Origin of the sequence: Streptomyces sp. NPDC089799 (genome assembly GCF_040684755.1) — a bacterium.
In the GTDB taxonomy this organism is placed as follows: Bacteria; Actinomycetota; Actinomycetes; order Streptomycetales; family Streptomycetaceae; genus Streptomyces.
This window is the reverse complement of the sequence record NZ_JBFBGR010000003.1, coordinates 169,987-226,752: the sequence shown is the minus strand read 5'-3', so window position 1 is coordinate 226,752 and position 56,766 is coordinate 169,987. Positions and strand designations below refer to the sequence as shown.

Here is a 56,766-nt window from a genome sequence, read left to right as displayed (position 1 = left end):
TGCGATGCCGGACCGTCCGCCGAAGCCGGGCGGCAAGAGCCCGCTCGCCCTGCGCGTCGTCCTCGACGACGGCTCGGGCTTCGACCTCACGGAGGCGGGCACCCGGAAGCGGCTCGCCGTGTACGTCGTCCACGATCCAACGGAGGTGCCCGGCATCGCCCGGCTCGGGCCCGATCCCCTCGCCGACGGCTTCGACCGGGAGGCGTTCGCAGCACTGCTGCACGGTGAGCGCCGCCGGATCAAGGGGGTGCTGCGGGACCAGAGCGTCATCGCCGGCATCGGCAACGCCTACAGCGACGAGGTCCTGCACGTGGCCCGGCTCTCCCCGTTCAAGCTCGCCTCCGACCTCGACGAGGAAGCAGTGACCCGGCTCCACCAGGCCGTGCGGGACACCCTCCGGGACGCCGTCGAACGCTCGCGCGGCCTGGCCGCGGGCCGGCTGAAGGCCGAGAAGAAGACCGGGATGCGCGTCCACGGCCGGGCCGGCGAGCCCTGCCCGGTCTGCGGGGACACCATCCGAGAGGTGTCCTTCGCCGACTCGGCACTGCAGTACTGCCCCACCTGTCAGACGGGCGGCAGACCGCTCGCCGACCGCCGCCTGTCCAGACTCCTCAAATAGCCGGAGGGCGCCCGGGAGGTGGGGGGCGTCTTCCGGACCGGGTCCGATCCGGAAGACGCCCCCTAGACTTCCCTGCCATGGCGGAGGAACGGCGCCCCGGCGCGGCACCGCGCCGGGAAGTGGTCACCGGGGTGCCCAGGGCGGCCCACCGGCGGCCGCCCGCGCATACCCCGGCGCGTTCGGAGATCTCCGAGCAGACCACCCTGGGCGCCACCTACGTACGGGCGCTGATGCGGAGCCAGCTGCGCGCCGGACTCGGCGCGCTGGGGGCGCTGGCCCTGCTGGTCGGCACCCTGCCGCTGCTGCTCGCGCTGCCCGGCGGCGGGTCCGGGGCCCTGGTCTGGGTGGCGCTCGGGGTGGCCGTGTACCCCGTGATGTGGCTGATCGCCCGCTGGTACGTACACCGTGCCGAGCGCAACGAGGCCGACTTCACCGGCCTGGTCACCGATCCCAAGGACGGCCCGGACGCCACTTCGGAGGCCACCTCGGACACCACCCCGGACGCCACTCCGGGCACCACTCCGGACGTCATCCGCTGAACCGGCCGGTCAGGAGGCGTCCTTGACCGTTCCCGTCAGCAGCGGCCCGCGCACCTGCTCCCACTTCTCGTTGTAGGTGATCAGGCGTGCCTGGAGCTTCTCCGCGGGCTCCCGCACGCGGTCGCGGGAGGTGGGCACGGCGACGTCGGCGGTCAGCTTCCCCGCGGGGATGCCCGCCACGAGCACCGGCTCCTCCCGTACCCGGGACAGCGGCACGGACGGGTCCGGCTTCGCGGCGAAGTTGTCGTCCAGCCACTTCGGGTCCACGTCCGCGGTGGACAGCTCGGGACCGCGGTCCACGGGAACCAGCGCGAGGTCGCCCGAGAGTTCGACGTCCGCCGGCGCCGACAGGGTCACCCGCCAGACGAGCGGGCTGCCCTCGGTCACGGAGGTGGCCAGCGGAACGGCCTTCATCGCCGGTACGGGGTCGTCGTTGCGGGCCGTGAGCCCGCCCAGGTGGGAGCCGACCACGGCGCCCCGCACGGCCTTGACGGCCACGTCGTAGGCGGTGTCGTAGCCGTACCGGGTGTTCCCCTGCACGGTGAACGGCACGTCGACGGTCTGGGCGCCTGCGCGCACGTCGACCACCTTGGAGGTGATCTGCTCCTCCCGGCCCGGAGTGCGGACGAAGATCCGCACCTGACCGGTGCCCTCGCCGGACACCTTCACCGGGACCTTGTACGTACGGGAGCCGGAGTTGCCCTCCGGCACCACGAGGCGGCCGATGTCCACCCGCGGCAGCGCGGCGTCCTTGACCGCCGGGGTGCCGGGGCGCCAGCCCCAGGCGTCCATCAGCCAGGCCTGCCCGGACCGGCTGCGCGGGGTCAGCTCCAGGCTCTGCACGGCCTTGAGGTCCAGTCCGGCACGGGTGGCTGCGGCCAGCGGGAGGCGTACCTCACGGGCCCAGTGGGAGGCGGTGCGGTCGGTGCCGGGCAGGCCGTCGACGGTGGTCCGGCCGAGCACGGCGCGGCGCCCGGAGGTGTCGGTGAGGGCCAGGTCCAGCTGGGTGCCGGCGGAGTTCGGCGGCACGATCAGACGCAGCGTGAGGTCCCGGGAGCCGGCCAGCGACACCGGCTTGGCGGGGCGTACGGTCACCGCGGCGCCGGGGGCGGTCCAGCGCAGGGCGACGGCGTCGCGCCCCGGCTCGGGGTTCGCCTCCCATCCGGCGAAGTGCGGGGACCGGCCGACGGTGCCGGACGGCAGGCAGGCGCGCTTGGGATCGGGGTCGACCTGGGCGCAGATCCGACCGCCGGTGACGGACACGGCCGGGCCGGCTCCGGGCAGGACCAGCGGGATGCGGTGGCCGCCCACGGCGTGGGTGAGGACCCGGGCGGGGCCGGCGGAGGGGGCCTTGTGGCCCGAACCGTCGAGCAGCGGACGGACCGCGTCGTCACCCGCGACGAACAGCCGGGCGGAGGCGGCGATGTACGTGGCTCCCGCGGTCTGCTGCTGTGCGGCCGTCAGCCGGATGCCCTTGCCGGGCGTGCAGACGGGGTCCGGGTTCTCCCCGTCGTTCCAGAAGTCGTCCTGCGCCGGGGCCTTGGCCTGGCCGGGGGTCCACTCGGTGTTGAAGTAGTTGTGGTTGGCGCCGACCATGTACACGGAGCTGTGCAGGGCGCTGCCGGCGCTCACTCCGCGCGTGCCGTCCGCGACGATCTGGCCCTGCAGGTCGGAGACGTCGCCGTCGCAGCCGGGCAGCAGCGTGGTGGAGGGGACGTCGGGGACGGGGTTCTGGCCGAAGATGGTCGGGCCGATCAGCACGTTGCCCCGGATCTTCCAGGTCACCGGTCCCTTGTGGCCGTCCTGGTCGGCCGGCGGACGGTAGAGGCTGTCCAGGGCCGCCCGGTTGACGCCCTCGCCGCCGCGCGAGTGGCCCACGAGCATGACCTTCGACAGGTCCGCGCGGGCGGTGGCCTTCACGGCCGCCGGAGCCGACTCCGGCTTCGCCGCCCAGTCCGCCCACTGCGCCAGGTGCCGCCGTACGAGGGAGGAGCGGGCCTGCGCGCCGCCGTCATCGGCCTGGTCGTCCTGTCCGTTGATGCCGTTGGCGGCGATGGACACGGTCACGTAGCCCTGCGAGGCCAGCAGCTTCTGGGCCTGCAGGTAGCCGTTCTGGCTGGGGATGGGCTGCCATCCGCTCTTGCAGGGCCAGTCCCCGCTGGTCTCACCGGACTTGGTGTAGCAGGTGCCGTGCCGACCGTGCAGGAACAGCACCAGCGGGCGTCCGGCGGGGGCGTCGGCCGGGCCGACGACGGTGCCGCGCATCTCGACGGGAGCGGGGAGGCCGGGCAGGGTGACCGACGGCAGGGTGTACTCGCCGGTCACGGTGCGGTGGCCGCCCGGCGTGCCGGGGTCGACGGCGGCGGCGGTCATCGGGGCCTCCGACGGGGCGGCCTGCCGGAACGCTTCGGGACGGGGGGCGCGGGGCGCGGAGGCATCGATCCGGCGGCCGCCCGAGAGGACCCGGAGGTCGTCGTCCGGGCCGATCCGCAGGGCGGCCGCGTCCAGGGAGAAGGAGCGTCCGTCCGGTTCGGCGGTGGGCAGGCCCAGCAGGCGGTCCCCGGAGCGGAACTCGATCCGGGCGTCCCCCATGGCGACCGGCCGGTCCGCGGTCCACACCAGTCGGCGCCCGGACCCGGTGCCGGTGATCCGCCAGCCGGGCGGGAGTCCTCCGGCCGTGGGCCTGCCCGTCGTTTCGGTCGCGGGGCCGCCCGGTCCGGTCGCGGGGCCCGTCGCGGGGCCGGCCGCGTCCGGCCGGGGGCCGGGCGTGGGCTGCGCGAACGCCGGGCCCGGTGCTGCCGAGGCCAGGGCGAGTACCGCCGCGGTCGCGGTCACCACACGTGTGACACGTATCAAGGTGGTCTTCCTCAAGTTCGGTCTCTTCGGGCGGTCTCGGCGGTCGACCGGACCGGCCCTCGTTCCCGGAGGACGGCAACCCGGAGCCCGAGGTTGCCTGTTGAGGTGAAAACCGTTGGTGAAACCGTTGCGGAAGGTTGCGCGCTAGAACAGGTGCATCGCCAAATGACCCAGAGGAAGGCCGAGTTGCCAGGCGGGGGTCCAGACGCGCGCGTTCTCGTCCAGGGCGGGCGGGTCGAAGGGGTCCGCGAACCCGTCCGGCCGGGCCGGGTCGAGGTTGGTGGCGAACAGCTCCGTGCGGTCCAGCCAGTGCCAGGCCGCGCGGGCCAGTTCCAGGTCGGGGTCCTCGCCGCGGCCCCGCTCCCGGGCCTCCTCGCCCAGCTGGAGGAACCGGGTGTGCACCCAGTCGCGCCAGGGGTGCCCGTACGCGGTGAGCGAGAGCCACTCGTCGAGCTGGGACACCACGCGGATGCCGGAGAGTTCCCCGGCCGCGTCGGAGAGGTAGATGGTCAGGGCGAGGGTGTCCCGCCCGGCCCGGAAATCCAGGGTGCCGACCGGGATCAGCCGGCCCGTGCGCAGCAGTTCGTCCGCGATGTATTCCGCGTAGAGCCAGGCCATGGGCACCGCGAGCCCGCCGTCACTGGTGCCGTTCATCCCCTCGGGCTGCACCGTTTCCACCTTCTCCCCGGTGTAGAGCTGTGCCTCGTACCCGTCGAGCCTTGCCGGAGAGGCTTCCGAACCGGGGGATGTTTACCAAACTTGAACGTTCCGATGCCGTTTCCGACGTATTCCGGACACCTCGCGTACAGCTGACGGCCGGTCCTCGCCGTCCGCCGCGGCCCGCTTCCGTTCAGGCGCCGAGCCCGTACCCCTGGAGGTCCCTCCGCAGGGCGCGCAGGGCGTAGTACGTCCGGGACTTGACGGTGCCGGCGGGAATGCCCAGCTCACGGGCGGCCTCGGCGACGGACCGGTCGCGGAAGTAGACCTGCACCAGCACCTCCCGGTGCTCCCGCCCCAGGCTCCCCACGGCCCGCCGTACGTCGATCGCGGTGACCGCCCCGGCCACCCGGTCCACGGGCGCGGCCGCCTGCTCCAGATCCTCCTGGTCGACCTCCCGGGGCCGCGACAGCCGGGCCCGGCGCGCGTCGATGGCGAGCCGCCGGGCGACCGTGAACAGCCAGGGCCGCATCGACGCGTGGTCGCTCTCCAGGGCCTCCGGGTGCTGCCAGGCCCGCACCAGGGTCTCCTGGACGAGGTCCTCGGCGCGCTGGGCGTCCCCGTGGGCGAGCCCGAGCAGGAAGCCGAACAGGGCCCGGCCGTGTTCGCGCTGGAGTTCGGCCATGGCCTGGGCGTCCGTGCGCCGGAGGGTGGGAGAGGGCGGCACCGGGTGGCTCCTTCCGGGGTCCGGGCGGGCTCGACATGCACACCCTGACCTGCACGGAGCCGCCCGGGAACCGGCGGGCGGGAGCGGTGCGCCCAAGCACCCCGGCGGCCCGGTGGACGGCAGCACTCCGCGACGAACGGTCGAACGGCGCGGCGAACGGGTGAGGCGGCCTCCGGCCCGCGGGCCCGACGGGTGAGGGGGGCCGGTCCCCGCGGCAGTGGTCCTTGACTTCGCCCGCCAACTTCTATGGATTGCAGATGATCCGATCGTCATACATCGGGTCACCACACATCGGATCGTCATGCGTCGGATCGCCGGGCACGGGACCGCCGGGCGTACGGGGATGAAGGAGCTGGGCAGATGACCACGCGCACCCGGCGGGCCGCCGCCGTCCTGTCCGCCCTCCTGCTGTCGGCGGCCGCCGCCGGCTGCTCCGCCGACGGCGACCAGGCCGCCGGACGCACGGGGACCGACACGGCTCGCCGCGCCTCCGGCCACCCGCAGCCCTCCGGCGCACCCGGCACCTCCGCGCCGCACGGCTTCACCCTGGTCGCCAGCGGTGACGTCCTCCCGCACACCTCGGTCATCAACCACGCCCGCGCCGACGCGGGCGGCGACGGCTACGACTTCCGCCCGATGTTCTCGAAGGTCAAACCGGTAGTCTCGGCCGCCGACCTCGCCCTGTGCCACATGGAGACCGTGTACGGGGACGAGGACGGCCCGTTCAGCGGCTACCCGGCCTTCGTCTCCCCTCCGCAGGTGGCCGAAGGACTCAAGGACGCCGGGTACGACGGCTGCTCCACCGCGTCGAACCACACGCTCGACGACGGCGCGGACGGCCTGCGCCGCACCCTGGACCGGTTCGACGCGGCGGGGCTGAAGCACGCCGGTTCGGCCCGCACCGCCGCCGAGGCGGCGTCCCCGCCGGTGTACCGGGCGGGCGGCGCGAAGGTCGCACACCTCGCGTACACCTACGGCACCAACGGCAACCCGATGCCGGAGGGCATGCCCTGGGCGGTGGCCCCGATGGAACGGGACAGGATCGTCGCCGACGCGCGGGCCGCCCGCCGGGCCGGCGCCGACGTGGTCCTGGTCAGCCTGCACTGGGGCACCGAGTGGCAGACCGACCCGGACGAGCAGCAGCTCTCCCTGGGCCGCGCCCTGACCGCCTCCGCGACCGGCGGACGGCCGGACATCGACCTCATCCTCGGCACCCACGCCCACATCCCGCAGGCGTACGAGAAGGTCAACGGGACCTGGATCGTCTACGGCATGGGCGACCAGGTCGCCGGCACCATGTTCAACCACTCGGGCGACTTCGACGCGCGCGGGAACTACGGCTCCATCGCCCGCTTCCGCTTCGAGCCGCCCGCCGCGTCGGGGCAGCGCTGGCGGGTCACCCGCGCCGAGTTCATCCCGCAGTGGATGGACCTGAGCGCCGGTCGCGTGATCAACCTTCCGGCGGGCCTGGCCGCCGACCCGGACCGAGGGGACTACGAAACCGCGCAGGACGCGATCACCGAGGCCGTCCTGAGCCGGGGCGCCACCGCCCAGGGGCTGACCATGGGCCGCTGACGGGGCCGCTGACGGGGCCGCTGACGGGGCCGCTGACGGGGGTAGCGACGCGGCCACGGACCTGGCCCCCGACGTGGCCGCCGACGGGCCGCCGACGGTCAGGCGCAGCCGCAGGACGGCAGGACGGCCGGAGGGCCAGACGGCCGGACGGCCGGACAGCCGGACCGCCGGACGGGCAGCCGGACCGCCGGCCGGGCACCGGACCGGCTCCGCCGGGAAGCGGAGCCGGGCGCCGAAAATTACCCTGCGGAACATGAGCGTCAGCGCAGCTCCCCGCCAGGAGACCCGCAGGACCGGGAACACCTTCCTCCACCAGGTCCCCGACGGATTCGCCGCGTTCTTCGGCGTACTCGGCCTCCTGTGCGCCCTGCTGGCGCTCTCCCCGACGCTGCGCCGCCTGCTCCGCCCGCTCGTCCGGTTCATCGACCTCACCCTGGTGCCGGTCAGCGAGAACCTCGCCTACGCCGTCTTCCTCTTCCTGCTCGCCGCCGCCCTCGGCACCCGCAAGAAGGTCGCCTGGTGGATCGTCGTCACCTATCTGGCCCTGCTGGTCCTCACCGACCTGCTGATCCTGCTGGACGGCTCCTATCCGCTGCTGGAATCGGTCCCGTCCGGCGTCATCGGCATCGCCGCCCTGGTCGTCCTCGTCCTCGCCCGCAAGGAGTTCTACGCCGCCTCCCGCCCCGGGGCGCTCTGGCGCGCCCTGCTCGTCCTCGGCCTCGGCCTGCTCGCCGCGGTCCTCGTCGGCTGGGGCCTGGTCGCACTGTTCCCCGGCACCCTGCCGCGCGACGAGTGGCTGGACTGGGCGGCCAAACAGGTCTTCGGCGGACTCTTCTCCGCCCGCCAGTTCGCCGGCCGCCCGCCCCGCCCGCTCTACTTCCTGCTCGGCCTGTTCGGCGCGCTCGCCCTGCTGAACGCGGCCGCCACCCTCTTCCGCTCGCAGCGGCTGACCGCCGCCCTGCACGGCGACGAGGAGCCCCGGATCCGCGCCCTGCTCGGCGCGTACGGGCGCAACGACTCGCTGGGCTACTTCGCGACCCGCCGCGACAAGGCGGTGGTCTTCGCCCCCAGCGGCAAGGCCGCCGTCACCTACCGAGTCGAGGCCGGCGTCTGCCTGGCCAGCGGCGACCCGGTGGGGGACCCGGTCGCCTGGCCCCCCGCCATCGACACCTGGCTGGCCGTCGCCCGCCGCTACGGCTGGCAGCCGGCCGTGATGGGCGCCTCCGAAGCGGGAGCGACGGCGTACGCGGGGTCCGGGCTGGGCGCGCTCCAGCTCGGCGACGAGGCCATCCTGCAGGTCGCCCACTTCGACCTCGACGGGCGCGACATGCGGGTCACCCGGCAGGCCGTCAACCGGGTCCGGCGCACCGGCGCCACCGTCCGCATCCGCCGCCACTCCGCTCTCGGCGACGAGGAGATGGAGCGGATCATCGACCGCGCCGACCACTGGCGCGACACCGAGACCGAGCGCGGCTTCTCCATGGCCCTGGACCGGCTCGGGGACCCCGCCGACGGCGACTGCCTGCTGGTCGAGGCCCTGGACGCGGACGGCCGGCTGATCGCCCTGCTCTCCTTCGTCCCCTGGGGCCGGGACGGGATCTCCCTGGACCTGATGCGCCGCGACCGGGCCGCCCCCAACGGGGTGATGGAGTTCATGGTCTCCGAGCTGTGCGCCACCGCGCCCCGGCTGGGCGTCCGCCGGATCTCGCTCAACTTCGCCGTGTTCCGGTCGGTCTTCGAGGAGGGCGCCCGGATCGGTGCCGGCCCGGTCCTGCGGATCTGGCGCAGGCTGCTGCTGTTCTTCTCCCGCTGGTGGCAGCTGGAGGCCCTGTACCGCTCCAACGTGAAGTACGGGCCCGAGTGGTACCCGCGCTTCCTCTGCTACCAGGACGCCGGCTCGCTGGCCCGGGTCTCGCTCGCCTCCGGCATCGCCGAGGGCTTCGTCTCCGTACCGAGCCTGCGGAGGATGTGGGGCAAGGGCCACCCCAAGGGCGTCACCGCCCCCGCGACCACCGCGGGCCTGCCGCCGATCGCCTCGCTCGGCCTGGAGGAGGCCGGAGCCGGGCCGGGGGCGCCCGCCGAACGGCTCCCCGAGCAGGTCCGGGTACGGCACGCCAAACTCGGCCGGCTGGTCGCGGCCGGCACCGATCCCTACCCCGTCGGCATCCCGCCGCGCACCCACACGGCGGCGGACCTGCGCGCGGCCCACCCCGGCCCGCCGGCCGGCGCCCGGACCGGCGGGCAGGCCACCGTGGCCGGGCGGATCATGGTGGTGCGCGACCTCGGCGGCGTGGTCTTCGCCGTGCTCCGGGACTGGTCCGGGGACGTCCAGCTGATGTTCACCCGGGACGAGTCCGGACCGGCGGTGGTGGACTCCTTCACCTCCCAGGTCGACTTCGGCGACCACGTGCTGGCCACCGGGGAGGTCGGCACCAGCCGGAACGGCGAGGTGTCCGTCGTCGTCTCCTCCTGGCAGCTCACCGGCAAGTGCCTGCGCCCCCTGCCGGACAAGCGCAAGGGCCTGGCCGACCCCGAGGCCCGGGTGCGCCGCCGCTACCTGGACCTGGTCGCCAGCCCGGAGGCCCGCAACGTGGTCCGGGCCCGGTCCACGGCGGTCCAGGCGCTCCGCCAGGGGCTGCTGGACCGTGGCTTCCTGGAGGTCGAGACCCCGATGCTCCAGCAGATCCACGGCGGCGCCAACGCCCGGCCGTTCCGTACCCACATCAACGCCTACGACCTGGACCTGTACCTGCGCATCGCCCCCGAGCTGTACCTCAAACGGCTGTGCGTCGGCGGCATGGAGAAGGTCTTCGAGATGGGCCGCACCTTCCGCAACGAGGGCGTCTCCCACAAGCACAACCCCGAGTTCACGATGCTGGAGGCGTACCAGGCGTTCGCCGACTACGACGTGATGCTCGACCTGACCCGGGAGCTGATCCAGGGCGCCGCCACCGCCGCCTTCGGCTCCCCGGTCGCCCGCAAGGCCGGCCCCGACGGCCGGCTCACCGAGCACGACATCTCCGGGACCTGGCCGGTGAAGACCCTCTACGGGGCGGTGAGCGAGGCCCTGGGCGAGGAAGTCGACGCGGACACCGGGGAGCAGGTGCTGCGCCGCCTCTGCGACCGGGCCGGGGTCCCGCACGGCCCCGAGGACACCCGGGGGGACGTGGTGCTGGAGATGTACGAGCGGCTGGTCGAGGAGAAGACCCAGCTCCCCACTTTCTACAAGGACTTCCCCACCGACGTCTCCCCGCTGACCCGGCAGCACCGCCGGGACCCCCGGCTCGCCGAGCGCTGGGACCTGGTGGCCTTCGGCACCGAACTGGGCACCGCCTACTCGGAGCTGACCGACCCGGTGGAGCAGCGCCGCCGTCTCACCGCCCAGTCCCTGCTGGCCGCCGGCGGCGACCCGGAGGCGATGGAGCTCGACGAGGACTTCCTGGACGCCCTGGAGTACGCCATGCCCCCGACCGGCGGCCTCGGCATCGGCGTGGACCGCCTGGTCATGTTCCTCACCGGCCTGACCATCCGCGAGACCCTGCCCTTCCCGCTGGTCCGCCGCGGCTGACCCGTCCGGCGCGGGAACGACCCTTCAGCCCAGGAGACCCGTTCGGCCCAGGGGACCCGTTCGGCCCAGGAGACCCGTTCAGCCCGGGCAGGAGCCGTTCAGCCCAGGAAGGACAGGCGTACCTGGCGGTGGGGGTTGTCCTGGTTGGTGTCCACCAGGCACACCGACTGCCAGGTGCCGAGGGCGAGTTCGCCGCCGATCACCGGCAGGGTGGCGTGCGGGGCGACCAGCGCGGGCAGGACGTGGTCCCGGCCGTGGCCGCGGCTGCCGTGGCGGTGCTGCCAGCGGTCGTCGGCGGGCAGCAGGTCGGTGAGCGCGGCCAGCAGGTCGTCGTCGCTGCCCGCGCCGGTCTCGATGACGGCGATGCCCGCCGTGGCGTGGGGGACGAAGACGTTGAGCAGTCCGTCGCGGCCCCCGGCGGCGGTGTCCAGGAAAGCGGTGCAGGCGGCGGTCAGATCGTGCACCCGCTCGCCGGTGCCGGTGGTGACGTCGAGTACCTGGGTGCGGAAGTTCCCGTTCATGCCTCATATGGTGCCGTCCGGCCCGGGCGTGGCGCGGGACGGACCTCGGCCGACCGGGTGAGGGGGCGGCGGCACGTGCGCGACTCTCGACTTCTCCGGGGGTCTCGTTGATACGTAGAACTAATGAAAAACGATGAGCTGTCTACGGGGAGGCGGTTCGTACTGCGCGCCGCCGTGTTCATCGGGGTCGCGGCCGCCGCCGGGCTGATCGGCGAACAGCAGGCCGTCCCGCCCGGCGCACCCGCCGCGGGAGGGCCGACCGGGTCCGCCGGAGGACCGGCCGGCGCCGCCGGGAGCGCCGGCACCGGCGCGGGCCCCGGGGGAGCGGCCGGGGCCGGAGGCGCGCCCGGCCTGCGCGCGCAGGGGCCGCCCCCGTCGACGTACCGGCTCAAGCCCAGCCTCAACGAGGCCCCGCCGCGCTACCGGCGCGGCCCCCTCGCCGTGCGCGACAGACCCATCCTGGAGCTGCCCGTCACCCCGAGCACGGGCAGCTCCATGGTGCTCACCTTCGACGACGGGCCCGACCCCCGGTACACCCCCGGCATCCTGGACACGCTCGCCCGCCACGGCCAGCGGGCCGTGTTCTTCCTCTGCGGGGAGATGGCCGACGTCCACCGGGACCTCGTACGCCGCATGGCCGCCGAGGGACACGTCATCGGCAACCACACCTGGACGCACCCGCTCATCCCGAAGCTCTCCCGCCCCGCCCTCGCTTCCGAGATCGGCCGCACCAGCGACGTCGTGGAGCAGATCACCGGAGAGCCGCCGCTGTGGTTCCGCGCACCGTTCGGCGCCTGGAACCGCGCGGCCTTCGAGATCGGCGCGGAGCTCGGCATGGAGCCGCTGGCCTGGACCGTGGACACCCTGGACTGGAAGGAGCCGGGCACCGGCACCATCGTCTCGCGGGTCCTGCGGGGCGCCGGCCCGGGCGTGATCGTGCTCAACCACGACGCGGGCGGCAACCGCTCGCAGAGCGTCGCCGCCCTGCACAGCTACCTTCCCCAACTCCTCGACCGCGGCTACCGGATGACCCTGCCGGTGGCCCCGCACTGAGCACCCCGGAGCACCGGCCGCGGGAGGGGCCCTCCCGCGGCCGGGGAAGCCGCCCTACCGGGCCTCCACCATCCGCGCGAAGACCACCACGTTGCCGTCGTAGCCCTTCGCCTTGGAGTAGCCGCCCCCGCAGGTGATCACGCGGAGCTCGGCGTGCCCGGTGTCCCCGTAGACCCGGGATCCGGGGAAGGAGTCCTTGGCGAACACCTCCACGCCGTACACCTCGAACACCGCGGTGCGCCCGTCGTACCGCTCCACCTCGATGCGGCTGCCCTTGCGGACCGATCCCAGCCCGTAGAACACCGCCGGCCCGCGCGCGTTGTCGACATGGCCGACGAGCACCGCGGAGCCCTGCTGGCCCGGCGAGATGCCGTTGAGGTACCAGCCGGCGAGGTTGTTGTCCTCGGCCGGCGGTGCGTCGATCCAGCCCTGGGCGTCCAGCCCCACCGTCATCACCGGTGCGTCCACGCTGATGGACGGGATGCGGATCCGCTGCACCGACGAGTGGTCCAGCATCCGCATCCCCAGCGGCACCTGCGGCGCCTCCGCGGGCAGCTGGTCCGGCGTCACCTTGACCGCGGAGGCCGCGGTGGGCTGCGGCGGTCCGTCGTCGATGTTCGACCCGTTCCGCATCATGGCCAGCCCGGAGAGCAACACCAGGGCGATGACGCCCCAGGGGGAGCGCCGCCTGCGCGGCGGCTCGTCCTCCATGAACATGGTTCCCTTCCCGACGCGGGGGTCCCGGCCCGCGTTCGAAGTCCCTCCCCGGCGCCGTCGTGCCGGCCTCCCCGACGCCCATGTTCACGCACGCTAAGCGCACACGGGCGGTACGGCGAGGGGGGAAGGGCGAACGGGTGGTGGGCCCGGAAGGGGTGCGCCCGTCCGGGTAATCGTCACATGAATGTCTGACGGGGTGTGACCTGCGGATCCGTCACCGGAGCGGTACGCCGCTCGGCGTGTCGGTCAACCGGGCGGCCCAAAGCCGGACATGCGCTGGTTGCGGAGCGGCCTGAGGGTTGCGTCCAGGGAGGCGTTCTCGTCGATCATCCCGGGCCACCGCTCCGGGGCGCTTTCCGCTGGAGGTTCCACCATGCGTGCCTTTCGCGCTCTTACCGTGACGGCGGCCGTCTTCGCCGCCGTCGGACTCAGCGCCCCGTTCGCCGCCGCGGACCCGCCGGGCACGGGCATCGGCGGCCAGGGCCCGAGCAACGTCTCGGTCAACCCGTTCTCCGTGCACCAGGGCTCCACGATGCAGGTGAGCGCGACCGGCTGCGGCCACGGCGGCACGGTCTCCGCGCCGGGAACCTTCTCGCCGGCCAACCTCTCGGCCGGCACGGTCGGTTTCGCCAATGTCCGGATCTTCAACCACGCGTCGCCCGGAACCCACACGCTGCAGGTCAAGTGCAACGACAGCAGCCTCATCGCCACGCACCGCTTCCAGGTGCTCCTCGGCAGGGGTGCGCAGGGCGGTCTCGGCGGGTCCTTCGGCCCGTCGCCGGCCGAGACCGCCATCGGTGCGGGCCTCGTCGGCACCTCCGCCCTCGGCGCGGGCATCCACCTGATGCGCCGTCGCCGCCCGGTCCGCGGGCGGGTCGCCTGACCGGTCTGGACCTCCCCGGTCTGTGCCCCCGCACCGCCGGTCGTCCCGGGTCCCGGCGAGGACCCGGGACGACGCCTTTGCTCCGGCAAGCACCGGCAGGCACGGTCGAGTTCCGTCTGACACCGGCAGGTGCCGGCGGGCGTCGTCGTGCACCGGTGGGCTCCGGAGGGCGCCGGGTGTTCCGGCGGGGTCCGGCTCCTACGGGTCAGTGCCTGCGGGCGGCGGCCCGGCGGCAGAGGGCGTACGCCGTGCCGGCCGCGGCGGCCACCAGCAGGGTGGCCCCGGCGGCGATCTCGGCGGGGTTCGACCGGGTGATGCTGCCGCCGAGCCCGCCGCGTACGCCGAGCGTGGCTCCGGTGCCCGTACCCGTACCCGTACCCGTACCGGTGCCCGGGACGGTGCCCGTACCTGTTCCGGTGCCCGTAACGGTGCCGGTGCCCGTGCCCGAAGTGGCCCGGGGCGGCACGGGGGTGGGCGCGGGCGGGACGACGGGCGACGCGGCGGGCGGCAGGGCGGGACGTACGGCGGGCGGAACCGCGGACGGGAGGCCGGGTGCGATGGCGGACGGGGTGGCCCGGACGGTGGCCGTGGAGCGGGCCGTCGGGGAACTCGTGCCGCCGGCGATGGTGAGGTCGGCGGAAACGGTCTCGCCGTTGCAGGTGAAGGCCACCGAGTACTGGGCTCCGCGGCGGGCGTCACGGTCGACGGTCACCCGTGCGCTCCCGCCGCGCGGGATGCTCACGGAGTCGAAGACCCCGGAAGAGGCCACGGCGTAGGCGGCGTTGCAGTTCGTGACGGCGAGCCGCAGTGCGCCGCCCGGTGCGACCGTCGAGGGGGTGAGGGTGCCGCCGAACGGGCTGGTCTGGGCGGGCGCGACCTCGTCGGGAACAGACGACGCGCCGGCGGCGGACACACCCCACAGGAGGGTGACGCCGGCGCCGGCGGTGAGCAGGGCTGTGGCAGAGGCACGTATCGCACCCATGGCTCGTCTCCGGATCCCGGGGCGCGGCCGCGGAACGATTCCGCCGTGGGGGGCGTGCCGCACCTCGTTGTCCGTCACGCTAGGACGGTCCGGGGACACCCGCGATCAGGGCCGGGCGAACGGGTCATCGTCGTCCGCCGAACCGGGTAACGGGGGCTCCGATCAGGTTTGGGTCCGGCCCGGTGGGGTCAGCCGCCCAGGTCCAGATGCGGGAACTGCTGGAGGAAGGGCTCGGCGGTGGCGGCGATGCCCCGGCCGTAGGGGGCGTCGAAGTCCCAGATCAGGAACAGCAGGAAGGCGATCAGCGCGCTGAACAGACCGGCCAGCAGCATCTCCCGGAACGAGCGCCGGATCTGCAGCGCGAAGATCATTCCCACGGTGACCAGGGCGCCGATGATCAGGCCGAACCACACCACTCCGGGCATGGTGTCCCCGGCGCTCCCGGCCCGGCTGGACCGTGCGTCGTCGACCAGGGCGACCTGGTCGACGAGGGGCTGGTACGCCTGGCCCTCGTGGTCGGTCTGGGGCTGGTAGTCGGTCACGTCCCGGCGGATGCGGTCCAGCAGCTCGGCGCCCTTGTCGGTGACCTCGCCGGTGTCGCCCATGGCCTTCCACTCGGTGGTGACCACATGGGTGACGTAGGCGTCCACGTCGGACCTGATCCGGGCCCGGACCTCGGGCGGGTAGACCTCGGCCCGGACGCTGACCTCGTGGAGGGCCTGGGCCTCCTGGCGTACGTATTCCTGGGCTGCCCCGCGGCCCTCCCAGACCCCGGCTATGGCCAGACCGAGCACGATCGCGTAGATCACGCCGATCATCATCGTCATGTACTCGATGACGTCCGGGGTCTCCGACGGATCGTCGTCCTCGCTGATCCTCCGGTGGTTGAAGAAGGCGATGGACAGCACCACGGCACAGGCCGCGGCCATCGCGAGCGACAGCACGAGCCATTCCGACAAGGGAACTCCAATCAGCGCGGCCGCAGCGCGGCGAGTGCGAGCACCGCGGGGGCCGTGGCGAGCAGGGTGAAGGTGACCGGGTTGATCCGGTGCCGGTCCGGCTTCTTCCGCGCCGGGGCGTGGTAGGCGGGCCGGGCCACCGCGGCGGGCGCCGCGGGCGGGACGACCACGGGCGGGGGCGGCTTGGGCGCCGCACGCGGCCGGGGCGGCGGGGGCGGCTGGGGAGTCCGGGACGCCGGGGCCGGCTTCGGGGCGGGCGGGGGCGGGGGCTTGGGCACCGGTTCGGGCGGCGGCTCGGGTGCGGGCGGGGGCTTCGGCGTCGGCGTCGGCTTCGGGGTGGGTTTGGGCGTGGGCTTGGGGGTGGGCTTGGGGGTGGGCTTGGGCGGCGGCGGGGGAGTGGGCTTCGGCGGCTTGGGGCACGGAGGCGGCGGGGGCGGCGGGCAGTGGTGTCCGCCGTGCGGCCGTCCGTGGTGCTTCCCGTGTTTCCCGTCGTGCTTGCCCGGGGGCTTGCAGTGGTGGGGGCCGCCGTGATGTCCGCCACCATGGCCGTACCCCTGGCCGCCGTCCCGGCCACCTGATCCGGCGATCGCGACCAGGGTCGTCCCGCTGCCTGACCCCGTCGTGTCCACGGATGCATAGGCACAGCTATCGGCCACCGCAGGAACGCCGGACAGGGCCGCCCACAGCAGCACCGGGACCGCGAGGAGGTGCCTGGCTGAAGCTCTCTTCACCCCGGGAGCATGGGCCCGGGGCTGTCGGGGCACGCGCCGGGCGGCCGGGGTTCCCCTGAACGGGTGATGTTCGGACCGTGGAGGTTTGAGCCAACCATCCTGCAAGTCCTGAGCGTTCACCCACCATTCCCCAAAAGGGATTTGTCGGTTTCGGTCAATCATGCGTCACCGGATCGGGAGGGGCCGCCGGGGCCTTTGATGTGTGACGAAGAACGGATCACCAATTTCCGCTTTTGCTCGCCCTGTTGGGAAATGATCAGTACATTCGGCTCGGACAGCTGTCCGACCCCCACGTGGAACCAGACCATGGTGCAGACCATGGCCAACGCCTTGGAGATCCGATGGAGCGCCCCGCCTGGGCCCCGCCAGGTATCGACATATCGGTGCCGAGTGTGTCCCGCATCTACGATTACTACCTGGGCGGCTCGCACAATTTCGAGGTGGACCGGCAGGCGGCCCGCCGCGCGATGGAATTCATCCCGGGGCTCCCGAAGATCATGCAGGCGAACCGGGCGTTCATGCGCCGGGCCGTCCGGTACGCCGCCGGCGAGGGCATCACCCAGTTCCTGGACATCGGGTCCGGCATCCCCACCTTCGGCAACGTCCACGAGGTCGCACAGGCCGCCACCCCGCAGGCCCGGGTCGTCTACGTCGACCACGACCCGGTCGCCGTCGCCCACAGCCGCGCCGTCCTGGCGGGCGACGACCGCACCGCCGTCGTCGGCGCGGACCTCCGCAAGCCCCAGTCCATCCTGACCAGCGCCGAGGTCTCCGGACTCCTCGACCTGAGCCGCCCGGTGGCCCTGCTCCTGGTCGCCGTCCTCCACTTCCTGGAGGACGCGGACGAGCCCTACGCCGCCGTCGCCGAACTGCGCGAGGCGCTCGCCCCGGGCAGCCTGCTGGTGCTCACCCACGCCTCCTTCGAGGGCATCCCGGTGCCCAAGGAGCAGGCCGCGGGCACCGTCGGCGTCTACCGGGACATCCGCAACCCGCTCGTGATGCGGACCGGCGAGCAGGTCGCCCGCTTCTTCGAGGGCTTCGAGCTGGTCGAGCCGGGCCTGGTGGCGATGCCCCTCTGGCGCCCGGACGGCTCCCGGGGTGCCCAGGGCTCCCACGGGACCGACGGCTCCGGTGGCCCGGTCGGAGACCTGCAGGAGGACCCGTACGCGTTCTCCGGTTTCGGCGGCGTGGGACGCAAGGCGTGAGAACCCCGGCCCACATCCCGGGCACGGCGGAACCGGGCCGCCCCGGCCGACGGGGCGGCGCGGCTCCGGCCGCCGTCCTGCCGGGCGGCGCGCAGGACGGGGCCGAGGACCGGGTCGCGCGGTTCGCCACCATCTGGAGCCGCGCCATCTTCCCCGTCACGGCCACCTCCCTCACCCGGCCCGAGCTCGAACAGCACCTCCTCCCGCTGGCGCGCACGCTCACCGCGGCGCTGCACGCCCGCCCCTTCGACCCGGCGGCCGGCCAGCAGGTGGGCGCCGGTCTGATCGGCCTGCACTGCACCGACCCGGAGGCCCTGGCGGGCACCCTCGGCGTGGTCGAGGCGTACCTGGTCCTCTACTGCGGGCCGCAGGGCACCGGCACCGAGGAGGCGGAGGAGTACCGGGCCCGCTGCGCCCGGCTCCAGCACGGCATCGCGGCCGGCTTCGCCCGCGCCCTGCGCGAGCGCACCCGCAGCGAGCAGGAGGCCATCGCCCGCTCCGCCATCACCGCCAGCTCGGACGCCCAGCAGGCCCTGCACGCCAGCGAGGCCCGGTTCCGCGCGGTCTTCGAGGGCGCCGCCATCGGCATAGGCATCGCCGACCTGGAGGGCAACATCCTCGAGGTCAACGACGCCCTGCTGCGCATGTTCGGCGGCCTGGACGGCCACGTCCGGGGCCGCAACGTCAGCGAGTGGGGACATCCCGACGACGGCCCGAACGTCTGGAAGATGTACGGGGAGCTGGTCCGCGGCGAACGGGAGCACTACCGGGCCGAGAAGCCGTACTACCGGCACGACGGCACCGTGCTCTGGACCAATCTGACGGTGTCCCTGCTGCGCGACGCGGAGGGCCGCCCGCAGTACCAGCTCGCGCTGATGGAGGACACCACCGAGCGCCGGCTGCTCAACCTTCGCCTCCGCTACGAGGCCACGCACGACGCGCTCACCGGTCTGCCCAACCGGACCCTGTTCTTCGAACGGCTGGAGAAGGCGCTGAGCGGCTCGCAGGGCACCCGCTTCGGCCTGTGCTATCTGGACCTGGACGGCTTCAAGGCGGTCAACGACAGTCTCGGTCACTCGGCGGGCGACCGGCTGCTGGTGGAGGTCGCGGACCGGCTGCAGAGCTGCGCCACCGGGCCCGGGGAGGTCGTCGCCCGGCTGGGCGGCGACGAGTTCGTGGCCCTCACCACCAGGCTCGACGCCGAACGCGACGTGACCGACCTCGCCGTGCGGATCCTGTCCACGCTCGCCGCGCCGATCCGGCTCGAAGGCCGGGAGCTGAGCGTGCGCGGCAGCATCGGCATCGTGGAGGGCGCGGCGGGCGAGCGCACCGCCGCCGAGGTGCTGCGCAGCGCCGACATCACCATGTACCGGGCCAAGGCCGCGGGCGGCAACCGCTTCGAGTTCGCCGACGCGGAGGCCGATGCCCGGGCCATCACCCGGCACGGGCTGACCAACGCGCTGCCCGCCGCCCTGGAACGGGGCGAGTTCTTCATCGAGTACCAGCCGCTGGTGCATCTGCACGACGGCAGCGTGCACGGCGCGGAGGCCCTGGTCCGCTGGTCGCACCCGCAGTACGGGGTCCTCGGCCCGGACCGCTTCATCCCGCTGGCCGAGCGGACGGGGCTGATCGTGCCGCTCGGACGCTGGGTGCTGGAGGAGGCCGTCCGGCAGGCCCGCACCTGGCAGCGCGAGCGCGGCGGCCCGCTGCGGATCAACGTCAACCTGTCGCCGACGCAGCTCCACCACCCCGGCTTGGTGGCGGACACGGTGGCCGTGCTGGAGAACTCGGGGCTGGCCCCCGGCGCGCTCTGCCTCGAAGGCACCGAATCGGCGCTGATCGGAGCGGACGACGAGCTCCTCGAACCGCTCCACCGGCTCGCGGAACTGGGCGTGGACATCGCCCTCGACGACTTCGGCACGGGCTACTCGAACCTGGCGAACCTGCGCCGGCTCCCGGTGAGCGTGCTGAAGCTGGACCGCTCCTTCACCCAGGGCATGCAGCAGCAGCCGGCCGACCCGGTGGACGTGAAGATCGTGGAGGGGATCGTCGCACTGGCCCACAGCCTGGAACTGGCCGTGACCGTGGAGGGCGTGGAGACCAGGGCACAGGCCACCCAGCTCCGCGACCTCGGCTGCGACACGGCCCAGGGCTGGTACTACGCCCGCCCCGGCGCCCCGGACCGCATCCACGCCCTCTCCCTGTCGGACGCCACCCCCTAGAGGGCCCGTCCGGCGGACCGTGGCCGGGGCCGACCCTGATCCGCCGGACAGGCCCTGGCCGCCGCGAACCGGTCCGTGCCGGCGTCCCGGCCCGGGCCGGTCCGCCGCGGACCGGGGGGGCGCTCCTCAGCCCAGCCCCGCCTCCGTGCCGGTGCCCGGGGTCCGGGTCGCGGTCACGACGCGGCGCATGCGCTCGGTGCTGTCGGCCAGCAGGTGGGCGGCGGCCGCGAGGCGCTCGGACTCGTAGACGTCCGGGGTCGTCTCCCCGCCGAGGGCGCGGGCCAGGGCGGCCGCGTCCTGCAGGCCGGTGTTCATGCCGAGGCCGCCGGCTATCGGATGGACGTGCGCCGCGTCGCCGGCGAGGAAGGCCCGTCCCTCCCGCAGCCGGCCGGCCATCCGGACGTTGACCCGCCAGGTCGACATCCAGGACGGGTCGACCGGCCGGATCCCCGGCATGCGGGCGTGCCGGTCGAACAGCCGCCGGAAGCCCTCCGCCGACGGCGGGAGGGTCCGACCTTCCGTGTCCGTCTCGGGCGAGGACTGGAGCTGGAAGACGTCCGTGCCCGGTATCGGACAGAGCATCATGGCCCCGCCGTCCGAGGTGAACCACTGGTGCCAGAACCCGCGGCTCAGCCCGGGTGCCCGGACATCGCCCACCACCATCGACTGCCCCTCGTCCGTGTACCCCTCGAACGGGATCCCGAGCAGCCGGCGCACCGTACTGCCTCCGCCGTCGCACCCGGCCAGCCATTCCGCGCGGATCGTCCGGCCGTCCGGCAGGGTCGCCGTGACCCCCTGCGCGTCCTGGGCGATCCCTGCCACGCGGGCACCCCACTCGACCGAGCCGCCGAGCTCCGCGAGGCGGCGGCGCAGCACGTCCTCGATCTGCCACTGGCCGATGAAGAGGGTGCCCGGGACGACGGTGTCGTCGATGTGCTCGCCGTCGAAGTACTTGCGGAAGACCAGCTCCGGGTTCCCGACGGCCCTGATCCGATCGGCGACCCCGAGCTGCTCCAGCACCGCCAGGCCGGCCGCGTTGAGCGTCTTGCCGCGCGATTCCCCGTGCGGCCCGTCCCGCCCGTCGACGACCCGGACCGCGATCCCGCGCCGGGCCAGTTCGCATCCGAGTGCGAGACCGGTCGGTCCGGCGCCCACGACCAGTACCCCCGCTGACGTGTCCGTCATGTCCTGCCCCTCCGTCGGTTCCGTCGCTTCGATGGATCAATGAAAGCGTGCCCGAGTCAAAAATGCAACCCGGTCAACAATGTGGCCGGGACGAAAAATTGATCCGGGCAAAAAGATGACCCGGTTGCCGTTCGTGCTATGCTGGCCCCATGGAGTCGACCGCGCCCGGGCTGCGAGAAGCCAAGAAACTGCGCACCCGCCGCCTGCTGGCGGCGACCGCGATGGAGTTGTTCCTCGAACGGGGCTTCGAGGCCGTCTCGGTGGCGGACGTCGCCGCCGCGGCGGAAGTGTCCAAGCCGACGCTGTTCCGGTACTTCCCGACCAAGGAGGACCTGGTCCTCGACCGGTTCGCCGACCACCAGGACGAGGCGGCACGGATCGTGCGCGCCCGCCCGGAGGGCGTCGGCCCGGTCGAGGCCCTGCACCGCCACTTCATCGGGGCGCTGCGCGAACGGGACCCCATCACCGGACTGAACGACCACCCGGACGTGGTGGCCTTCCAGCAGCTGCTCTACTCCTCGCCGGGACTGTCCGCCCGGATCGCGCACTACACCGCCCGCGAGGTGGAACTCCTCGCCGAAGCCCTGGAATCCGGGGCCGGGTACGAGACCCCCTTCGCCGCCCGACTCGCGGCGCTGTGCCTGGTGACGGCCCGCCACGAACTCGGCAAGGAGAACTGGCGGCGGATCGCCGCGGGCCGCAGCGCCGACGAGTGCCACGCCGACGCGGTCGCCGACGCCGACCGGGCCTTCGGGATGCTCGCGGGCGGGCTCTGACCGGCTCCCCGTCCCCGTGCGGTCGTGACCCCGCCCCCCCCCCCCCCCCGCCAGGCTGACCCCCGTCTGGTGGGGCCGTAACCCCGTCCCCCGTGTGGCCGTAACCCGGTCCGCCGTGCGGGGGTGCGCGGCCCCACCTAGCCTGATACGGAAGCGTCGTCCTCGTCGGGCAGGAGGCTGCCGTGAGGTATCTGAGGCATACGCAGAAGCGTCGTCCCCTGGTGTGCCGGAGGGCGTGCGTGGGGCTCGCCGCGGCAGGGCTGCTGGCCGTACCGGTGCAGAGTGTTGTGGCCCACGCCGCGCAGCCCACCCCGCAGCCGAGTGCGTCGGCGCAGCCGTCACCCGCCGGTGGCTTCCCGGTCCTCGACGACGCGACGGAGGCCCGGCTGGACGCCGCCATCCAGGACGTACTGAAGAAGACCGGTGTCCCCGGCGCCATCGTGGGGCTGTCGGCACCCGGCAAGGGCGAGTACACGCGGGCCTTCGGGGTGGCCGACAAGGCCACCGGCAAGGAGATGACGCCCAATCTGTACTCGCGCATCGGCAGCGAGACCAAGACCTTCACCGTGACGGCCCTGCTCCAGCTCGCCCAGGAAGGCAAGGTCGGCCTGGACGACCCCATCGGCAAGTACGTCGAAGGCGTCCCCAACGGCGACCGCGTGACCCTGCGGGAGCTCGCCGGGATGCGCAGCGGGCTCCTCAGCTACACCCAGACCGAACCCTTCTACAAGGCGCTCACCAGCGACCCCACGCGCTACTTCACCCCCCGACAGCTGCTCGACTTCGCCTTCGAGGCGCCCGAGCCGGTGCTCTTCGAGCCGAACGCGGAGTTCAACTACTCCAACACCAACCTGATCCTGCTCGGCCTGGTGGTCGAGAAGATGTCCGGACAGCCGCTGGGTGACTACATCCGCGACCACATCCTCAAGCCCGCCGGGATGAGCCGCACCAGCTTCCCCAGGGGGCCCGAGTTCCCGACCCCGCACGCCCAGGGCTACACCCAGCAGACGGCGTCGGGGAAGACGGAGAACGCCACCGACTGGAACCCCTCCTGGGGCTGGGCGGCCGGCGCGATGATCTCCGACCTGCGGGACATGAGGACCTGGGCCAAGACGCTGGCCACCGGCACCTTCCCGGACGGCACGCGGATGGTCAGCCCCGGGATGCAGAAGCAGCGGCTCACCACCCCGCCGACCGCGATCCCCGGTGCCGGATACGGCCTGGGCATCTTCGACGTGCAGGGCTGGATCGGCCACAACGGCTCACTGCCGGGCTACCAGTCGCTCACCATCTACCTGCCGGAAGAGCAGGCCACCCTGGTGGTGCTGCTCAACACCGACATCCCGTACGGGCCGCAGCACGAGGAGCCGAGCACCGTCTTCGGGCAGGCGATCACCCAGGTCGTGACCCCGGACCACGTCTACAACCTGCCGCCGGTCACCCAGCAGAACCCCAAGTCCTCGGCACCCGCCACCCCGGCCTCCCCCGCCTCCCCGGCCTCTCCGTCCTCCGCCTCACCCGCATCACCCACCACCCCCGCCTCCTGACCCGGCCAGCAGCATCCGCTTCAGCTCGCGCGCCGCACGCGGCGGTGCCACGTCCGTGCGGTGCGCGAGCGCGATGGTGCGCCGCAGCGGCGACCCCGCCAGCGGAGTGACGCGTACGCCCGGCCCGGTGGTCCCGGCGACCATCGCCGGGACCACCGCCAGCCCCAGGCCCGCGCGGACGAAGCCGAGCACCGCGTCCATCTCGCCGCCCTCCACGGTGAAGGCCGGCTCGAAGCCCTCCGCCCGGCAGGCCGCCACCGTCAGTTCCCGCAGGTCGTAGCCGTGCCGGAACATCACCATCGGCTCCTCGCGGAGCGCCGCGATGGTGAGCGGCCCGCCACCGCCCGGCACCGGAACGGCATCCGAGGAGATCACCACCAGGTCCTCCGTCAGCAGCTCCATCGTGGTCAGGGCGGGCGCGGCCGGCGGCAGCGGCAGCGCGATCAGCGCCAGGTCCAGCGCGCCCCGGGCCAGTTCCCGCACCAGGTCGTGCGAACCGCTCTCCTCGATCAGCAGCTGGATCCCCGGATGTGCGGCGTGGAAGTCCCGGAGCACCCCGGGGAGCAGGCCCGTGCACAGGCTGGGCGTGGCCCCCAGCCGGACCCGGCCCCGCTGCAGCCGGGCCAGCTCCTGGACCTCCAGCCGGGCGGTGTCCGCATCGGCGAGGATCCTGCGGGCCAGCGGCAGCAGCGCCTCACCGGCATCGGTCAGCGCGATGTTGCCGCGCGCCCGGCTGAACAGCTCGGCACCCAGCTCCCGCTCCAGGGCCCTGATCTGCTGCGAGAGCGAGGGCTGGGCGACATGGACCCGTTCCGCGGCCCGGGTGAAGTGCCGGGTCTCCGCGACGGCCACGAAATAGACGAGCTGCTGAAACTGCATAGATCCTTCCTATCAAGATGACCGTCATCATGTCTTGGACCTTTCGGGGGGCCGGTCCTTACCGTCAATGGCATGGCTCTGGCAACGCGCACCCGGAAGGGAACCCGGACACCCGCCCGGACGGGCTCCCCGGCCCCCTCGTTCTGGGGATCCACCCTCGGCAAGAAGGCCGTCATGGCGGTCTCCGGGCTGATCATGCTCGGCTATCTCGTCGTGCACATGCTCGGAAACCTCAAGATCTTCTTCGGGGCCGACGAGTTCAACGGCTACGCGCACTGGCTGCGCACCCTGGGCTCGCCCTTCCTGCACCACGAGTGGGCCCTGTGGATCGTCCGGGTGCTCCTGGTCGCCGCCGTCGTCGCGCACGGCGTGTCCGCCTACCAGCTCAGCCGCCGCGACATCAAGGCCCGTCCGGTGAAGTACGCGCACAAGCGCCGCCGGGCGAGCTACGCCACCCGCACCATGCGCTGGGGCGGCATCATCCTCGGCCTGTTCATCGTCTGGCACCTCCTCGACCTGACCACCCTCACGGTCAACGAGCGCGCCTGGGCCGGCCACCCGTACGAGAACGTCCTCGCGACCTTCTCCACCTGGTACGGGAACACCATCTACCTCGTCGCCATGGCAGCCCTCGGCCTGCACGTCCGCCACGGCTTCTGGGCCGCCGCCCAGACCCTCGGCGCCGGCCGCGCCCGCCGCGACAAGGTCCTCAAGACCACGGCCAATGCCCTGGCCCTCCTCCTGTTCGCCGGGTTCGTGTCCGTCCCGGTCGCCGTCATGACCGGAGTGGTGAGCTGACCATGTCCCCCGAGACCCCCTCCTACGCGCACTACACCACCGGCGAACCCCTCGCCGACACCAAGGCCCCCGAGGGCCCGATCGCCGACCGCTGGGACCGCCGCCGCTTCGAGGCGAAGCTGGTCAACCCGGCCAACCGGCGCAAACACACCGTGATCGTCGTCGGCACCGGCCTGGCGGGCGGTGCCGCCGGCGCGACCCTCGCCGAGCAGGGCTACCACGTGGTCCAGTTCTGCTACAGCGATTCGCCGCGCCGCGCCCACTCCATCGCCGCCCAGGGCGGCATCAACGCCGCGAAGAACTACCGCAACGACGGGGACTCGGTCCACCGCCTCTTCTACGACACCGTCAAGGGCGGCGACTTCCGGGCCCGCGAGTCCAACGTGCACCGCCTCGCCCAGATATCCGTCGAGATCATCGACCAGTGCGTCGCCCAGGGCGTCCCCTTCGCCCGCGAGTACGGCGGCCTGCTCGACACCCGCTCCTTCGGCGGCGTCCAGGTCTCCCGCACCTTCTACGCCCGCGGCCAGACCGGCCAGCAGCTCCTCCTCGGCGCCTACCAGGCGCTCTCCCGGCAGATCGCCGCCGGGAACGTCGAGATGCACGCCCGCACCGAGATGCTCGACCTGATCGTCACCGACGGCCGCGCCCGCGGCATCGTCGCCCGCGACCTGATCACCGGCGAGATCTCCACCCACTTCGCGGACGCCGTCGTCCTCGCCACCGGCGGCTACGGCAACGTCTTCTACCTCTCCACCAACGCCATGAACTCCAACGCGACCGCCGTCTGGCGGGCGCACCGGCGCGGCGCGTACTTCGGCAACCCCTGCTTCACCCAGATCCACCCCACCTGCATCCCGCGCACCGGCGACCACCAGTCCAAGCTGACGCTGATGAGCGAGTCCCTCCGCAACGACGGCCGGATCTGGGTCCCCAAGGCGGAGGGCGACACCCGCCCCGCCGCCGCCATCCCCGAGGAAGAGCGCGACTACTACCTGGAGCGCATCTACCCCTCCTTCGGCAACCTCGTCCCCCGCGACATCGCCTCCCGCGCCGCCAAGAACGTCTGCGACGAAGGCCGCGGCGTCGGAGCCGGCGGCCAGGGCGTCTACCTCGACTTCGCCGACGCCATCCGCCGCATGGGCAAGGACAAGGTCGCCGAGAAGTACGGCAACCTCTTCGACATGTACGAGCGGATCACCGCGGAGAACCCCTACGAGGTCCCGATGCGGATCTACCCCGCCGTGCACTACACCATGGGCGGCCTCTGGGTCGACTACGACCTCCAGACCACCGTCCCCGGCCTGTTCGCCATCGGCGAGGCCAACTTCTCCGACCACGGGGCCAACCGCCTCGGCGCCTCCGCGCTGATGCAGGGCCTCGCCGACGGCTACTTCGTCCTCCCGTCCACCATCAACGACTACCTCGCCCGCCACCCGCACCACGACACCGTCGACACCTCCCACCCCGAGGTACGGGCGGTCCTGGACGAGACCCGGACCCGCATCGAGAGGCTGCTCGCCGTCGACGGCGACCGCACCCCCGACTCCTTCCACCGCGAGATCGGCGAGCTCATGTGGGAGTACTGCGGCATGTCCCGCACCGACGCCGGACTCCGCAAGGCACTGGCCCGCATCCCCGAGATCCGCGAGGAGTTCTGGCGGCGGATCAAGGTGCCGGGCAGCGGGGAGGAGCTCAACCAGTCGCTGGAGAAGGCCAACCGGGTCGTCGACTACCTGGAGCTCGCCGAGCTGATGTGCCTCGACGCCCTCCACCGCGAGGAATCCTGCGGAGGCCACTTCCGCGAGGAGTCCCAGACCCCGGACGGCGAGGCCGCCCGCCGCGACGAGGAGTTCGGCTACGCCGCCGCCTGGGAGTTCACCGGCGACGCCAAGCCCCCCGTCCTGCACAAGGAAGACCTGGTCTTCGAGTACGTCCACCCCACCCAGCGGAGCTACGCATGAGGATCGACCTGCGCGTCTGGCGGCAGAAGAACGCCGACGCCCCCGGCAGCATGGTCACGTACGAGGTCGACGGCGTCTCGCCCGACATGTCCTTCCTGGAGATGCTCGACACGCTCAACGAGGACCTCATCCTGCGCGGCGAGGAGCCCGTCGCCTTCGACCACGACTGCCGCGAGGGCATCTGCGGCGCCTGCAGCCTGGTCATCAACGGCGACGCCCACGGACCCGAGCGCACCACCACCTGCCAGCTGCACATGCGGTCCTTCTCCGACGGCGACACCATCGACGTCGAGCCCTGGCGGGCCTCCGCCTTCCCCGTGGTCAAGGACCTGGTCGTGGACCGCAGCTCCTTCGACCGCATCATCCAGGCGGGCGGCTACATCACCGCCCCGACCGGATCCGCACCCGAGGCGCACGCCACCCCGGTGCCCAAGGCCGACGCCGACCATGCCTTCGAGAACGCCGAATGCATCGGCTGCGGCGCCTGCGTGGCGGCCTGCCCCAACGGCTCCGCGATGCTGTTCACCTCGGCCAAGATCAACCACCTCAACGTGCTGCCCCAGGGCGCCCCGGAACGCGAGACCCGGGTCCTGGACATGGTCGCGGCCATGGACGACGAGGGCTTCGGCGGCTGCACCCTCACCGGGGAGTGCGCGACCGCCTGCCCGAAGGGCATCCCGCTGCCGTCGATCGCCGCGATGAACCGCGAATGGCTGCGCGCGGTCCGCAAGGGAGGACACTGACGCACGGCCTCGCGCACGGCCTTGCGTGCGGCCTGGCACACGGCCTTGCGCTTCGCCTTGTGTGCGGGCTTCCCGGCGCTGACCTGGGCACACCGGCCGGGGGCCGCCCGCAGCCGGTGCCCTCGAACCGCGTGACGTGAAGATCTGCACAGGCGTGCTCAGGACACTTGCGTGATTCCTGAACGGCAGGAAAGGTTGGGGTGAAGACGCGGCATCCGCCCTGCCAGGTCCCGTCACCTCGGGTGCCCAGCAACAGGCATACCCATGAGGTGACTGAATTGTCTCGCTTTCCGCTGACCAAAAAGCTGCGCCGCGTGGCCCGGACGGTGCTGCACCGTTCTCCGCTCCGGCCGGGTGTCCCCACCCAGCCCACGCCGACGCAGCGCGAACGGCTCGACGCGCCGGCCGCGGCGGCAGCGCCCGCGGCTCCGGCCCGGACCCGCGACGACGAACTGCTGGAGACACTGACCGGTGTCGTCCGCCACCGCGGCCGGGTGGCCGTGGTCCGTGACGACCTGCTTCCCGCCGGCGCCCGCGACGCCAACCTCCGCACGGCCGCCGAAGCCCTGGAGGCGGCCGGGCTCCCGTACGGCCTGGTGCCCGACGGCGGCCTCCTCCACCGGATCGCGGTCGGCCCCGGTGACCGCGAGGCGGCCCTCAAGGCGCTCGCGGAGGCGTGCGCCGGCCTGCCGGTGTACGCGGTGCTGCTCGGCGACGGGGGAGAGCTGGGGGAGGTCCTGGCGGAACGGCTCCCCGAAGCGGTCGCCGAGACGGAGCACCCCGAAGTGGAGGCCCCCTCCGACGGCGGCGACGGCAGCGCCGACCCGAACGACGCCGACGCGGACGATGCCGACCCGAACGACGCCGACCCGAACGACCCCGACGCCGTCGACCCCGCCAGGCAGGTCAAGGGCATCCGCCTCCACCGGCCCGTGGTGACCTCCGGCCGCACCGTCCACTACGGCGCCGACCACGGCTGCGACCTGGAGTTCTACGACGCCGACAACGACGGCACCGGCGGCGTCGCCGCCCTCCGCGAGACCCCGTACGGCTGGTGGGTGCCCTCCCTCGCGGCGACCACGACCACCCGCGTCGGCGACCGCGACTACCCCGTGGTCGACGCCTTCGCCCGCAGTTTCGCGCCCGACGTCGACTTCCCCGTCGACGCGGTGATCACCTGGGTCGACGCCTCCGACCCCGACTGGAGCCGGCGCCGCCGGGAGACCCGCGCCGTCCTGGCCGGCACCGCCGCCCCCGTCGACGACGCCGAACACCGCTACCGCGACCGCGGCGAACTGCGCTACTGCCTGCGCTCCCTCGCCGCCCACGCGCCCTGGATCCGCCGCATCTTCCTGGTCACCGACAACCCGGTGCCGGACTGGCTGGTCACCGACCACCCGGGCCTCACCGTCGTGACCCACCAGGAGATGTTCGCCGACCCCGGCGCCCTGCCCGTCTTCAACTCGCACGCCATCGAGACCCAGCTGCACCGCATCCCCGGCCTCGCCGAGCACTTCCTCTACTTCAACGACGACATCTTCCTCGGCCGCCCGCAGCTGCCCGGCGCCTACTTCCTCCCCTCCGGACTGCCCAAGGTCTTCCACGACTGGCGGGCCATCCCGCCGGACGTCCCGGGCTCCGAGGACGACGTCTACACCGCCTCGCAGAAGGCCACCCGCCGCGCCGTCGAGGAGGCCGCGGGCCGGACGTACGTCCGCATCCTGGCGCACACTCCCTACCCGCTCAGCCGTTCCCTGTGCACCGCCGCCGAGGAACGCTTCCCCGGAGAACTGGCCGCCACCGGCCGCTCCGCCTTCCGCAGCGCCACCGACCTCGCCCCGGTCACGCTGGCCGCGCACCTCGCCCTGGCCACCGGCCGGGCCGTCGAGGGCGACCTCGCCCACGAGTACTTCGGGACGGGCTGGCAGGACACCGTCCACCGCCTGCCCGAGCTGGTCCACCACCGCTGGGCCGACGCCTTCTGCCTCGCCGACGACGACGGTGACGAGCTGTCCGCGGCCGAACAGGAGCGTGCCGTGGCCGCTTTCCTCGAGGCGTACTTCCCGGTGCCCTCGCCGTACGAGCACCGGCCGGAGCACGCCGGGCCCGCGGAGGAGTCTGAGCCGATCGGCTGACCCGCACCCTCCGGCCCGCGCCGGACGGGACCCGCGACCGGGCCATGGGCGACAGTGTCGCCCATGGCACCGAAGGCACCCATGGCACCCGGGGCACCGAAGGCCCCCACGCGCAGAACCGTCCTCGCGGCGGGGATCGCGGGCATCACGGCCGTCCCGGCGCTGGCCGGCCTCACGGGCTGCTCCGCCGAGGAGCCCCGGCCAGGCCCGGCCGCCGGGCCGCAGGCGGCCGCCGACACGCTGGTCATGCTGATCCGGCACGGGGAGCGCCCGTACCCGGGCGACGTGGGAGAGGACGACGAGGGCAACGACGACCCCGGCTCGCTGGCGGGCCGCGGCCGGCGCCGGGCCGAGGCCCTGCCGGCCCTGTTCGCCCCGTCGGCCCGGGTCCCGCTGCCCCGTCCCGCGTCCCTGTTCGTCTGCGGCGGGCCCGCCGCCCGCTCCCGGCAGACGGTGGCCCCGCTGGCCGGCGCGCTCCACCTGCCGCTCCGGGACCGGATCGCGGTCGGCAAGGAGGCCGCGCTGGCCCGTGCCGTCCTCGCCGCCCCGGCACCGGTCCTGATCTGCTGGGAACACCACGGCTTCCCCCGGCTGATCCAGGCGCTCGGCGCCGCCGGCGCGCCCGGCCTCCCCGCCGCCTGGCCGGACCGCTACGACCTGGTCTGGCTGCTCGACCGGCACCGCGGCACCTGGGCCTTCCGCGAACAGGGCCAGCACCTGCTGCCCGGCGACGTCTGACCGGACGGGCACCCCCTCCGCACACGCATGACGTCCGTAGTCGTCTGCGACGACGAAGCCTTCACGGAGCAGGCCGGAGCGCTCGACGACCCGCACGGCCGGGCCGACTTCAACGGCGGTCCGCCCCCAGTACCCGCGCCAGATACGCCGCCGTACGGCTGCCCTCCGTACGCGCCACCTCCGCCGGCGGCCCCGCCGCCACCACCCGGCCGCCCGCAGCCCCGCCGCCCGGCCCCAGGTCGACCACCCAGTCCGCGCCCGCCACCACCGCCATGTCGTGCTCCACGACCACCACCGTGTGCCCCGCGTCCACCAGCCCGTGCAGCTGCCGCAGCAGCACCTCCACATCGGCCGGGTGCAGCCCGGTCGTCGGCTCGTCCAGCAGGTACAGCGTGTGGTCCCCCCGCAGCCGCTGGAGCTCCGTCGCCAGCTTGATCCGCTGGGCCTCGCCGCCCGACAGCTCGGTCGCGGGCTGCCCCAGCCGCAGGTACCCCAGCCCGATCTCCGCCAGCGCCCCCAGGCTGCGCGCCGCCGCCGGCACGTCGGCGAAGAACCCGGCCGCCGACTCCACGGTCAGCCCCAGCACTTCGGCGATGTTCAGCCCCCGGTACCGCACCCGCAGCGTCTCCTCGTTGTAGCGGGCTCCCGTGCAGACCGGACAGGGGGCGTACGTGCTCGGCAGGAACAGCAGCTCCACCGACACGAAGCCCTCGCCCTGGCACTCCTCGCACCGCCCGCCGGCCACGTTGAACGAGAACCGCCCCGCCTTCCAGCCGCGCGCCCGCGCCTCCTCGCCCGCCGCGAACAGCCTCCGCACCACGTCGAACAGCCCGGTGTACGTCGCCAGGTTGGAGCGCGGGGTCCGGCCGATCGGCTTCTGGTCCACTTCCACCAGCCGCCGTACCGCGAACTCCTCCTCCGCCGCGATCCGTTCCCGTACGGCGTCCGCCAACGCCCCGCCGACCAGCGTGGACTTGCCCGACCCGGAGACTCCCGTCACCGCCGTGAACACCCCCAGCGGGAACTCCGCCGACAGGTCCCGCAGATTGTTCCGGCTGACCCCGGACAACCGCACCGACGGACCCGTCCCGCCCCGCACCGGCCGCGGCTCGCGCGCCGACCCGTCCGCAGCGAAGAGGTACCGGGCCGTCGCCGACTCCGGTACGCCGGCCAGTGCGGCCGGCGGCCCGCTGTGCAGCACCCGCCCCCCGTGTTCCCCGGCCAGCGGGCCGACGTCCACCAGCCAGTCGGCGTGCCGCACCACGTCCAGGTGGTGCTCCACCACGAACACGGTGTTCCCGGCGGCCTTCAGCCCGTCCAGCACGCCCAGCAGCGCCTCGGTGTCGGCCGGGTGCAGACCGGCGGAGGGCTCGTCCAGCACGTACACCACCCCGAACAGCCCGGACCGCAGCTGCGTGGCCAGCCGCAGCCGCTGCAGCTCGCCCGCGGACAGGCTGGGCGCGGTCCGGTCCAGGCTGAGGTACCCCAGCCCCAGCTCGACCACGGCTCCGATCCGCGACCGCAGGTCCGCCGCGAGGACCCGGGCCGCCTCGTGTCCGCCGGACACCGCGGACGCCCCGCCGGCACCCGGCGGTTCGTCACCCGCCCCCTCGGCCAGTACGCCGTCCAGGTCGGTCAGCGGCAGCGCGGCCAGCTCGGCGATGGTGCGCCCGGCGAAGGTGACGGCGAGTGCCTCCGGCCGCAGCCGCGCACCCCGGCAGGCCGGACAGGGCGCATCGGTGAGGAACTTCTCCGCCCGGGCCCGCAGGGTGGCGCTCTTGCTGTCGGCGAAGGTCCGCATCACCCAGCGGTGCGCACTCATGTACGTGCCCTGGTAGGGGCGTTGGATCCGGTCCGCGTCACGCACCGGGTGCACGGTGACCACGGGCTGTTCCTCGGTGAACAGGATCCACTCCCGTTCCGCGGCCGGCAGCTCCCGCCAGGGCCGGTCGACGTCGTGCCCCAGCGCCTCCAGGACGTCCCGGAGGTTCTTCCCCTGCCAGGCACCCGGCCAGGCGGCGATCGCTCCCTGACGGATCGACAGATTCGGATCCGGCACCAGCAGTTCCTCGCCGGTCCGGTGGATCCTGCCGATCCCCTGACAGGACGGGCAGGCCCCGGCGGCCGTGTTCGGCGAGAAGGCGTCCGAATCCAGCCGCCCGGCCCCGGGCGGATGGCTGCCGGCGCGGGAGAACAGCATGCGGAGCGAATTGGACAGCAGGGTGACCGTCCCCACCGACGACCGCGCCCCGGGAGCGGACCGCCGCTGTTCCAGGGAGACGGCGGGCGGCAGCCCACTGATCGAGTCCACCTTCGGCGCGCCGATCTGGTGGATCAGCCGCCGGGCGTAGGGGGCCACCGATTCGAAGTAGCGGCGCTGCGCCTCGGCGTAGACCGTACCGAAGGCGAGTGAGGACTTCCCCGATCCGGAGACCCCGGTGAACACCGTGAGTGCGTTACGCGGGATGTCCACATTCACCGCGCGCAGATTGTGCTCCCGGGCTCCCCGCACCCGAATGCAGGAGTCGGGGGTGGCGTACGAGTCGGCGTTCTGCTCCATTCGCCCCAGTTTAGGGGGCGTGCATCAACCCGCCCCGGGCGGGGGCACTCGTACGGACGAGTCACCTGCCCGGGGCGGCTGACCGCGCCCGTCCCCCCATGCGGCCTTCCGGTTCCGCAGGTGGGGCGGCCGGATCGTCGGCGGCGTCCGTGGCGCCGGGGAGTCCGGCCAGCCGGGCGAGCCGGGTGAAGGATTCCACCAGTGCCTCGCGATCGTAGGAGGAGGTGGTCACCAGGAGCTCGTCGGGGGCGATCGACTCCGCCACCGCCGCGAGTTCGGCCGTGACCCGGTCCTCCGTCCCGTGGATGTGTCCGGCCAGCGCCCGCTCGTGGAACTCCCGCTCCTTCGGCGACATCTCCAGGGCCGCCACCTCCTCCGCGGGCACGAGCGGAGGGAAGCTGCCGTGGGTCCGCGAGTACGCCGCCGACCACGCCTCAGGGACCAGCAGCCGCCGGGCGTCCTCCTCGGTGGCCGCTACGGCGACCGTGCCCGAGACGATCACGTACGGCCGCTCGCAGCGGGCCGAAGGACGGAACTCGCGGCGGTAGCCGTCGACGATCTTCAGCACCCGGTCCCGGTCCCGCAGGTCGCCCACGACCAGCGGCAGCCCGGACCGCGCGGCGATGCCCGCCCCCTCACCGGTGGCCAGCACGAACGCCGGGATGCGCAGCCCCTCGGCCGGCCGGGCGTGCACCTGGGGGTGGGCCGTCTGGGTGCCGTCGATCCAGCCGAGCAGCTCCGCCAGCTGCTCCTCGAACCCGTCGGCGTCGGCCCGGTCCCGCCCGAGGGCCCGCCGGATGCCACCGGTGAAGCCCACCGACCGGCCCAGCCCCATGTCGATCCGGCCCGGGAACAGGGACTCCAGCACCCCGAACTGCTCGGCCACCACCATCGGCTGGTGGTTCGGCAGCATCACCCCGCCCGTGCCGACCCGGATCCGCCCGGTGGCCGCGGCCACCGCGGCGGCCAGCACGGTCGGCGCCGACCCCGCCACGCCCGGCACGCTGTGGTGCTCGGAGACCCAGAACCGGTGGTACCCGAGTGCCTCGGCCCGCCGGGCCAGGTCCACCGTGTCGCGCAGCGCAGCGGGCCCGTCCGAGCCCTGGCGGATACGGGACCGGTCGAGGATCGAGAGCTTCGGTATCGGGGGCGTCTGCGGTGCGGTGGTCATACGCATCTCAACACCGGGCGGCTGCCGGGATTCCCGCCGGTGCCCGTGTCCGGGTGCGCGTGCCCGTGGACCCGGACACGGGCGGCCGGCGTCACCCCCAGGCCCTACGCTGCACACATGAGCGATTCCAGCCGCAGCCGGCGTCCGCTGGCCGTCTTCGACATCGACAACACCCTGGCCGACACCGCGCACCGGCAGCACTGCCTGGAGCGGCGTCCGCGGGACTGGAAGGGCTTCTTCCGTGCGGCCCCGGCAGACCCGCCGCTGGACCGCGGAGTGGCCCTGGCCCTGGAGGCGGACGCCGAGTGCGAGGTCGTGTACCTGACCGGGCGCCCCGAGCACTGCCGGGCCGACACCCTGGACTGGCTCACCCGGCACGGGCTGCCGGAGGGGCAGTTGTGGATGCGCGGGAACTCGGACCGCAGGCCCGCCCGCATGACCAAGGTGGAGACGTTGCAGCGGATCGCCCGCGGGCGCGAGGTGAAGGTGCTCGTCGACGATGACGAGCTGGTCTGCCAGGCGGTCCGGGCGGCCGGATTCCCGGTCCTGCTCGCCGACTGGGCCGCCAAGGCCCCGGAACTGAGGCTGGCGCAGGAGGGCGCGGGCCGCACCTGACGAGGCGCGGCCCCGTGCCCGGCCCGCGGGGTCGCTCAGTCCTCGCCCTCCAGACGGAAGCCGACCTTCAGTCCCACCTGGTAGTGCGCGATCTGGCCGTTCTCGATGTGCCCGCGCACCTGAACCACCTCGAACCAGTCGAGATTCCTCAGCGTCTGCCCCGCCCGGGTGACCCCGTTGCGGATGGCCTGGTCGATGCCCTCGGTCGAGGTCCCGACGATCTCGGTCACGCGGTAGGTGTGGTTCGACATGTGTTCTCCACGGTGTGAGCGATGCCTTGTTCCACCGTGCCCCAGTAAGGGCGGCTCCGCGATATTTGCGAAGAGAATCCCCGGCGTCAGGCCCTTGATCCGGCCACATGGTCTATGCCAATTTCGAGCCAGCTTTGGTACAGACCAGAAGGTGACCTTCGTGAAGAGACGCTTCCTCGCCGTGTGCGCAGCCATCGTCGTGGCGACTGCCGTGACCGCATGCGGAGCCCTGCCCGGATCGGACGAGGAGTCCGGAGGGGTGACGCTCTGGCTGATGAAGGGCAGCGCCTCGGACTCGTTCATCAAGAAGTTCACCGACAGCTTCGAGGCCGAGCATCCGGGCGTGGACCTGGAGGTGAAGATCCAGGAGTGGACCGGCATCGGGGACAAGGTCAACGGCGTCCTCAAGGGCACCGCCACCGAGCGCGCCGACGTCATCGAGGTCGGCAACACCCAGGTCGCCCAGTACATCGAGACGGGCGGACTCTCCGAGCTCACCCTCGAAGGGCTGCGCGAATGGGGCAGCCGGGACTGGCTCAAGGGCCTCGCCGACCCCGGCAGCATCAACGGCGCCCAGTACGGGATCCCCTGGTACGCCGCAAACCGGGTGGTCATCTACAACAAGGACCTGTTCGAGAAGGCGGGGATCAAGAACCCGCCGAAGAACCGCCAGGAATGGCTGGCCGCCACCCAGAAGCTGGACAAGGGCGACCGCCAGGGCATCTACCTCCCCGGCCAGAACTGGTACGTCCTCGCCGGGTTCATCTGGGACGAGGGCGGCGAACTCGCCGTCGAGGGCAACGGCGTGTGGACCGGGAGCCTCGGCACCCCGCAGGCGCTGGCCGCCATGGACTTCTACAAGGAACTGCACGCCCTCGGCGACGGCCCGGCCGGTGCCGACGAGGAGACGCCCCCGCAGGCCGAGGTCTTCGCCCGCGGCCAGGTGGCCCAGATCATCGCCCCGCCCGGCCAGGCCGCCCAGATCGAATCCCTCAACCCCGCGCTCAAGGGCCGGCTCGGCTACTTCCCGATCCCCGGGAAGACCTCCGACAAGCCCGGTGCCGTACTCACCGGCGGCTCCGACCTGATCATCCCGGAGAACACCGCGAACCGGAAGCTAGCCGTGGACGTGATCACCGCCCTGGTCAGCGAGAGGTGGCAGACCGAGCTCGCCCGGACGATGAGCTACGTGCCGAACAAACCCTCCCTCGCCCACGCCGTCCAGGGCAACGAGGGGGCCGCCGCCATGACCGCCGGAGCCGCGCAGGGCCGGGCCACCCCGAAGTCCGGCCGCTGGGCCGAGGTCGAGGCCAAGAACCCGATCAAGCCGTACATGAGCGCCGTACTCTCGGGACAGGACGCGAAGCAGGCCGCCGGGGCGGCGTCCGACACGATCAGCAAGGTCCTCAGCTCCGACCGCTGACGCCCGCTGACCCCGCCGACGCTGCGGCCCGACGCTGCCCCGGGCCACCGATTCCCGGCATTCAGCGTCCGCACATCCAACTGCCGCTGCGAGGTCACGTCGAATCCAGCCGGTCACGGAAAAAGTAAGGAGAGCCAGGCCAGACCGCCGGCCTGGCTCTCCGCGTCCGGACCAGGAGCCCCCATGACCATCGCCCCCCTGTCCCCAGTCCAGCCGCTCGCCCCCACGACCCCCGGCTACACCGTGCGCCTCGCCCGCGACGAGTCCGAGGTGCGCGCCGCCCAGCGGCTGCGCCACCAGGTCTTCGCCGGCGAGCTCGGCGCCCGGCTCGACGGCCCCGAGCCGGGCCTCGACATCGATGCCTTCGACGCCTACTGCGACCACCTGCTCGTCATCGAGCAGGAGACCGAGCAGGTCGTCGGCACCTACCGGCTGCTGCCGCCGGAACGCGCCGCCATCGCCGGCCGCCTCTACTCCGACGGCGAATTCGACCTCTCGGCACTCGACCCCATCCGCCCCGACCTGGTCGAGGTCGGCCGCTCCTGCGTCCACCCCGCCCACCGCAACGGCGCCGTCATCGCCCTGATCTGGGCCGGACTGGCCCGCTACATGGACCGCACCGGCCACAACTGGCTGGCCGGCTGCTGCTCCGTACCGCTCGACGACGGAGGCGTGCTCGCCGCCGCCACCCGCGACACCGTCCTGGCCCGCAACCTCGCCCCCGAGGAGTACCGGGTATCCCCGCACCGTCCCTGGACCCCCGAAGGGATCACCTTCCCCGACCGGGTCGAGCTGCCCCCGCTGCTCCGCGGCTACCTCCGGCTCGGCGCCTGGGTCTGCGGTGAACCCGCCCTCGACGTCGACTTCGGCTGCGCCGACCTCTACGTCCTGCTCTCCCTGCGCCGGACCAACCCCCGCTACCTCAAGCACTTCCTCTCCCTCGTGCCCTCCGCATGAGCGTCTGGCTCCCCACCGCCCCCTGCACCCCCGCGGCCTGCGCCACGCACACCGGCCGGGCCGCGGCCGTACCGCGCGCCCTGCTCAGGCTCGCCGCGGCCCTCGCCCTGGTCCTGCTCGGGATACTCGGCGGCCCGCCGGTCCGGATGCTCCCGCCCCGCACCCGCCACGCGGTCACCCGCACCTGGTGCACCGCACTCATCCGGGCCTTCGGCATCCGCGTCACCGTCCACGGCAGCACCGGGCCCGAGGGCGCCCGGCTGCTCGTCGCCAACCACATCTCCTGGCTGGACATCCCGCTGGTCGCCGCCGCCGTGCCCAGCCGGATGCTCGCCAAGAGCGAGATCGGCCGCTGGCCCGTCATGGGCCGCCTCGCCGCGCAGGCCGGCACCCTGTTCATCGAACGCGACCGGATCCGCTCCCTCCCCGACACCGTCGCCACCCTCGGCCGCGCCCTCCTCGCCGGCGACCGGGTCACCGTGTTCCCCGAGGGCAGCACCTGGTGCGGCCGCGCCCAGGGACACTTCCGCCGGGCCGCCTTCCAGGCCGCCCTCGACGCCCGGGCCCCCGTACAGCCCCTCCACCTCGCCTACACGCTGCCCGACGGACGCCCGGCCACCGCACCCGCCTTCGTCGGGGACGACCCGCTCACCGCATCCCTCTGGCGCATCCTGCGGGCCCGCGGGATCCGCGCCGAGGTCACCCTCCTGCCCCGGATCCCACCCGGACGGCACCCCGACCGGCGGTCCCTGGCCGCGGCCGCACAGGCCGCGGTGGGGACCGCCGCGGGGGTGCCCTTCGTCCCCTATCCCGCTCCGGAGCCGACCGGTCCCGCGCCGTGGGCCACCGACAGCGACAGCGCGAACCTGCCCGCCGCATCCGTCCACCACTGGACCAACTCCAGCCCGGCAGTGGCAAGTTCCTTCTGAACGCCCTCGCGGCGGAACTTCGCCGAGACCTCCGTCAGGATCTCCTCACCCGCCTCGAACGGCACCACCAGGTCCAGGGCCCGGATCTTCACCGCCAGCTCGGACCGGGCCCGCAACCGCATCTCGATCCACTCCTCCTCCCGGTTCCACACCGCCACGTGGTCGAAGTCGCCCGGCCGGAAGTCCGCGTCCAGCTCCCGGTCGATCACCGCCAGCACGTTCCGGTTGAACTCGGCCGTCACCCCCTGGGCGTCGTCGTACGCCGCCACCAGCACGGACCCCTCCTTCACCAGGTCCGTACCCATCAGCAGCGCGTCACCGGGCGAGAGCATCGCCCGTACCGCCTTCAGGAACACCGCCCGCTCCGGCGGCAGCAGATTGCCGATCGTGCCCCCCAGGAACACCACCAGCCGCGGAGCGGGGGTGTCCGGCAACCGCAGCGGCTTGGTGAAGTCCGCCAGCAGCGCGTGCACCCGCAGCCCCGGATGCTCCGCCAGCAGCGCGTGGGCCGCCCCGGTCAGGGCGCTCTCGCTCACGTCCACCGGTACGTACGCCTCCAGCGCGGGCAGCGCGTCGATGAGGTGCCGGGTCTTCTCCGAAGACCCCGATCCCAGCTCCACCAGCGTCCGCGCACCGGTCACCGCGGCGATCTCCTGGGCCCGCTCCAGCAGGATCTCCCGCTCCGCACGCGTCGGGTAGTACTCCGGCAACCGGGTGATCTCCTCGAAGAGTTCACTGCCCCGGGCGTCGTAGAACCACTTGGGCGGCAGCACCTTGGGGAAACGCGTGAGACCGTGCAGCACGTCCTCGCGCAACGCCCGGTCCGCGGCGTGCTCGTCCAGCGTGCGGGTCAACTCGAAGTCGTTCACAGGCCGTTCTCCTCGTGCTCCTGGATGGACTCGTGCGGCTGGACGGGCTCCTGCGGCCGGAGGCGCTCCTGCGGTTCGGTGGGCTCGCGAGACTGCACGGGCTCGTGCCGTCGGACGGGCTCGCGCTGCCGCGTGGACTCGTGCTCCTGGAGCGGTACGAGCGGAGCCACCGGCAGCGGGACCGTCACCACCCGGGTCCGGGTGGCGGTCAGCACGCTCCGCTCCGGCACCTCGACCCAGCGCGGATCGTCGTCGTACGGTTCGGACGCCACCACCGTCCGGCCGCCCCCCACTGCCTCCGGCTCGGCCAGGTACCACAGGGAGTCCCCGCAGGCCGTGGCCGCGATCGACGTCCCGTCGGTCAGCAGCAGGTTCAGCCGAGAACCGGGCGCGGCCGCCCACAGCTCGCCCACCGCGCCCGCCAGTGCGTCGCCCAGGCCCTCACCCGCCCGCAGCCGGCGCAGCACCAGCGCCCACACGAACGCCGAATCCGACCGCGCCGCCAGCGACAACAACTCGCCCGGCGGCAGCCCGGCAGCCGGACCCGCCGGGCGTGCGAGCGCCTCCGGCCAGTCCCGCAGCACCCCGTTGTGGCTGAACAGCCACGGGCCGTCCGCGAAAGGCGCCGCGGCCGCCTCCCCGTCCGAGGAAGGGTGCGTGGCATCGCGTACGGCGGCCAGCACGGCCTGGCTGCGCACCACCCGGACCAGGTCGGCGAAGGCCGCGTCGCCCCACACGGGTTTCCCGCGCCGGTAGCGGGCCGGCACCGGATCGCCGTCCGCGTACCAGCCGAGCCCGAACCCGTCGGCGTTGACGGTGCCGTGCTGCTGCCGGCGCGGCTCCCACGCCTGCCGCACCAGTGAGTGCTCGGGGTCGGTGAGCAGCTTTCCGAGGCGCACGGCCGGTCCGACGTAGGCCAGATGACGGCACATCAGACGTCCCTCGCGGTGCGGAAGCCGGAGAAGATCTGCCGCCGGACCGGCAGGTCCCAGTTGCGGAACGTGCCCCGGCAGGCCACCGGGGCCACGGCGAAGGAACCCCCGCGCAGCACCTTGTGCGCGGACCCGAAGAACACCTCCGAGTACTCCCGGTACGGGAACGCCCGGAAACCGGGGTACGGCAGGAAGTCGCTCGACGTCCACTCCCACACGTCACCGATCAGCTGCCGCACCCCGAGCGGGGACGAACCCGCCGGGTAGCTGCCCACCGGGGCCGGACGCAGGTGCCGTTGGCCCAGATTGGCGTGCTCGGGGGTGGGCGGGGAATCCCCCCACGGATAGCGGGTGGACCGCCCGCTCACCGGGTCGTAGCGGGCCGCCTTCTCCCACTCGGCCTCGGTGGGCAGCCGCCGCCCGGCCCACCGGGCCCAGGCGTCCGCCTCGTACCAGCTGACGTGCAGCACCGGCTCGTCCGGCGGAACCGGCTCGGTCACCCCGAACCGTCGCCGCAGCCACTGCCCGGCCTCCTGGTGCCAGAACAGCGGGGCGCCGATGTCGTTCCTGCGGATCTGTTCCCAGCCCTCGGGGGCCCACCAGCGGGGCTCGCCGTACCCGCCGTCCTCGATGAACGCCTGGAACGCGGCATTGGTGACCGGGACGGTGTCGATGTGGAACGCGCCGGTCTGCCGCCGGTGCGCCGGCCGCTCGTTGTCCAGCGACCAGGGCTCGGCGGTCGCCGACGTGCCCATGCTGAACGGGCCCGACGGTACGAGGACTTCGGGAACCGGCGGGGGCTCGTACGGTGCCTCGGAGGCGGGGTCGGGCGCCGTGAGGACGGCCGGGCCCTTGCGGAGCTGATGGGTGATCAGCATCGTTTCGTCGTGCTGCTGTTCGTGCTGCGCGATCATCCCGAACGCGAACCCGTCGGCGAGCAGCCCGGTTCCGGCGCCCCCGTCCAGCGGGGTCCGCTCCAGCAGGTCGAAGACCCGGCCGCGCACCTCGGCGGCGTACGAGCGGGCGTCGGCGGGACCGAGCAGGGGCAGGTTCGGGCGGTCGGCACGGGGGTGTGCGAAGGCGTCGTAGAGCGGGTCGATCTCGGGCCGTATGGGCTCCCGGCCGCCCACCCGGCGCAGCAGCCAGAGCTCCTCCTGGTTGCCGATGTGGGCGAGGTCCCAGACGAGGGGGGACATCAGGGGCGAGTGCTGTGCGGTCAGCTCGGCGTCGGTGACGGCATCGGTGAGCTCGGCGGTCCGGGCCCGGGCGGCGGTGAGCTCGGCGAGGGCTTGGTCGCGGAGGGGGGTGAGGTCGGGGGTGGGGGGCGTGGGGGTGGGCGCGGGGGCGGTGGGGGCTATCGGTGCTGTGGGGGGGTTGGGATGGTTCCTCGTGCTCACTGGTGCGGATCCTTCCCGGGAAGCGGGGCCGGTGCTGTCTGTGCCGTCTCTGCCGTCTCTGCCGTCTGCGCAGTTTGCGCCGTCTGCGCTCGCGCGCGCCTTGCCGGTCGCTGCGGATCGTCGGCGGGGCAGCGGCCCCGGAGGACGTACCGCTCGTTGAACCCGCCTACGGCGTCCAGCACCTCGCGGGAGGCGCCGAGCCGGGGCAGCGCTTCGGCCGCGGCGCGGAAGCAGGTGACGGCCGCGTTCCGCAGCTCGGGGGCGGCAGCGGGGCCGCGGCGGGCCGCCGCTGTCCAGAGTGGATTGCAGGGCGCGGGGTGTGGTCCGTACTCGTCGGCCAGCCCCTTCACCGCACGGTAAGCCGTCTCGGCGGCCTCCGGGTCGTCGAACAGCGCGTGCACCACCGCTGTCGGGACCACCCAGCCGTCGTCCCCGGGCTGCGCGTCGATCATGCGCAGCTCCAGGTGTCCGCGCGGCCTGACCGGGGGGAACAACGTGGTCAGGTGGTAGTGCAGGTCCTCCGCCGTGGGCGGGCGCGGTCCGCCGCCGCGCAGCCATTCGCGGAAGGTGAGGCCCTTCGGGACGGTCCAGGGGGCGGTGTCGGCCCTGTGTCCGTCGTGGTCGTCATCGTCGTGGTCACGGTGCTCGCCGGTGGGTCGTACGCACATCACGTCGGTGTCCAGCGCGTGCGCGGTCCAGGCCGTACGGGGCTCCGGGTCCAGCGGAGGGGCCAGGGTGCGGCGCGGGTCCAGATCGCCCCACACGCCCTGGCGGGAGCACCGCCAGCCGGCGTACCGGCCTTCGGGGGCGGGGGAGTTGGCGAACGCGGCCACCAGGACCGCGCCGAGCAGGTGCGCCATCCGCCAGCGCCGCCCGTAACCGAGCGGGCCCGGTTCGTCGTATCCCGCGTCCACGCAGACCTGTACGGAGGCGGAGCCGCACATCATGGCGCGGCCACCCGGGCCGGTGCGGTCGAGGTAGGCCTCCATGGCGTCGTAGCGCGGAGCCCCGCGGAGCAGCCGGCGGAGGGGGCGGCGGGCGTCGCGGCCGCTGCCGTGGAGGAAGAGCCCCCGTTCGCCGAGCAGGGACCGGACGGCGGCCAGATCGGCCTGGAGGCCGTCCACGCATTCGGTGAGCGAGGCGGCGGGGGCGGAGCTGAGTTCGAGCTGGCCGCCGGGCTCCACGGTGAAGCGGGAGCGGAGCGGCAGTGCGCGCCCGGCGTCCAGAGCCTCGCCGAGCAGGTCCGGGTCCACCGGGCTCCCGGGGCGCTCGGCATCGAGGACGAGCCATTCGAGCTCGGCACCCAGGAGGCGGGGCGGCCCGGTCTTGAAGCAGATGCCGTGGACCAGGTCCTCGGCCTCGGGTTCGGAGATGGTGTGCCGGGGGGCCGGCGGTGCGGCGTGCGGCTGCGGGTTCGTCTCTGGCTGTGGGTGTGGGTGCGGCTTGGGCTGCGGGTGCGGGTGCGGGTGCAGCTCAGTGTGGGGTGCGGGTGAGTCCTGTGGCATGACCGGATCCTTGTCTCCCGTCGTACACCGTGAGGTCACCCGTGCCTACCCGCCCGTGTCGGGGAGCGAATCGTGTGATGTGACGATCGGACAAATAAGCGCGAGCAAATTGCGTTGCCGAGCAGTCCGTTCTGATCACAAGATTCATCACATGAGCAGCAGATTGCGTGCCATTGCGCAGGAGAACACGGAGATCGTGGCGGCCGGCCGGTACCGGACGCGATCGGGACGGGAGGTCTCCCTCGCCGCCGCCGTGGCGGAAGCCAAGGCCGGAACCAGGATATATGGGCCCGAGTCGGTCATTCCAGGCGAGAGGGCTCCGGCTGCTCCCTTCGAAACATCGGTGGAGGTCACGGGGGAGAGCAGCACGGTCGCCGCCCGGAGGCTGGCCGCCTCGGGCCCGGTGGCCGTCCTGAACTTCGCCTCGGCCCGGAATCCGGGCGGCGGCTACGTGCGCGGGGCCAAGGCCCAGGAGGAGGCGCTGTGCCGGGCGTCGGCGCTGTACGAGACGCTGCTGGAGGCCCCGGAGTACTACGAGACCCACCGCGCGGAACGCAGCACCTTCTACACCGACCGGGTGATCCACTCGCCCGGAGTCCCCGTGTTCCGGGACGATCGGGGTGAGCTGCTGGAGACCCCCTTCCGGGCGTCCTTCCTCACCTCGCCCGCTCCGAACGCGGGCACCATCCGCCGCCAGGAGCCCGGCCGTGCCGGCGAGATCCCGGCCGCCCTGTCCCGACGCGCGGAGCGCGTCCTGGAGGTGGCCGCCCTGCACGGCTACCCGCAGCTGGTGCTGGGGGCCTGGGGATGCGGGGTGTTCCGGAACGATCCGGCCGAGGTGGCCGGCGCATTCGCGGGCCTGCTGCGAGGGGAGGGGCGGTTCGCGGGCGTGTTCGAGCGGGTGGTCTTCGGGATCCTGGACCGGGATCCGGGGGTGCAGCAGGTGTTCAAACGCGCATTCGAATAGATCCGGTGAGTCCTCGGCGGCGTCGAGAGCCTCGGCATCGGCCGGCAGGCCGGCGGCCGCCGCTTCAAGGCCGGCGATCTCGGCTTCGAGGCGTTCTCCCTTTGAAGATCGCGAACAGGAGGCGGCGTCGGGCTCAACCGCCTGATCGACTGCCAAGATCCGCGGAGAGCGCCGCGTAGATGTACTCGCTGCCCCAGCGATCCCCGTCGAGGTCGTTCTCGACCAGGTGCGCCTCCCGGCGCATCCCGAGGCGCTCGCAGACCCGCACGGACCCGGTGTTCTCCACATCCAGCCGTGCGTAGAGCCGGTGCACGCCCAGCGTGTCGAAGGCAAACCCGGCGAGCGCCGCGGCCGCCTCGGTCGCGTAACCGTGCCCCTGGTGACCTGGGTCGAGGGTCCAGCCGATCTCGGCCTGGGCGGCGCGGGCATCGGCCAGGGCGAGGCTCACCTCGCCAAGGAGGCCGGGCTCATCGCGTCGGCAGACAGCGAGCGCCAGCTTGTCCCCGTCGGCGCGCCAGGCCGTCTGCGCCGCGCGCTCGGCCGCAACCTGCTCGCTGCGCTCACGCGTGTGCGCCGGCCGGTACAAGTAGCGCGCCACGCTCGGCAGGCTCTGGTAGGCGTACAGGTCGTCGGTGTCGCCGGGAGTGAACAGACGCAGCGACAACCGGGCCGTGGTCAACGGCAGCAGCGAGGCGACGTCCATGCGGACCTCCGGGACGTGGATGTGGACCGAGTCGCGGACTGATTTTCGCACCACGACTGCCCGGCAGCCACGCCTTTTCAAGAGCGCTCGGCAGCGGCACTTCACCGCGAGGCGCGGCATTCCGGCAGCGGTCCGGGTCGCACGTCCACGAGCGCGGGACGTACGGCTCGCGGTCGATCGCCGCATGTCCGCGGCGGCCTGCGTAGACGAGGTGGACAGCGACTTGCGCGTTCTCGATCCTCCCGGCCGTGGCGGTGTACTGGCGCTGGACACCGACGGTGTGCGTGCCGAGTGCTGCGGTTCGCGTTCCCGCGTCCGGGCTCTACTCCGTGCACATGGCTGACCACCGTGGCCCGGGACGACCTGATCGAGCCGGCGGGTGTGTTGTCCCCCGTGAAGCTCAGCGAGGTTGGAGAAGCCCTCCGTGCCGCTGGACAGAGGAGGGAGTGGACCCCGATGACGGCTGCCGGGTTCCACGAGATCAAAGATGCCCGCAGTCTCGAAGGACTCGAGTAGTGTCCGTTGGATGGACAGCACGATGCGTTTATCGGAAGAAGTTCTGGAGCCGGTCGAGTTCGCCCGGCGCGTTGTCGAGACGTCCGACCGGGAGCTGGGCTCGACTGCGATGCAAGCCCTGCATTTCCATCGCGCCTATCTCGATGCTGTACGCACCGGGCGGAAGACGTCCACGGTGCGGTTCCGCGACCCGGTGGAGACGGGCCCGGTGAACATGGTGTTCGAGTTGGATGACGAGGTGGTGCTGTCCGGTGTGGTCACTCGGATCACTTCCAAGAGCGTTGCCGAGCTGACCGAGGCGGACGCCATCGCCGACGGGTTCCGCGATCTTGCCGAGCTGCAAGACAGGCTGCGGTTCCACTACCCCGACATCACGTCAATCGATGACGTCAGCGTCGTTCACTTCCGTCTGGTGCTGTGACCGTCCGGGTTCGCCGCGTTGCGGCGCCGGTTGACGCCCCCCAGCCGGTCGTCGCCGACGTAGTGGCTGTGTGGTCACAGCGGTCACAGCGGTCACTGCGGTCACAGCACTGGCCGGAAGGCTGGTGCTACCGCCACCCGTAGAGCTCGCGGAGCCGGTCGACGACCAGCCCGAAACGACGGCGGTCCAACGCGCAAGCCTCCCGGCGCATGCCCGTCTCGTGGACACGCAGGACGCGATCCACGTCCACCCATGACTCCCGTCCGGCGCTGTCCCAAGGCCCGGAGCCGATGGGCACCCACTCCCGGTCGTGATCGTGCCGCTTGCTCGACAGCTGTACGGCGAGCAGCGTCGACCCGCTCGCTTCCCGGGCCACGACCAGCACGGGCCGGTCCTTGCCGCGCCCGTCGTTCTCTTCAAAGGGAACCCAGGTCCAGACGATCTCACCGGGGTCGGGATCACCGTCGTGAGCGGGAGCGTAGGAGGTCTGGACGGGCCCGATGGCCCGCGGATCGGCCTCGGTGGTGGCGTCGCGGCCGTGCCGTCCGGGAAATTCGCCGGTGGAGGGGGTGTAGGGCGTCACCCGGGCCACAGTACGCCGAAAGGGGGGGGCGGGGGTGGGGTTGCGCGGGGTGGACGGGCGGTGTGTTTCGGGCAGGGAATCGGTAGGGATTCGGGCAGGGATTCGGGCAGGGAACGGGAGCTGGGCGAGGCCGGGCATGGGTGGCCTGCTCCGCCTGGACGGCGTCACGGGGGTGCCCGGGGGCTGCCCGTCAGTCCTGATTGTCCTTCCGTGCCGGCCGTCGGCGTCAAGGGCGCTCCTTCGTCGCGTCGCCCGTTGGGCGATGGCCCGTTGGGCCACCCTTGACCCCAACGTCCGTCACGGAACGACAAGGACTGTCGGGCGGCCCCCGGGGGAATGGCATGGGGCACCGAGGATCCATCGGCTTTGGCTTCGGCGGGCACGGGCAGCGGCTGTCGCTCGGCCAGCCGCCCTCCGGGCGGGAGCCAAATCACAGTCGACGGGATGACTGCACGCCAGGACCTCCAGGGCGCGTCAAATCGCTACGTGCTCCTGCTGATCAGCGAATACGGGCCGTCAGGGGCCGGACATAGACCGCCATCGATCGCTACGTGCTCCGGCCGGACGGCGAGTGGCAGTCCGTGGCGACTGGGCGTCGTCGTGCACCACATGTTCCATCCTTCGCGTGACGACTATGACGAAATCGACTACCGGAAGCTGTGTCCGTCGGGCGCCGAGCTGATGATGTTCGTTCCCAACCCCTTTATGGTCAGGGTCCAAAGATCCCAGGCATATCACTGCAGGGACGGCCGTACATCGTGCTGAATCGACCATGGCGGTCCCGACTGCGTAGGGGAATTCCGGCCGAACGGGATGATGCCTCTCTTCGCGGCGGCCGAACTTACGGGGTCCGTGTTCATGCCCGCTCGGGCGGGCATGAACACGGGGTGCCGCTAGGACTCCAGGGCGGAGAGGACCTCTTGTACGGCGAGAACGTCCTGCTGTCGAATCATTGACCGCAGCTTCTGGTGCATTTCGAGGGTGAGCAGGTGGGCCCGTTCGGGGTTCAGGTCGAGCACCCTTCGTGCGGCGGTGACGGACTCGGCCCGCAGGGCCATTGCGATGTCGGGCTGATCGGCGAATTCCTGACGGCTGTAGTCGATGAGTGCCTCTATGAGACGAGGCAGATAAGCCAGCGGGCTTACCTGAGCGAGAACGCGGTACGCCGCAACCCGCTGACGGATCGGAAGTTCCGTCGATCCGAGAAGGGCGACCCGTGCTCGAAGAACCGCGTCGTGATTGATGTTCGCCGAGTGATCCATGACGGAGATTCTGGAATCCGGACAGGCCCCGAACAAGGCCAAACGACTGTGCCGTTCGCCCTACGAAAACGTCGCCGAACCTGTCATGATGGATACGTCATAACCCCGGTCCGTCACGGAAGGACCGGAGGCCGGCGCAGCAGCCACTGCCCGAACGACCGCCGTGGGGGCCGCACCACAACACGGCCGAAGCTCTTTCTGCCGACCAGCTCCACGCGCAAGGTGACCGGCGTACCCCAGGACGGCGCCCGGCGGACCTTCACCTTGCAGAACTCCAACTTCAGGTCATCGGTGTCGACCACGATGCCCGGCGGGGTGATCAGCGTGAGGGTTTTGCCGGACGCGTCCATGTCGATCCGCAAGGTGTCCTGAGTGATGACGGCCTGAGTGAAGTCGAGCGTCACCTCACACCACTCCGCCGCAAGCTCCAGCCTTCGCGGCACCACCCAGCGCCCCCCACGCTTGACCGTGCTGAACTTCTGCTCGATCCGGACGACGTCCTTGACCTCGGAGTCCACCGAGACGGACGGCAGATCGACAGTGAGAGGCGTGAGCTGACTGAGGGTCCGTGCCGACAGAGCAGCTTCCAGCCGCTCGTCCAACTCGTCTGCCGTCAGCAGCCCATCCCCAGCAGCGACCCGCAATACCTCCACCACCCGGTCCCGGTCCGCATGCGAGGCGCGCAACTCGGGAGATGAGGGGCCGATGGACTTCCCGATGGGCGAGATCTCTCCCGACATGCTTCCGTCCCGGTGCCGTCGACGTCTTCGCGCGATGCAGTCACCCACGCGACTGGAGCACTAACGCTATATCGCGACATGCATCCCAGCCAGTCCCACCACCCGCCCCGAAGCTCCCTTCCGAGCCCCGGACCCCCAATGGCGCCCGACGGCCCGCATCCGCCGACAGGTCGAAGCGCGTAGCGATCGGTGGCGGCTCATGTTCGGCCCCTGACGGCCCGTATTCGCTGAGAAACAGGAGCACGTAGCGATCTGGCGCGCCCTGGGCGCCCTGGCGTGCAGTCATCCCGTCGACTGCACTCCTGCTTCCGCCCGGAGGGCGGCTGGCCGAGCGACAGCCGCTGCCCGTGCCCGCCGAAGCCGATGACGGCTGGCCTCGGTCCCTCCCATGCCGTTCCCCCGGGGGCGGCCCGACAGTCCTTGTCGTTGCGGGGCCGGCAGGTCTGTCAAGGGTGGCCCAACGGGCCATCGCCCTCCGGGCGACGCGACGAAGGAGCGCCCTTGACAGGGCTGACGGGCCCGTAATGACACTGGGACTGACGGGCAGCCCCCGGGCACCTCCCTGATTCCGTCCAGGCGAAGCCTCCCGCCGGGAGCCCCCGCCAAGAGGCCCGCGCAGGGTCGAATGACACTTCGAATACGACGAGTTGAGGCATGGTCAGGCATGATCGGAATCGAGCTAGAGTAGGAGCGTTTCCAGCCAACGCATCTTCCCTGGGGGATTCTTGCGCCTCAAGAGCAGCCTCGTCGCCACCGCCGCGGCTCTGGCCACCGTCATGATTCCGCTCGTCGCCAGCCCGGCGGCCGCGGCGTCCGGCACCGAGCAATGGGTCTCGACCAACTCGTACTACGGGCGGATGGTCCTCAACTGGCGGGTCAACCCCTACCGCCTCGACCCGATCCAGATCACCGCCCAGGACCGTGCGACCGACGGCTACGTCGTCGGCATCCGCCTCGTCACCAACGGCGAAAGCGGTCACAGGGTTTGGAAGATGCGGACCGTGCCCAGTGGTCAGACGACCGCCTCGTGGACCACGTCCCTGGAAGCCGGCTGGATCGACAACGCCTACTTCGAGGTGTGCAAGATCGGCGCCAGCAGCGGTGTGATCGCGAGCTGCGAGGCCTCGACCGTGATGGTCAACCCGTTCGACGACTCCTCCATGTAGGACGTACGACGAGAGGGGGGTGTCACCCGCACGTGGGTGGCACCCCCCCTCCGCTGTCTCCGGAAATCCGGAAGGGCTGCCTAGACCCAGCCCTCCAGGGACTCCATGAACCCTTCGAAGTCGTCGCGGTGGATCGTGTGGCCCGTGCCCGCCACCGTGCGGACCTCGAAGCCGCGCTCTCGCAGGGTCGCGGCCGCTGCCTCCGGGATCAGGAAGCTCGGGTCGGCGAGCTGTACCAGTGACGGCACCACCGGTGCGGACGGCAGCAGGTCCGCGCCGAACAGCGGGGCCAGGGTCAGTGCGGTGGTCTCGTCCCATGCCGCCAGCGTGGCCAGCTCGACGTCGATGTCCGCCTCCTCCCAACGCGGGTTCATCGAACGGATCTGCTCCCGCGGGGCGGACTTCAGGTCGGCGAACACCTCGGGGCCGAAGCCCTCCGGGGACGAGGCCAGGTGCCAGGCGGGATCGGAGAACACCGCCCGCCGCGGGTTCAGGCGGTCCACGGCCAGGGACAGGGCCAGGCCGCCCAGGGAGTGCCCGATGGCGAGCTCGGCGCCCGCAGGCAGAGTCTCCACCAAGTCGTCGGCGAACAGCTGCGGGCCGTACTCGCCCCGGCCGCTGGCGCCGTGCCCGCGGAGGTCGACGGCCACCACGCGGTAGCCGCGGGCGGCGAGGGCCGGGCCGACCCGGCGCCAGGTGCGGTGGTCGGCCATGATGCCGTGGACGAGCAGGGCGAGACGGTCGCCCTCGCCCCAGGTGTGGGTGTTCAACTGCATGGTGATGTGGTGCCCTTCGGTGCGTATGTGGACGACGGTCGGGAGAAAGAGGCCGGAGAAAGAGGCCGGAGGGAGGGGGTCGCTCGGCGAGCACGCTCAGCGGACCCCGCGGATCGGTCTGACCGCGAGCGCTCCCGCTACGGAGAGGGCGGCCGCGACGACGAACAGCGGCGCGTACCCACTGCCCACGGAGACGACCAACGATGCGATGAAGGGCGCGACGATCTGCGGGCCGGCATTGGCGATGTTCAGGATGCCCATGTCGCGTGCCGCATCCTCCGCCGTCGGCAGCACCATCGTCACCAGGGCCGTGTCCACGGCCATGTAGCAGCCGAAGCCGAGGCCGTTCACCGCGGAGTAGGCCAGCATCGCCGCCCAGCTCGTGGACCCGGCCGGGATCACCAGCGCCACGGCGGAGAGCAGCGCGGACGAGCCGACGAACAGCTTGCGTCGGTCGTAGCGGTCGGACAGCCAGCCGCCGACCACCGTCGCCACTGCCATGGCCACGCTGTTCAGCGGCATCAGCAGGGCCACGGCCTCCTCCGGCTCCAGGCCTGCCGGGAGATCGGTGTGGTCCTGGAGGATGTACAGCTGGTACGCGCTGACCGCGAAGTAGCCGAGGACCAGCAGCGCCCGGCCGATGAAGGCCCAGCGGAAGTCGTGATTCCGCAAGGCGCCGGCGAACGCGGCGAGTTGTTGCCTGAGCGGCATCGGCGCACGGCTCGGCATCCGGTGCTCCCGGGTGCAGGCGGTGAACAGTACGGCGGCGCCCGCGACGATCGCACCGAACAACAGGTATCCGGTGCGGTAGCCCTCCGAGAACGCCGCGCCGAGCAGTGCGCCCAGGGTCGAGCCGAACGGCAGCCCGAGGCCCACGGCCGCGGACGCCTTGCCGCGCGCGGCCATCGGCACGCGGTCGGGGACCACCGAGGTGATGGCCGCCTGGTAGACGTTCATGACGGCCTGCCCCAGACACCAGGCGATCGTGATCAGCAGCACCGTGTCGGCGAAGCCGAGCAGCACCATGGCCGGGATCGCGGCCAGTCCGCCGCCCAGGATCCACGGATTGCGCTGGCCGCTGCGGTCGGACAGGGCGCCGGCGACTGGGTTGAAGACCGTGGCGAATATCGCGGAAAACCCCGCGATCAAGCCGAAATTGGCGACCTTGCGGGCGGGATCGATCTCCTCGACCTGGAGGGCGAGGAGTACGCCCGCCACGCCGATGTACAGGGCGTACATCGCGGTGTTGCCGACCAGCAGCAGTGCGAGCAGGCCGCGTCCGGGCAGGTCACCGGCTGCCGCGTCGGCGCTGCCGGAGGGGGAGGGGCTGCCGGACGGGGAGGGGGCGTCGGAGGAGGAGGGGGAGGACGAGGAGGAAACAGCCACGGTGCCCTCCTGGGCGGGGCTGGACGCAGGCGAACTGCGGGCGGGTGGATGAGGGGTCGTGCGTGCACGCCGCGGAGCGCCGTGGCGGAGCGGCGGCAGAGCGCGGCGAAGCGGTGGATCGGCACAGCGGTGGCGGCAAGGCGGCGGAGCAGCAGGGCAACGAGCCAGACGCCGTCCCTGGCGTCCACACACGCTGGTTACATAACGCTGGTTACACGTGTCAGTGGCTCGTGTAACCACTGTCTAGCACCTGTTTCCGGCCATCCGCCAGCCCCAGGCAGCAACCGCTCTGGAAAGATGCGACGGCAATGACCGACTCACCGAAGCCGCCGGCACCGGCCACGGCGCCCGCCCCCACCAGCGCCGACGTGGCCCGACTGGCGGGCGTCTCGCGCGCGACCGTGTCGTACGTCCTGAACAACGCGGAAGCCGTCCGCATCAGCGAGCCGACCCGCCGCAAGGTGCGCGAGGCGGCCGAGGAGCTGGGGTACGTCCCGCACGCCGCCGCGCGCAGCCTGCGGGCGGGGCACACCCGGATCGTGCTGCTCCCCACCTCGCACGTGCCGGTGGGCCGGCTCTACAGCGGCTTCCTGAACGAGCTGGAGTGGGCGCTGCGCCGGCTCGACTACACGGTGGTCCAGTACGGCAGCCTGGGCCTGGCCGGGGACGAGGCGGCGCGCGCCTGGGCCGAGCTCAGGCCGGTCGCGGTGATCTCGCTCGGCGAGATCACGCTCAGCGCGCGCAACGTGGACACGCTCAAGCGGGCCGGTACCCGTGCCGTGATCACGGTCGGGCCCGTCGGCGTGCCCGGCGCGCTCCCGCTGGTCATGGACCAGCGGGAGGTCGGTGCACGGGCCGCCGAGCACCTCGTCGAGCGGGGCCGCCGCAGGCTCGGTGTGATCGTCCCCGAGGAGCCGGGGCTCGACCTGTTCTCGACGCCCCGGCTGGAGGGGGCGACGGAGGCGGCCGCGGCCGCGGGGGCGGCCGGGGTGAGGGCCGTACCGATGGCCTACACGGAGGAGTCGGCGGCGGCGCTGGCCGCGCGGTGGGGCGGGCTCGGGCTCGACGGCGTGTACGCGTACAACGACGAGTACGCGATGCTGCTGATGCGGGCACTGCAGGACGCCGGGCTGCGGATCCCCGAGGACGTGGCGGTCGTCGGGGCCGACGACCTGCTGCTCGGGCGGCTGCTGCGGCCGCGGCTGAGCACCGTACGGATCGAGCTGCCCGGCGGCGACCGGCTGGCGGAGCTGGTGGACCGGATGGTGCGGTCGCCCGCGGACGCGGAGTCGCACCACGACCTGCTGTCCGCCTCCGTGGTGCACCGAGAGTCGACCTGACGGCCCTGGCCGGTCCCCCCGGTCCCCCTGGTCACCCCCGGCCTCCCCGCCGTCCTCTCCCCGTCCCCCCGCCCTCCACCCCCGCAGCCCACCGTTGACAGGCCCTGACGGCCCGGCGGAGACTGCGCTCGCACACGCCCGCACCCGTGTGCCCGACTCAGGAGAGAGCCATGCACATCCGCGACGTGTACGTCGTCGACGCCGTCCGCACCCCCATCGGCAAGTTCGGCGGCGCGCTCGCCGGCGCCCGCCCCGACGACCTCGCCGCCCACGTCGTCCGCGCCCTCGTCGACCGGACCCCGCAGCTCGACCCGGCCCGTATCGACGACGTCGTCCTGGGCGATGCGAACGGCGCCGGTGAGGACAACCGCGACGTCGCCCGCATGGCCGTGCTGCTCGCCGGGCTGCCGGTCACCGTGCCCGGCGTCACCGTCAACCGCCTCTGCGGCTCCGGCCTGGAGGCGGTGATCCAGGCCGCCCGTGCCATCGCCCTGGGCGACGCCTCCATCGCCATCGCCGGCGGCGTCGAGTCGATGAGCCGCGCCCCGTGGGTGGTCCAGAAGCCCGAGCGAGCCCTGCCCGCCGGGCACCAGCAGATGTGGTCCACCACGCTCGGCTGGCGCATGACCAACCCGAGGATGCCCGCCGAGTGGACGGTGTCCCTCGGCGAGGGCGCCGAGCTGATCGCCGACAAGCACGGCATCACCCGCGAGGCCCAGGACGCCTTCGCCCTGGAAAGCCACCGCAAGGCAGCTGCCGCGTGGGCGGCGGGGCAGTACGAGGGCGAGGTCGTGCCGTACCCGGACGCTCCGGACCTGGTCCGCGACGAGTGCATCCGCGAGGGCTCCACCCCGGAGGCGCTCGCCCGGCTCAAGCCCGCCTTCCGTACCGACGGCACCGGCACGGTGACCGCGGGCAACGCCTCCCCGCTGAACGACGGCGCCGCGGCCCTCCTGCTCACCGACGAGGCGGGGCTCGCCGAGACCGGCCGCGAGCCGCTGGCGCGGATCCGGGCGTCCGCCGTGACGGGCATCGAGCCGCACCTGTTCGGCCTCGGCCCGGTCGAGGCGGTGGAGCGGGCGCTCGCGAAGGCGGGCCGCGGTTTCGCCGACCTGACGGCCTTCGAGCTCAACGAGGCGTTCGCGGCGCAGGCGTTGGGCTGCCTGGCGGCCTGGCCCGAGCTGGATCCGGCGGTGGTCAACCCGCGCGGCGGTGCCATCGCCATCGGCCATCCGCTCGGTGCCTCCGGGGCCCGGCTCGCCGGTTCCGTGGCGCACCAGCTCGCCGCGGCCGGCTCGGGCACCGGTCTCGCCGCGCTGTGCATCGGTGTGGGGCAGGGGATCGCCCTCGTCCTGGAGCGCTGACGGCCGGCAGGCCGGGCGGGCCCTCCCTCCGGGGTCCTTCCCGTGGGCGGCCGGTCCCACCGGCTGCCCCGGCCCACCGGCTGCCCCGGCCCACGGGCGGCCCCGGCCCACCGGTGGGCTGCCCCAGTCCACCGCCCCAGCCCGCCGCCCCGCCCCACCCCGCCGGCCAAGCGATCATTTCCAGTCACCACGCGCCCCGACTGCCCTATAACTGAACAGATTTGGCCTTCCCGGCTGGCTACGATGACCCCCGCCAGCCCGCCCGCCGCGCCCCGGAGGCCCTGCCATGCCGCTCCTCGACCCGACCATCTGGCAGGACGGACCGACGCTGACCGGCGGTCCGGCCCCCGTGATCGAGCCCGCGACCGGCCGGGTCCTCGCCACGATCGAGCTCGCCGCACCGGCCGACGTCGCCGACGCGGCGGTACGGGCGCGGGCTGCGCAGCCCGACTGGGCGCGGTCCACCCACCTGGAGCGTGCCGCGGTCCTCCGCCGGGCCGGGGACCTGTTCGCCGAGCACGCCGAGGAGCTGAGCGGCTGGCTGGTGCGGGAGTCCGGGTCCATACCCGGCAAGGCCGCCTTCGAGCTGCACGTGGCGGCCCAGGAGTGCTACGAGGCGGCCGCCCTGGCCTCCCGTCCCACCGGGCAGGTGCTGCGGAGCGAGGCGCCCCGGCTCTCCTACACCACCAGGGTGCCCGCCGGCACGGTCGGGGTGATCGCCCCCTTCAACGCCCCGCTGATCCTGGCGATCCGCTCCGTGGCCCCCGCGCTGGCCCTCGGCAACGCGGTGCTGCTCAAGCCGGACCGGCGTACGGCCGTCTGCGGGGGCCTCGCCCTCGCCGCCGTGTTCGCCGCGGCCGGGCTGCCGGACGGGCTGCTCCACGTGCTCCCCGGCGGGGCGGAGACCGGATCGGCCGTGGTCACCGAACCCGGCGTCCGGGTCGTCTCGTTCACCGGGGCCACCGCCACCGGCCGGACCGTCGGCGAACTGGCGGGTCGCCACCTCAAGCGCGTGCACCTGGAGTTGGGCGGCAACTCGGCCCTCCTGGTGCTCGCCGACGCCGACGTCGAGGCCGCCGTCGCCCAGGCGACCTGGGGCTCGTTCTTCCACCAGGGCCAGATCTGCATGACGGCCGGCCGCCACCTGGTGCACGCCTCCCTCTACGACGAGTACGTCGAACGGCTCGCCGCCCGGGCCGAGTCCCTCGCGGTCGGTGACCCGTACCGCGAACAGGTCCACCTCGGTCCGGTCATCGACCGGACCCAGCGGGACCGGATCCACGCGCTGGTCGAGGCGAGCACCTCGCAGGGGGCGAAACTGGTCGCCGGGGGCACCCACCAGGACCTGTTCTACCGGCCGACGGTGCTCGCGGGCGTCGCCGACGACACCCCCGCCTACGCGGAGGAGGTCTTCGGGCCGGTCGCGCCCGTACGCTCCTTCGTCACCGAGGACGAGGCGGTGGCCCTGGCCTCCGACGGCCCGTACGGGCTCGCGCTGGGGATCGTCACCGCCGACACCGCGCGCGGGCTGGAGCTGGCGGAACGGATACCTACCGGGATCGCGCACATCAACGACCAGACGGTCAACGACGAGGCGGTGGCCCCCTTCGGCGGCACCGGGGTCTCCGGAACCGGGGCCCGCTTCGGGGGCGAGGCGAACCTGGACGCCTTCACCGAGCTCCGCTGGACCACGGCCCGCCGCACCGCGGCCGGACACCCGTTCTGACCGCCGGGGGCCCGGCGGGCGGGCCGACCCGAGCGGCCCCGGGGCGGGCCGGCGCGGCGCGGGGGCCGGCCGCCGCCGCGCGCCGGGCGGTGCCCCGTTCAGTACGTGCGCGGGCCCAGCGGGTCCCCGTCGCGCCCGAGCGCCACCGGATGCGCCAGGGCGTCCTCGTACCGGGCGCGGCCGAAGACGTACGGGCCGATGGCCAGCTCGCCCCACTCCGGCCGGTACGGCTGGCGGAAGAGCGACCAGGTGACGGTGCGAGGGGTGACCGTGACCCGGGCGAGCAGCGGCCAGCACTGCCAGACGGTGCAGCAGCAGCCCAGCAGCGGCACCATGCCGGCCAGGTCCTCCCGGCCCTGTTCCCACAGGTCCTGCCGGACCTCCCGGCTGACCTCGCCGAGGAAGTGCCGGGCCGGGTCGCCGAGGTCGTCCGCCGGCATGCCGGCGTGCTGCCGGAGCACGCGTTCCTCCAGGGCCTCCGGGCCGGGCGGTTCCTCGCCCTCGGCGGCGGCCACGGCGGCCTCCCGCTCCAGATCGGGCAGCCAGAGGGCCCGGGTCGCCTCCGCGACGCGTACGCGCAGGTCGGTTCCGTCCACCCGTACGCCCCAGAGCGGGCCGTGGCCGTAGG

General features: G+C 72.8%; 47 protein-coding genes and 4 pseudogenes (2 of these 51 cut by a window edge). 26 read left to right on the top strand and 25 right to left on the bottom strand.

Annotation, left to right across the window (positions count from 1 at the left end):
* On the top strand, window positions 1-619 hold the 3' portion of the coding sequence (locus AB0O36_RS04175) for a DNA-formamidopyrimidine glycosylase family protein (RefSeq protein WP_365103754.1). Its footprint begins 245 nt before the window's first position; the window shows 619 of its 864 coding nt (coding positions 246-864); its start codon lies off the left edge, out of view; the stop codon is at window positions 617-619.
* 77 nt (window positions 620-696) lie between these two features.
* Window positions 697-1,158 (top strand): hypothetical protein, encoded by a 462-nt coding sequence (locus AB0O36_RS04170; protein ID WP_365103752.1) that lies wholly within the window; start codon window positions 697-699, stop codon window positions 1,156-1,158.
* A gap of 9 nt (window positions 1,159-1,167) precedes the next feature.
* Here AB0O36_RS04170 and AB0O36_RS04165 read toward each other — a convergent pair whose 3' ends face one another.
* The 3 genes from AB0O36_RS04165 to AB0O36_RS04155 all read right to left on the bottom strand — a co-directional run bounded on the left by AB0O36_RS04165 (window position 1,168) and on the right by AB0O36_RS04155 (window position 5,398).
* Window positions 1,168-4,014, bottom strand: a complete 2,847-nt coding sequence (locus AB0O36_RS04165) for a hypothetical protein (protein ID WP_365103749.1) — start codon at window positions 4,012-4,014, stop codon at window positions 1,168-1,170.
* A 144-nt stretch (window positions 4,015-4,158) separates the two neighbouring features.
* Window positions 4,159-4,668 (bottom strand): hypothetical protein, encoded by a 510-nt coding sequence (locus AB0O36_RS04160; RefSeq protein ID WP_365103976.1) that lies wholly within the window; start codon window positions 4,666-4,668, stop codon window positions 4,159-4,161.
* 196 nt (window positions 4,669-4,864) lie between these two features.
* Window positions 4,865-5,398: a sigma-70 family RNA polymerase sigma factor gene (locus AB0O36_RS04155; protein WP_365103746.1), complete on the bottom strand. Its 534-nt coding sequence runs from the start codon at window positions 5,396-5,398 to the stop codon at window positions 4,865-4,867.
* A 360-nt stretch (window positions 5,399-5,758) separates the two neighbouring features.
* On the opposite strand from AB0O36_RS04155, the gene AB0O36_RS04150 reads away from it, so the two are divergent.
* Window positions 5,759-6,973 (top strand): CapA family protein, encoded by a 1,215-nt coding sequence (locus AB0O36_RS04150; protein ID WP_365103743.1) that lies wholly within the window; start codon window positions 5,759-5,761, stop codon window positions 6,971-6,973.
* A gap of 253 nt (window positions 6,974-7,226) precedes the next feature.
* A complete protein-coding gene (lysX, locus tag AB0O36_RS04145) occupies window positions 7,227-10,541 on the top strand; it encodes a bifunctional lysylphosphatidylglycerol synthetase/lysine--tRNA ligase LysX (RefSeq protein ID WP_365103741.1) in 3,315 nt (1,104 codons plus the stop codon).
* A 98-nt stretch (window positions 10,542-10,639) separates the two neighbouring features.
* Here lysX and AB0O36_RS04140 read toward each other — a convergent pair whose 3' ends face one another.
* The gene (locus AB0O36_RS04140; RefSeq protein ID WP_365103738.1) at window positions 10,640-11,062 is read right to left on the bottom strand and encodes a secondary thiamine-phosphate synthase enzyme YjbQ; all 423 of its coding nucleotides are present in this window, start codon (window positions 11,060-11,062) and stop codon (window positions 10,640-10,642) included.
* A gap of 123 nt (window positions 11,063-11,185) precedes the next feature.
* Between AB0O36_RS04140 and AB0O36_RS04135 the strand changes: the two genes are divergently transcribed.
* Window positions 11,186-12,115: a polysaccharide deacetylase family protein gene (locus tag AB0O36_RS04135; protein ID WP_365103735.1), complete on the top strand. Its 930-nt coding sequence runs from the start codon at window positions 11,186-11,188 to the stop codon at window positions 12,113-12,115.
* A 54-nt stretch (window positions 12,116-12,169) separates the two neighbouring features.
* On the opposite strand, the gene AB0O36_RS04130 is transcribed toward AB0O36_RS04135, so the two are convergent.
* The gene (locus AB0O36_RS04130; protein ID WP_365103732.1) at window positions 12,170-12,832 is read right to left on the bottom strand and encodes a class F sortase; all 663 of its coding nucleotides are present in this window, start codon (window positions 12,830-12,832) and stop codon (window positions 12,170-12,172) included.
* A 373-nt stretch (window positions 12,833-13,205) separates the two neighbouring features.
* Between AB0O36_RS04130 and AB0O36_RS04125 the strand changes: the two genes are divergently transcribed.
* Window positions 13,206-13,715: a hypothetical protein gene (locus tag AB0O36_RS04125; RefSeq protein ID WP_365103730.1), complete on the top strand. Its 510-nt coding sequence runs from the start codon at window positions 13,206-13,208 to the stop codon at window positions 13,713-13,715.
* A 205-nt stretch (window positions 13,716-13,920) separates the two neighbouring features.
* Here AB0O36_RS04125 and AB0O36_RS04120 read toward each other — a convergent pair whose 3' ends face one another.
* From AB0O36_RS04120 to AB0O36_RS04110, 3 genes are all read right to left on the bottom strand, one after another.
* A complete protein-coding gene (locus AB0O36_RS04120) occupies window positions 13,921-14,697 on the bottom strand; it encodes a hypothetical protein (protein ID WP_365103727.1) in 777 nt (258 codons plus the stop codon).
* A gap of 188 nt (window positions 14,698-14,885) precedes the next feature.
* On the bottom strand, window positions 14,886-15,656 hold the full coding sequence (locus AB0O36_RS04115) for a hypothetical protein (RefSeq protein ID WP_365103724.1): 771 nt from the start codon (window positions 15,654-15,656) through the stop codon (window positions 14,886-14,888).
* An 11-nt stretch (window positions 15,657-15,667) separates the two neighbouring features.
* On the bottom strand, window positions 15,668-16,387 hold the full coding sequence (locus tag AB0O36_RS04110) for a hypothetical protein (protein ID WP_365103722.1): 720 nt from the start codon (window positions 16,385-16,387) through the stop codon (window positions 15,668-15,670).
* A gap of 341 nt (window positions 16,388-16,728) precedes the next feature.
* Here AB0O36_RS04110 and AB0O36_RS04105 point away from each other — a divergent pair, with 341 nt between their 5' ends.
* Window positions 16,729-17,592 (top strand): SAM-dependent methyltransferase, encoded by an 864-nt coding sequence (locus AB0O36_RS04105; RefSeq protein WP_365103719.1) that lies wholly within the window; start codon window positions 16,729-16,731, stop codon window positions 17,590-17,592.
* Between the two features lie 77 nt (window positions 17,593-17,669).
* Window positions 17,670-19,814 carry an EAL domain-containing protein gene (locus AB0O36_RS04100; RefSeq protein WP_365103974.1) on the top strand — a complete coding sequence of 715 codons (2,145 nt, stop codon included), beginning with the start codon at window positions 17,670-17,672 and terminating at the stop codon, window positions 19,812-19,814.
* Window positions 19,815-19,940: 126 nt separating this feature from the next.
* On the opposite strand, the gene AB0O36_RS04095 is transcribed toward AB0O36_RS04100, so the two are convergent.
* Window positions 19,941-20,999: an FAD-dependent monooxygenase gene (locus AB0O36_RS04095; RefSeq protein WP_365103716.1), complete on the bottom strand. Its 1,059-nt coding sequence runs from the start codon at window positions 20,997-20,999 to the stop codon at window positions 19,941-19,943.
* 149 nt (window positions 21,000-21,148) lie between these two features.
* Between AB0O36_RS04095 and AB0O36_RS04090 the strand changes: the two genes are divergently transcribed.
* Window positions 21,149-21,775, top strand: a complete 627-nt coding sequence (locus AB0O36_RS04090) for a TetR family transcriptional regulator (protein WP_365103713.1) — start codon at window positions 21,149-21,151, stop codon at window positions 21,773-21,775.
* A gap of 239 nt (window positions 21,776-22,014) precedes the next feature.
* Window positions 22,015-23,322: a serine hydrolase gene (locus AB0O36_RS04085; RefSeq protein ID WP_365103710.1), complete on the top strand. Its 1,308-nt coding sequence runs from the start codon at window positions 22,015-22,017 to the stop codon at window positions 23,320-23,322.
* On the opposite strand, the gene AB0O36_RS04080 is transcribed toward AB0O36_RS04085, so the two are convergent.
* Window positions 23,299-24,201 carry a LysR substrate-binding domain-containing protein gene (locus tag AB0O36_RS04080; RefSeq protein ID WP_365103707.1) on the bottom strand — a complete coding sequence of 301 codons (903 nt, stop codon included), beginning with the start codon at window positions 24,199-24,201 and terminating at the stop codon, window positions 23,299-23,301. The genes AB0O36_RS04085 and AB0O36_RS04080 overlap by 24 nt on opposite strands.
* Window positions 24,202-24,273: 72 nt before the next feature.
* Between AB0O36_RS04080 and AB0O36_RS04075 the strand changes: the two genes are divergently transcribed.
* The 5 genes from AB0O36_RS04075 to AB0O36_RS04055 all read left to right on the top strand — a co-directional run bounded on the left by AB0O36_RS04075 (window position 24,274) and on the right by AB0O36_RS04055 (window position 30,579).
* Entirely contained in the window at window positions 24,274-24,999 is a 726-nt protein-coding gene (locus AB0O36_RS04075) for a succinate dehydrogenase (RefSeq protein WP_365103705.1), read from the top strand.
* Window positions 25,000-25,001: 2 nt separating this feature from the next.
* Window positions 25,002-26,963 carry a fumarate reductase/succinate dehydrogenase flavoprotein subunit gene (locus AB0O36_RS04070; RefSeq protein WP_365103702.1) on the top strand — a complete coding sequence of 654 codons (1,962 nt, stop codon included), beginning with the start codon at window positions 25,002-25,004 and terminating at the stop codon, window positions 26,961-26,963.
* A complete protein-coding gene (locus tag AB0O36_RS04065; protein ID WP_365103700.1) occupies window positions 26,960-27,706 on the top strand; it encodes a succinate dehydrogenase/fumarate reductase iron-sulfur subunit in 747 nt (248 codons plus the stop codon). The genes AB0O36_RS04070 and AB0O36_RS04065 overlap by 4 nt, the downstream gene beginning before the upstream one ends.
* A gap of 278 nt (window positions 27,707-27,984) precedes the next feature.
* Window positions 27,985-29,841 (top strand): stealth family protein, encoded by a 1,857-nt coding sequence (locus tag AB0O36_RS04060; protein ID WP_365103698.1) that lies wholly within the window; start codon window positions 27,985-27,987, stop codon window positions 29,839-29,841.
* A gap of 63 nt (window positions 29,842-29,904) precedes the next feature.
* Window positions 29,905-30,579 (top strand): hypothetical protein, encoded by a 675-nt coding sequence (locus AB0O36_RS04055; RefSeq protein WP_365103696.1) that lies wholly within the window; start codon window positions 29,905-29,907, stop codon window positions 30,577-30,579.
* 109 nt (window positions 30,580-30,688) lie between these two features.
* Here AB0O36_RS04055 and AB0O36_RS04050 read toward each other — a convergent pair whose 3' ends face one another.
* Window positions 30,689-33,139, bottom strand: coding sequence for an excinuclease ABC subunit UvrA (locus AB0O36_RS04050; protein ID WP_365103693.1), 2,451 nt, complete (start codon window positions 33,137-33,139; stop codon window positions 30,689-30,691).
* Window positions 33,140-33,200: 61 nt separating this feature from the next.
* Complete coding sequence (locus AB0O36_RS04045) at window positions 33,201-34,310, bottom strand: MsnO8 family LLM class oxidoreductase (protein WP_365103690.1); 1,110 nt, start codon at window positions 34,308-34,310, stop codon at window positions 33,201-33,203.
* Between the two features lie 117 nt (window positions 34,311-34,427).
* Here AB0O36_RS04045 and AB0O36_RS04040 point away from each other — a divergent pair, with 117 nt between their 5' ends.
* A complete protein-coding gene (locus AB0O36_RS04040; RefSeq protein WP_365103687.1) occupies window positions 34,428-34,925 on the top strand; it encodes an HAD family acid phosphatase in 498 nt (165 codons plus the stop codon).
* Between the two features lie 35 nt (window positions 34,926-34,960).
* Here the strand turns inward: AB0O36_RS04040 and AB0O36_RS04035 are convergent, their stop codons facing one another.
* Window positions 34,961-35,176: a dodecin gene (locus AB0O36_RS04035; RefSeq protein WP_365103684.1), complete on the bottom strand. Its 216-nt coding sequence runs from the start codon at window positions 35,174-35,176 to the stop codon at window positions 34,961-34,963.
* 160 nt (window positions 35,177-35,336) lie between these two features.
* On the opposite strand from AB0O36_RS04035, the gene AB0O36_RS04030 reads away from it, so the two are divergent.
* The 3 genes and pseudogenes from AB0O36_RS04030 to AB0O36_RS04020 all read left to right on the top strand — a co-directional run.
* Window positions 35,337-36,599, top strand: coding sequence for an extracellular solute-binding protein (locus tag AB0O36_RS04030; RefSeq protein ID WP_365103682.1), 1,263 nt, complete (start codon window positions 35,337-35,339; stop codon window positions 36,597-36,599).
* A gap of 183 nt (window positions 36,600-36,782) precedes the next feature.
* Window positions 36,783-37,556, top strand: a complete 774-nt coding sequence (locus tag AB0O36_RS04025) for a GNAT family N-acyltransferase (RefSeq protein WP_365103679.1) — start codon at window positions 36,783-36,785, stop codon at window positions 37,554-37,556.
* A pseudogene (locus AB0O36_RS04020) lies at window positions 37,553-38,125 on the top strand (lysophospholipid acyltransferase family protein); the annotation flags it as partial. The gene AB0O36_RS04025 and the pseudogene AB0O36_RS04020, both read left to right, overlap by 4 nt.
* A gap of 236 nt (window positions 38,126-38,361) precedes the next feature.
* On the opposite strand, the gene egtD reads toward AB0O36_RS04020, so the two are convergent.
* The 4 genes and pseudogenes from egtD to egtA all read right to left on the bottom strand — a co-directional run bounded on the left by egtD (window position 38,362) and on the right by egtA (window position 43,188).
* Window positions 38,362-39,354 carry an L-histidine N(alpha)-methyltransferase gene (gene egtD / locus AB0O36_RS04015; RefSeq protein ID WP_365103676.1) on the bottom strand — a complete coding sequence of 331 codons (993 nt, stop codon included), beginning with the start codon at window positions 39,352-39,354 and terminating at the stop codon, window positions 38,362-38,364.
* 173 nt (window positions 39,355-39,527) lie between these two features.
* Window positions 39,528-40,286: pseudogene (gene egtC, locus AB0O36_RS04010) on the bottom strand (ergothioneine biosynthesis protein EgtC); the annotation flags it as partial.
* Entirely contained in the window at window positions 40,286-41,644 is a 1,359-nt protein-coding gene (gene egtB / locus AB0O36_RS04005; protein WP_365103972.1) for an ergothioneine biosynthesis protein EgtB, read from the bottom strand. The pseudogene egtC and the gene egtB, both read right to left, overlap by 1 nt.
* 35 nt (window positions 41,645-41,679) lie before the next feature.
* Window positions 41,680-43,188, bottom strand: a complete 1,509-nt coding sequence (gene egtA, locus AB0O36_RS04000) for an ergothioneine biosynthesis glutamate--cysteine ligase EgtA (RefSeq protein WP_365103673.1) — start codon at window positions 43,186-43,188, stop codon at window positions 41,680-41,682.
* 151 nt (window positions 43,189-43,339) lie between these two features.
* Between egtA and AB0O36_RS03995 the strand changes: the two genes are divergently transcribed.
* Entirely contained in the window at window positions 43,340-44,155 is an 816-nt protein-coding gene (locus tag AB0O36_RS03995; RefSeq protein WP_365103670.1) for a TIGR02452 family protein, read from the top strand.
* 133 nt (window positions 44,156-44,288) lie between these two features.
* Here the strand turns inward: AB0O36_RS03995 and AB0O36_RS03990 are convergent, their stop codons facing one another.
* Window positions 44,289-44,858, bottom strand: coding sequence for a GNAT family N-acetyltransferase (locus AB0O36_RS03990; RefSeq protein WP_365103668.1), 570 nt, complete (start codon window positions 44,856-44,858; stop codon window positions 44,289-44,291).
* 115 nt (window positions 44,859-44,973) lie between these two features.
* Window positions 44,974-45,147, bottom strand: a pseudogene (locus AB0O36_RS03985) (transposase); the annotation flags it as partial.
* A 2-nt stretch (window positions 45,148-45,149) separates the two neighbouring features.
* On the opposite strand from AB0O36_RS03985, the pseudogene AB0O36_RS03980 reads away from it, so the two are divergent.
* Window positions 45,150-45,374, top strand: a pseudogene (locus tag AB0O36_RS03980) (type II toxin-antitoxin system PemK/MazF family toxin); the annotation flags it as partial.
* A gap of 10 nt (window positions 45,375-45,384) precedes the next feature.
* A complete protein-coding gene (locus tag AB0O36_RS03975) occupies window positions 45,385-45,795 on the top strand; it encodes an ASCH domain-containing protein (RefSeq protein WP_365103665.1) in 411 nt (136 codons plus the stop codon).
* A 127-nt stretch (window positions 45,796-45,922) separates the two neighbouring features.
* Here the strand turns inward: AB0O36_RS03975 and AB0O36_RS03970 are convergent, their stop codons facing one another.
* From AB0O36_RS03970 to AB0O36_RS03960, 3 genes are all read right to left on the bottom strand, one after another.
* On the bottom strand, window positions 45,923-46,378 hold the full coding sequence (locus AB0O36_RS03970; RefSeq protein WP_365103662.1) for a type II toxin-antitoxin system PemK/MazF family toxin: 456 nt from the start codon (window positions 46,376-46,378) through the stop codon (window positions 45,923-45,925).
* An 893-nt stretch (window positions 46,379-47,271) separates the two neighbouring features.
* Window positions 47,272-47,640, bottom strand: coding sequence for a hypothetical protein (locus AB0O36_RS03965; RefSeq protein WP_365103660.1), 369 nt, complete (start codon window positions 47,638-47,640; stop codon window positions 47,272-47,274).
* A 113-nt stretch (window positions 47,641-47,753) separates the two neighbouring features.
* Window positions 47,754-48,380 (bottom strand): DUF1707 domain-containing protein, encoded by a 627-nt coding sequence (locus tag AB0O36_RS03960; protein WP_365103657.1) that lies wholly within the window; start codon window positions 48,378-48,380, stop codon window positions 47,754-47,756.
* A 725-nt stretch (window positions 48,381-49,105) separates the two neighbouring features.
* Here AB0O36_RS03960 and AB0O36_RS03955 point away from each other — a divergent pair.
* The gene (locus AB0O36_RS03955; RefSeq protein WP_365103655.1) at window positions 49,106-49,546 is read left to right on the top strand and encodes a hypothetical protein; all 441 of its coding nucleotides are present in this window, start codon (window positions 49,106-49,108) and stop codon (window positions 49,544-49,546) included.
* Window positions 49,547-49,626: 80 nt separating this feature from the next.
* Here the strand turns inward: AB0O36_RS03955 and AB0O36_RS03950 are convergent, their stop codons facing one another.
* Both AB0O36_RS03950 and AB0O36_RS03945 read right to left on the bottom strand, forming a co-directional pair.
* Window positions 49,627-50,322, bottom strand: a complete 696-nt coding sequence (locus AB0O36_RS03950) for an alpha/beta hydrolase (RefSeq protein WP_365103652.1) — start codon at window positions 50,320-50,322, stop codon at window positions 49,627-49,629.
* A gap of 96 nt (window positions 50,323-50,418) precedes the next feature.
* Window positions 50,419-51,708 carry an MFS transporter gene (locus AB0O36_RS03945; protein ID WP_365103649.1) on the bottom strand — a complete coding sequence of 430 codons (1,290 nt, stop codon included), beginning with the start codon at window positions 51,706-51,708 and terminating at the stop codon, window positions 50,419-50,421.
* 308 nt (window positions 51,709-52,016) lie between these two features.
* Between AB0O36_RS03945 and AB0O36_RS03940 the strand changes: the two genes are divergently transcribed.
* From AB0O36_RS03940 to AB0O36_RS03930, 3 genes are all read left to right on the top strand, one after another.
* Window positions 52,017-53,048 (top strand): LacI family DNA-binding transcriptional regulator, encoded by a 1,032-nt coding sequence (locus AB0O36_RS03940; RefSeq protein WP_365103646.1) that lies wholly within the window; start codon window positions 52,017-52,019, stop codon window positions 53,046-53,048.
* Window positions 53,049-53,218: 170 nt separating this feature from the next.
* The gene (locus AB0O36_RS03935) at window positions 53,219-54,412 is read left to right on the top strand and encodes a thiolase family protein (RefSeq protein WP_365103643.1); all 1,194 of its coding nucleotides are present in this window, start codon (window positions 53,219-53,221) and stop codon (window positions 54,410-54,412) included.
* A gap of 286 nt (window positions 54,413-54,698) precedes the next feature.
* Window positions 54,699-56,138 carry an aldehyde dehydrogenase family protein gene (locus AB0O36_RS03930; RefSeq protein ID WP_365103641.1) on the top strand — a complete coding sequence of 480 codons (1,440 nt, stop codon included), beginning with the start codon at window positions 54,699-54,701 and terminating at the stop codon, window positions 56,136-56,138.
* A gap of 98 nt (window positions 56,139-56,236) precedes the next feature.
* Here AB0O36_RS03930 and AB0O36_RS03925 read toward each other — a convergent pair whose 3' ends face one another.
* On the bottom strand, window positions 56,237-56,766 hold the 3' portion of the coding sequence (locus AB0O36_RS03925; protein ID WP_365103638.1) for a hypothetical protein. Its footprint extends 67 nt past the window's final position; 530 of the gene's 597 nt are visible here — the last part of the coding sequence; its start codon lies beyond the right edge, outside the window; it ends in the stop codon at window positions 56,237-56,239.

Excerpts from the sequence above, each read along its gene's own strand:
- AB0O36_RS04170 (WP_365103752.1), top strand. The coding sequence starts at position 697 with ATGGCGGAGGAACGGCGCCCCGGCGCGGCACCGCGCCGGGAAGTGGTC.
- AB0O36_RS04160 (WP_365103976.1), bottom strand. The coding sequence starts at position 4,668 with ATGAACGGCACCAGTGACGGCGGGCTCGCGGTGCCCATGGCCTGGCTC.
- AB0O36_RS04150 (WP_365103743.1), top strand. The coding sequence starts at position 5,759 with ATGACCACGCGCACCCGGCGGGCCGCCGCCGTCCTGTCCGCCCTCCTG.
- lysX (WP_365103741.1), top strand. The coding sequence starts at position 7,227 with ATGAGCGTCAGCGCAGCTCCCCGCCAGGAGACCCGCAGGACCGGGAAC.
- AB0O36_RS04140 (WP_365103738.1), bottom strand. The coding sequence starts at position 11,062 with ATGAACGGGAACTTCCGCACCCAGGTACTCGACGTCACCACCGGCACC.
- AB0O36_RS04135 (WP_365103735.1), top strand. The coding sequence starts at position 11,186 with ATGAAAAACGATGAGCTGTCTACGGGGAGGCGGTTCGTACTGCGCGCC.
- AB0O36_RS04130 (WP_365103732.1), bottom strand. The coding sequence starts at position 12,832 with ATGTTCATGGAGGACGAGCCGCCGCGCAGGCGGCGCTCCCCCTGGGGC.
- AB0O36_RS04125 (WP_365103730.1), top strand. The coding sequence starts at position 13,206 with ATGCGTGCCTTTCGCGCTCTTACCGTGACGGCGGCCGTCTTCGCCGCC.
- AB0O36_RS04120 (WP_365103727.1), bottom strand. The coding sequence starts at position 14,697 with ATGGGTGCGATACGTGCCTCTGCCACAGCCCTGCTCACCGCCGGCGCC.
- AB0O36_RS04105 (WP_365103719.1), top strand. The coding sequence starts at position 16,729 with ATGGAGCGCCCCGCCTGGGCCCCGCCAGGTATCGACATATCGGTGCCG.
- AB0O36_RS04095 (WP_365103716.1), bottom strand. The coding sequence starts at position 20,999 with ATGACGGACACGTCAGCGGGGGTACTGGTCGTGGGCGCCGGACCGACC.
- AB0O36_RS04090 (WP_365103713.1), top strand. The coding sequence starts at position 21,149 with ATGGAGTCGACCGCGCCCGGGCTGCGAGAAGCCAAGAAACTGCGCACC.
- AB0O36_RS04080 (WP_365103707.1), bottom strand. The coding sequence starts at position 24,201 with ATGCAGTTTCAGCAGCTCGTCTATTTCGTGGCCGTCGCGGAGACCCGG.
- AB0O36_RS04075 (WP_365103705.1), top strand. The coding sequence starts at position 24,274 with ATGGCTCTGGCAACGCGCACCCGGAAGGGAACCCGGACACCCGCCCGG.
- AB0O36_RS04070 (WP_365103702.1), top strand. The coding sequence starts at position 25,002 with ATGTCCCCCGAGACCCCCTCCTACGCGCACTACACCACCGGCGAACCC.
- AB0O36_RS04065 (WP_365103700.1), top strand. The coding sequence starts at position 26,960 with ATGAGGATCGACCTGCGCGTCTGGCGGCAGAAGAACGCCGACGCCCCC.
- AB0O36_RS04055 (WP_365103696.1), top strand. The coding sequence starts at position 29,905 with ATGGCACCGAAGGCACCCATGGCACCCGGGGCACCGAAGGCCCCCACG.
- AB0O36_RS04050 (WP_365103693.1), bottom strand. The coding sequence starts at position 33,139 with ATGGAGCAGAACGCCGACTCGTACGCCACCCCCGACTCCTGCATTCGG.
- AB0O36_RS04045 (WP_365103690.1), bottom strand. The coding sequence starts at position 34,310 with ATGACCACCGCACCGCAGACGCCCCCGATACCGAAGCTCTCGATCCTC.
- AB0O36_RS04040 (WP_365103687.1), top strand. The coding sequence starts at position 34,428 with ATGAGCGATTCCAGCCGCAGCCGGCGTCCGCTGGCCGTCTTCGACATC.
- AB0O36_RS04035 (WP_365103684.1), bottom strand. The coding sequence starts at position 35,176 with ATGTCGAACCACACCTACCGCGTGACCGAGATCGTCGGGACCTCGACC.
- AB0O36_RS04025 (WP_365103679.1), top strand. The coding sequence starts at position 36,783 with ATGACCATCGCCCCCCTGTCCCCAGTCCAGCCGCTCGCCCCCACGACC.
- egtA (WP_365103673.1), bottom strand. The coding sequence starts at position 43,188 with ATGCCACAGGACTCACCCGCACCCCACACTGAGCTGCACCCGCACCCG.
- AB0O36_RS03995 (WP_365103670.1), top strand. The coding sequence starts at position 43,340 with ATGAGCAGCAGATTGCGTGCCATTGCGCAGGAGAACACGGAGATCGTG.
- AB0O36_RS03990 (WP_365103668.1), bottom strand. The coding sequence starts at position 44,858 with ATGGACGTCGCCTCGCTGCTGCCGTTGACCACGGCCCGGTTGTCGCTG.
- AB0O36_RS03975 (WP_365103665.1), top strand. The coding sequence starts at position 45,385 with ATGGACAGCACGATGCGTTTATCGGAAGAAGTTCTGGAGCCGGTCGAG.
- AB0O36_RS03965 (WP_365103660.1), bottom strand. The coding sequence starts at position 47,640 with ATGGATCACTCGGCGAACATCAATCACGACGCGGTTCTTCGAGCACGG.
- AB0O36_RS03960 (WP_365103657.1), bottom strand. The coding sequence starts at position 48,380 with ATGTCGGGAGAGATCTCGCCCATCGGGAAGTCCATCGGCCCCTCATCT.
- AB0O36_RS03950 (WP_365103652.1), bottom strand. The coding sequence starts at position 50,322 with ATGCAGTTGAACACCCACACCTGGGGCGAGGGCGACCGTCTCGCCCTG.
- AB0O36_RS03940 (WP_365103646.1), top strand. The coding sequence starts at position 52,017 with ATGACCGACTCACCGAAGCCGCCGGCACCGGCCACGGCGCCCGCCCCC.
- AB0O36_RS03935 (WP_365103643.1), top strand. The coding sequence starts at position 53,219 with ATGCACATCCGCGACGTGTACGTCGTCGACGCCGTCCGCACCCCCATC.
- AB0O36_RS03930 (WP_365103641.1), top strand. The coding sequence starts at position 54,699 with ATGCCGCTCCTCGACCCGACCATCTGGCAGGACGGACCGACGCTGACC.